General features: G+C 33.8%; 50 protein-coding genes and 1 pseudogene (1 of these 51 running past the window's edge). 10 read left to right on the top strand and 41 right to left on the bottom strand.

The annotated features are described in order from the left end of the window. A partial coding sequence (locus A8L44_RS08715) for a SpaA isopeptide-forming pilin-related protein (RefSeq protein ID WP_175354266.1) occupies positions 1 to 2,136 on the bottom strand: 2,136 nt, incomplete at its 3' end. A gap of 705 nt (positions 2,137 to 2,841) precedes the next feature. Further along, positions 2,842 to 3,597 carry an aminoglycoside adenylyltransferase domain-containing protein gene (locus A8L44_RS08720; protein ID WP_066104364.1) on the bottom strand — a complete coding sequence of 252 codons (756 nt, stop codon included), beginning with the start codon at positions 3,595 to 3,597 and terminating at the stop codon, positions 2,842 to 2,844. Between the two features lie 962 nt (positions 3,598 to 4,559). Here A8L44_RS08720 and A8L44_RS18500 point away from each other — a divergent pair. The 4 genes and pseudogenes from A8L44_RS18500 (at position 4,560) to A8L44_RS08735 (ending at position 6,638) form a co-directional block, all read left to right on the top strand. Further along, positions 4,560 to 4,864, top strand: a pseudogene (locus A8L44_RS18500) (antibiotic biosynthesis monooxygenase family protein). After that, the gene (locus A8L44_RS08725) at positions 4,864 to 5,232 is read left to right on the top strand and encodes a hypothetical protein (protein WP_066104367.1); all 369 of its coding nucleotides are present in this window, start codon (positions 4,864 to 4,866) and stop codon (positions 5,230 to 5,232) included. Before A8L44_RS18500 ends, A8L44_RS08725 begins: the two are co-directional and overlap by 1 nt. Before the next feature lie 4 nt (positions 5,233 to 5,236). Beyond that, a complete protein-coding gene (locus A8L44_RS08730) occupies positions 5,237 to 5,890 on the top strand; it encodes a cobalamin B12-binding domain-containing protein (RefSeq protein WP_066104370.1) in 654 nt (217 codons plus the stop codon). After that, the gene (locus tag A8L44_RS08735; RefSeq protein ID WP_066104371.1) at positions 5,877 to 6,638 is read left to right on the top strand and encodes an STAS domain-containing protein; all 762 of its coding nucleotides are present in this window, start codon (positions 5,877 to 5,879) and stop codon (positions 6,636 to 6,638) included. The genes A8L44_RS08730 and A8L44_RS08735 overlap by 14 nt, the downstream gene beginning before the upstream one ends. 733 nt (positions 6,639 to 7,371) lie before the next feature. On the opposite strand, the gene A8L44_RS08740 is transcribed toward A8L44_RS08735, so the two are convergent. The 7 genes from A8L44_RS08740 to dcm form a co-directional block, all read right to left on the bottom strand. Continuing rightward, positions 7,372 to 8,376, bottom strand: coding sequence for a DUF3427 domain-containing protein (locus A8L44_RS08740; RefSeq protein ID WP_254654706.1), 1,005 nt, complete (start codon positions 8,374 to 8,376; stop codon positions 7,372 to 7,374). Positions 8,377 to 8,723: 347 nt separating this feature from the next. After that, positions 8,724 to 9,902 (bottom strand): hypothetical protein, encoded by a 1,179-nt coding sequence (locus A8L44_RS08745; protein ID WP_066104376.1) that lies wholly within the window; start codon positions 9,900 to 9,902, stop codon positions 8,724 to 8,726. Between the two features lie 335 nt (positions 9,903 to 10,237). Then, positions 10,238 to 12,790 carry an SNF2-related protein gene (locus A8L44_RS08750; protein ID WP_066104380.1) on the bottom strand — a complete coding sequence of 851 codons (2,553 nt, stop codon included), beginning with the start codon at positions 12,788 to 12,790 and terminating at the stop codon, positions 10,238 to 10,240. After that, positions 12,787 to 14,046, bottom strand: a complete 1,260-nt coding sequence (locus A8L44_RS08755) for a hypothetical protein (protein WP_066104382.1) — start codon at positions 14,044 to 14,046, stop codon at positions 12,787 to 12,789. Before A8L44_RS08755 ends, A8L44_RS08750 begins: the two co-directional genes overlap by 4 nt. Before the next feature lie 23 nt (positions 14,047 to 14,069). Continuing rightward, complete coding sequence (locus A8L44_RS08760) at positions 14,070 to 15,599, bottom strand: MutH/Sau3AI family endonuclease (RefSeq protein WP_066104386.1); 1,530 nt, start codon at positions 15,597 to 15,599, stop codon at positions 14,070 to 14,072. A gap of 475 nt (positions 15,600 to 16,074) precedes the next feature. Then, positions 16,075 to 16,533 carry a very short patch repair endonuclease gene (locus A8L44_RS08765; protein WP_066104389.1) on the bottom strand — a complete coding sequence of 153 codons (459 nt, stop codon included), beginning with the start codon at positions 16,531 to 16,533 and terminating at the stop codon, positions 16,075 to 16,077. A gap of 158 nt (positions 16,534 to 16,691) precedes the next feature. Next, the gene (gene dcm / locus A8L44_RS08770) at positions 16,692 to 17,942 is read right to left on the bottom strand and encodes a DNA (cytosine-5-)-methyltransferase (RefSeq protein ID WP_066104394.1); all 1,251 of its coding nucleotides are present in this window, start codon (positions 17,940 to 17,942) and stop codon (positions 16,692 to 16,694) included. A 167-nt stretch (positions 17,943 to 18,109) separates the two neighbouring features. Between dcm and A8L44_RS08775 the strand changes: the two genes are divergently transcribed. Beyond that, positions 18,110 to 19,489: a Sau3AI family type II restriction endonuclease gene (locus A8L44_RS08775; protein WP_066104397.1), complete on the top strand. Its 1,380-nt coding sequence runs from the start codon at positions 18,110 to 18,112 to the stop codon at positions 19,487 to 19,489. Between the two features lie 410 nt (positions 19,490 to 19,899). On the opposite strand, the gene A8L44_RS08780 is transcribed toward A8L44_RS08775, so the two are convergent. The 3 genes from A8L44_RS08780 to A8L44_RS08790 form a co-directional block, all read right to left on the bottom strand. Next, positions 19,900 to 20,214, bottom strand: coding sequence for a hypothetical protein (locus tag A8L44_RS08780; protein ID WP_066104400.1), 315 nt, complete (start codon positions 20,212 to 20,214; stop codon positions 19,900 to 19,902). Positions 20,215 to 20,625: 411 nt separating this feature from the next. Continuing rightward, positions 20,626 to 23,277 (bottom strand): DEAD/DEAH box helicase family protein, encoded by a 2,652-nt coding sequence (locus A8L44_RS08785; RefSeq protein WP_066104403.1) that lies wholly within the window; start codon positions 23,275 to 23,277, stop codon positions 20,626 to 20,628. Beyond that, positions 23,270 to 25,195 (bottom strand): DNA methyltransferase, encoded by a 1,926-nt coding sequence (locus A8L44_RS08790; RefSeq protein WP_139063830.1) that lies wholly within the window; start codon positions 25,193 to 25,195, stop codon positions 23,270 to 23,272. Before A8L44_RS08790 ends, A8L44_RS08785 begins: the two co-directional genes overlap by 8 nt. A gap of 171 nt (positions 25,196 to 25,366) precedes the next feature. Here A8L44_RS08790 and A8L44_RS08795 point away from each other — a divergent pair, with 171 nt between their 5' ends. After that, the gene (locus A8L44_RS08795; protein WP_066104406.1) at positions 25,367 to 25,858 is read left to right on the top strand and encodes a hypothetical protein; all 492 of its coding nucleotides are present in this window, start codon (positions 25,367 to 25,369) and stop codon (positions 25,856 to 25,858) included. A gap of 341 nt (positions 25,859 to 26,199) precedes the next feature. Here the strand turns inward: A8L44_RS08795 and A8L44_RS08800 are convergent, their stop codons facing one another. The 5 genes from A8L44_RS08800 to A8L44_RS08820 all read right to left on the bottom strand — a co-directional run bounded on the left by A8L44_RS08800 (position 26,200) and on the right by A8L44_RS08820 (position 30,469). Next, the gene (locus A8L44_RS08800; RefSeq protein WP_066104409.1) at positions 26,200 to 26,991 is read right to left on the bottom strand and encodes a toll/interleukin-1 receptor domain-containing protein; all 792 of its coding nucleotides are present in this window, start codon (positions 26,989 to 26,991) and stop codon (positions 26,200 to 26,202) included. Beyond that, positions 26,963 to 27,661: a hypothetical protein gene (locus tag A8L44_RS08805; protein WP_066104410.1), complete on the bottom strand. Its 699-nt coding sequence runs from the start codon at positions 27,659 to 27,661 to the stop codon at positions 26,963 to 26,965. Before A8L44_RS08805 ends, A8L44_RS08800 begins: the two co-directional genes overlap by 29 nt. Before the next feature lies 1 nt (position 27,662). Then, on the bottom strand, positions 27,663 to 28,868 hold the full coding sequence (locus A8L44_RS08810) for a hypothetical protein (protein ID WP_066104413.1): 1,206 nt from the start codon (positions 28,866 to 28,868) through the stop codon (positions 27,663 to 27,665). A 363-nt stretch (positions 28,869 to 29,231) separates the two neighbouring features. After that, positions 29,232 to 30,149 carry a phospholipase D-like domain-containing protein gene (locus A8L44_RS08815; RefSeq protein WP_066104415.1) on the bottom strand — a complete coding sequence of 306 codons (918 nt, stop codon included), beginning with the start codon at positions 30,147 to 30,149 and terminating at the stop codon, positions 29,232 to 29,234. Beyond that, the gene (locus A8L44_RS08820; protein ID WP_066104418.1) at positions 30,146 to 30,469 is read right to left on the bottom strand and encodes a nucleoside triphosphate pyrophosphohydrolase; all 324 of its coding nucleotides are present in this window, start codon (positions 30,467 to 30,469) and stop codon (positions 30,146 to 30,148) included. Before A8L44_RS08820 ends, A8L44_RS08815 begins: the two co-directional genes overlap by 4 nt. 112 nt (positions 30,470 to 30,581) lie before the next feature. Here A8L44_RS08820 and A8L44_RS18930 point away from each other — a divergent pair, with 112 nt between their 5' ends. Next, entirely contained in the window at positions 30,582 to 30,977 is a 396-nt protein-coding gene (locus A8L44_RS18930; RefSeq protein ID WP_066104420.1) for a hypothetical protein, read from the top strand. A gap of 129 nt (positions 30,978 to 31,106) precedes the next feature. On the opposite strand, the gene A8L44_RS08830 is transcribed toward A8L44_RS18930, so the two are convergent. The 3 genes from A8L44_RS08830 to A8L44_RS18935 form a co-directional block, all read right to left on the bottom strand. After that, complete coding sequence (locus A8L44_RS08830) at positions 31,107 to 33,059, bottom strand: DUF2075 domain-containing protein (RefSeq protein WP_066104423.1); 1,953 nt, start codon at positions 33,057 to 33,059, stop codon at positions 31,107 to 31,109. A gap of 558 nt (positions 33,060 to 33,617) precedes the next feature. Then, a complete protein-coding gene (locus A8L44_RS08835; protein WP_066104426.1) occupies positions 33,618 to 34,895 on the bottom strand; it encodes a hypothetical protein in 1,278 nt (425 codons plus the stop codon). A 2-nt stretch (positions 34,896 to 34,897) separates the two neighbouring features. Then, positions 34,898 to 37,615 carry an AAA family ATPase gene (locus A8L44_RS18935; RefSeq protein ID WP_066104429.1) on the bottom strand — a complete coding sequence of 906 codons (2,718 nt, stop codon included), beginning with the start codon at positions 37,613 to 37,615 and terminating at the stop codon, positions 34,898 to 34,900. A gap of 760 nt (positions 37,616 to 38,375) precedes the next feature. Here A8L44_RS18935 and A8L44_RS08845 point away from each other — a divergent pair. After that, the gene (locus A8L44_RS08845) at positions 38,376 to 39,701 is read left to right on the top strand and encodes an alpha-glucosidase/alpha-galactosidase (protein ID WP_066104433.1); all 1,326 of its coding nucleotides are present in this window, start codon (positions 38,376 to 38,378) and stop codon (positions 39,699 to 39,701) included. 174 nt (positions 39,702 to 39,875) lie between these two features. Here the strand turns inward: A8L44_RS08845 and A8L44_RS08850 are convergent, their stop codons facing one another. The 16 genes from A8L44_RS08850 to A8L44_RS08930 all read right to left on the bottom strand — a co-directional run bounded on the left by A8L44_RS08850 (position 39,876) and on the right by A8L44_RS08930 (position 54,046). Further along, positions 39,876 to 40,400, bottom strand: a complete 525-nt coding sequence (locus A8L44_RS08850) for an FmdE family protein (RefSeq protein ID WP_066104439.1) — start codon at positions 40,398 to 40,400, stop codon at positions 39,876 to 39,878. A 588-nt stretch (positions 40,401 to 40,988) separates the two neighbouring features. Further along, positions 40,989 to 41,672: a benzoate transporter gene (locus tag A8L44_RS08855; RefSeq protein ID WP_066104441.1), complete on the bottom strand. Its 684-nt coding sequence runs from the start codon at positions 41,670 to 41,672 to the stop codon at positions 40,989 to 40,991. A 15-nt stretch (positions 41,673 to 41,687) separates the two neighbouring features. Then, positions 41,688 to 42,794, bottom strand: a complete 1,107-nt coding sequence (locus A8L44_RS08860) for a mandelate racemase/muconate lactonizing enzyme family protein (protein ID WP_066104444.1) — start codon at positions 42,792 to 42,794, stop codon at positions 41,688 to 41,690. Positions 42,795 to 42,806: 12 nt separating this feature from the next. After that, a complete protein-coding gene (gene nhaC / locus A8L44_RS08865; protein WP_066104447.1) occupies positions 42,807 to 44,240 on the bottom strand; it encodes a Na+/H+ antiporter NhaC in 1,434 nt (477 codons plus the stop codon). A gap of 43 nt (positions 44,241 to 44,283) precedes the next feature. After that, the gene (locus tag A8L44_RS08870) at positions 44,284 to 45,387 is read right to left on the bottom strand and encodes an amidohydrolase (RefSeq protein WP_066104449.1); all 1,104 of its coding nucleotides are present in this window, start codon (positions 45,385 to 45,387) and stop codon (positions 44,284 to 44,286) included. 582 nt (positions 45,388 to 45,969) lie between these two features. After that, positions 45,970 to 46,671 carry an MBL fold metallo-hydrolase gene (locus A8L44_RS08875; RefSeq protein WP_066104453.1) on the bottom strand — a complete coding sequence of 234 codons (702 nt, stop codon included), beginning with the start codon at positions 46,669 to 46,671 and terminating at the stop codon, positions 45,970 to 45,972. A gap of 410 nt (positions 46,672 to 47,081) precedes the next feature. Continuing rightward, on the bottom strand, positions 47,082 to 47,444 hold the full coding sequence (locus A8L44_RS08880) for a YciI family protein (protein WP_066104455.1): 363 nt from the start codon (positions 47,442 to 47,444) through the stop codon (positions 47,082 to 47,084). Between the two features lie 704 nt (positions 47,445 to 48,148). Continuing rightward, complete coding sequence (locus A8L44_RS08890) at positions 48,149 to 49,033, bottom strand: M23 family metallopeptidase (protein WP_254654707.1); 885 nt, start codon at positions 49,031 to 49,033, stop codon at positions 48,149 to 48,151. A 209-nt stretch (positions 49,034 to 49,242) separates the two neighbouring features. Continuing rightward, positions 49,243 to 49,701, bottom strand: coding sequence for a DUF3278 domain-containing protein (locus tag A8L44_RS08895; protein WP_139063831.1), 459 nt, complete (start codon positions 49,699 to 49,701; stop codon positions 49,243 to 49,245). Then, entirely contained in the window at positions 49,698 to 49,895 is a 198-nt protein-coding gene (locus tag A8L44_RS08900) for a helix-turn-helix transcriptional regulator (RefSeq protein ID WP_066104464.1), read from the bottom strand. Before A8L44_RS08900 ends, A8L44_RS08895 begins: the two co-directional genes overlap by 4 nt. A 235-nt stretch (positions 49,896 to 50,130) precedes the next feature. Further along, positions 50,131 to 50,838 carry a DUF2812 domain-containing protein gene (locus A8L44_RS08905; RefSeq protein WP_066104466.1) on the bottom strand — a complete coding sequence of 236 codons (708 nt, stop codon included), beginning with the start codon at positions 50,836 to 50,838 and terminating at the stop codon, positions 50,131 to 50,133. Beyond that, positions 50,835 to 51,152: a PadR family transcriptional regulator gene (locus tag A8L44_RS08910; RefSeq protein WP_066104469.1), complete on the bottom strand. Its 318-nt coding sequence runs from the start codon at positions 51,150 to 51,152 to the stop codon at positions 50,835 to 50,837. The genes A8L44_RS08905 and A8L44_RS08910 overlap by 4 nt, the downstream gene beginning before the upstream one ends. A gap of 619 nt (positions 51,153 to 51,771) precedes the next feature. Next, complete coding sequence (locus A8L44_RS08915; RefSeq protein WP_066104472.1) at positions 51,772 to 52,641, bottom strand: SMI1/KNR4 family protein; 870 nt, start codon at positions 52,639 to 52,641, stop codon at positions 51,772 to 51,774. Between the two features lie 216 nt (positions 52,642 to 52,857). Beyond that, entirely contained in the window at positions 52,858 to 53,094 is a 237-nt protein-coding gene (locus tag A8L44_RS19200; RefSeq protein ID WP_066104475.1) for a hypothetical protein, read from the bottom strand. Positions 53,095 to 53,224: 130 nt separating this feature from the next. After that, complete coding sequence (locus A8L44_RS08925; protein WP_066104476.1) at positions 53,225 to 53,725, bottom strand: GNAT family N-acetyltransferase; 501 nt, start codon at positions 53,723 to 53,725, stop codon at positions 53,225 to 53,227. Between the two features lie 135 nt (positions 53,726 to 53,860). Beyond that, positions 53,861 to 54,046, bottom strand: a complete 186-nt coding sequence (locus A8L44_RS08930; protein ID WP_066104479.1) for a hypothetical protein — start codon at positions 54,044 to 54,046, stop codon at positions 53,861 to 53,863. Between the two features lie 274 nt (positions 54,047 to 54,320). Between A8L44_RS08930 and A8L44_RS08935 the strand changes: the two genes are divergently transcribed. Beyond that, positions 54,321 to 54,689, top strand: coding sequence for a VOC family protein (locus tag A8L44_RS08935; RefSeq protein ID WP_225983595.1), 369 nt, complete (start codon positions 54,321 to 54,323; stop codon positions 54,687 to 54,689). A 248-nt stretch (positions 54,690 to 54,937) separates the two neighbouring features. Here A8L44_RS08935 and A8L44_RS08940 read toward each other — a convergent pair whose 3' ends face one another. The 3 genes from A8L44_RS08940 to A8L44_RS08955 all read right to left on the bottom strand — a co-directional run bounded on the left by A8L44_RS08940 (position 54,938) and on the right by A8L44_RS08955 (position 56,484). Further along, positions 54,938 to 55,135: a hypothetical protein gene (locus A8L44_RS08940; protein ID WP_066104482.1), complete on the bottom strand. Its 198-nt coding sequence runs from the start codon at positions 55,133 to 55,135 to the stop codon at positions 54,938 to 54,940. A gap of 84 nt (positions 55,136 to 55,219) precedes the next feature. Further along, entirely contained in the window at positions 55,220 to 55,438 is a 219-nt protein-coding gene (locus A8L44_RS08945) for a DUF3953 domain-containing protein (protein ID WP_066104485.1), read from the bottom strand. Positions 55,439 to 56,085: 647 nt separating this feature from the next. Beyond that, a complete protein-coding gene (locus A8L44_RS08955; protein ID WP_066104491.1) occupies positions 56,086 to 56,484 on the bottom strand; it encodes a DUF5412 domain-containing protein in 399 nt (132 codons plus the stop codon). A 256-nt stretch (positions 56,485 to 56,740) separates the two neighbouring features. Here A8L44_RS08955 and A8L44_RS18940 point away from each other — a divergent pair, with 256 nt between their 5' ends. Next, a complete protein-coding gene (locus A8L44_RS18940; protein ID WP_175354267.1) occupies positions 56,741 to 56,899 on the top strand; it encodes a hypothetical protein in 159 nt (52 codons plus the stop codon). A 27-nt stretch (positions 56,900 to 56,926) separates the two neighbouring features. Here the strand turns inward: A8L44_RS18940 and A8L44_RS08960 are convergent, their stop codons facing one another. Continuing rightward, positions 56,927 to 57,376, bottom strand: coding sequence for a GNAT family N-acetyltransferase (locus A8L44_RS08960; RefSeq protein WP_066104493.1), 450 nt, complete (start codon positions 57,374 to 57,376; stop codon positions 56,927 to 56,929). A gap of 148 nt (positions 57,377 to 57,524) precedes the next feature. Further along, positions 57,525 to 57,671: the 3' portion of a hypothetical protein gene (locus A8L44_RS19205; RefSeq protein WP_225983596.1), read on the bottom strand. 87 nt of this gene lie beyond the right edge of the window; only the last 147 of its 234 coding nucleotides appear in the window; the start codon falls outside the window, past its right edge; its stop codon occupies positions 57,525 to 57,527.

Consider the following 57,671-nt stretch of genomic DNA (forward strand, 5'->3'; position numbering starts at 1 on the left):
ATCCAATCCGTCCACTTCCGCTGTCGCGGTGTTATCATACACTCCAGCCTTATAGTTCGCTGGAATTTGGTACTTCGCCGTGAACTCGATGTGGTCCCCATACGCGAGATCGAACTTGTCGCCCAACTTATACGTTTTGGTTTCCTCTCCATCGACATACGTCAATGTCAAGTCACCTTCCATTTCGAATACATCGGTCACGACAATATCTTTCAAGTCGGTGTTTCCTGTGTTTCTTACTACTATTTTGTAGGTGACGGTCTCACCTGCTTCCGCAGTCCATTCCTTTTTTTCGTTTACAGTTTTTTCAATTGAAAGACTTGGATTTTCCTTTGTGTTTTCAATTGTTTTTTCAACAAGTTGACCAGGTTGATCAATTTTTATGTTGTTTAGAACTACAGGATTTTCAGGTAACACATAACCATCTATGGTAGCTACCTCTGTCAACGTGTAGGTACCATATTCTAATTTATCAAAAGTAATAGTACCTTTTTCATCAGTTTCCATTGTAACAGAAAAGGATTTATCTTCTTCTTTTGTTAATTCAAATTTAACACCTGACAAAGTAACATTCTTATTAGTAGAATCAACTTTAGTAATTTTCAAACTACCTAAAGGTTTATACTTGTTTGTAAATGTAACCTTAGTAGTTTTACCTTTTGCTACAGTTATGTCAGCAACCTTATAATAACCAGCATAGGTGCCATCTACTTCTTTTGTAACAGTAGTGTCTTTATCATTAACACTCGCTGTTACTCCAATAAAATCATATCCTTCGTATTTACCGCTAGGATCAGCTTCATAGACAGTATAATTTCCAGCAGGTAATGATGTAATGAGCTCACTTGCCTCTTTCTGATCAGAAAGATCAAGGTTAACTGATTTCCCTATTATTTTACTTTCAGAGTTCACCACAATAAAATCGAAGGATTTGTAATCACTGGCAGAAACACCATCAACAATTTTGCTAAGGTCAATTTTACCCATAGTAACAATATTGCCTAAAGCAGCTGCAGAAATTTCAATATCTAAGCCTGATTTATCTGGACAAAGATTAGCACTCGTATTAGTCCACTGATACACTTTTTCAAATATATATTCCTCTTCTACCCCATCTGCATCAGCGTCTAAATAAAATGTAAATACAATATTATAATACTGTCTTTTATTAAATGTGCCCTCATAACGCCACTCAAAGCCATGTTCGTTATCTACTGGTGAAACATTTAATGGTGTTTCTTTTTTCATGGCATCAGCTTCAGTATTACCAACATAAATTTTAACAGCCTTGGCCATTTCTTCAGTTACTTTAATCTTAATAGTAATTGGTGTTCCGTCATCAAGAGAATACGTTACCGATCCAGCTGATCTTATATCAATATGGTTAAAAGTTGTTGACCCTTTACTTTCAGCTATAGTAGCTGCACTTTTTGATTCAGCTTCTAAAGAAATAGCTGTTTGTCCATCTTCTGATTGCTTAGCTATTTCAGTTTTTTCATTTTCTGCTTCTTGTTCTTCTTTATTTTGGTCTTCCGCTTGTTGGGCAGCTTGTTCTTCTGAGGATTCCTTATCGCTATCTTCAGTAGCTGTTTGTTCCTCTTCAGATGCTTCCGCACTATCTTCTGTACTTTCTTCAGAAGCTACTACTTCCTCCTCAGTTGTACCTTCTGATGTTTCTTCTGTTGCTTCTTCAGTTGTCACTTCGGGTTCTAGGGTTGTGACCTGAATCGCAGCAGCTTGAGCACCTCCATTCTGAGAAGTTAGTTGTGGAATGTAGTTATCTGCTTTATCAGCTGATACCTGCACTTTCACAACTTGATTGCTGTCTTCCTTCCAACTAAAATTTAAGGATTGAGTACCTTTATTACTGATATCGATATTGCCTTGGCCTTCGGTAATCTCCTTAATACTCAAACCAGATGGTACAGAAAACGTTAATGGACCAGAATCTTCTCCGCTGTCAGTAAGCGTGGCTGTCAGTATATCACCTTCAAGTACAGACGAATCGTTAAAGCTTAATCCAACTGTTGTACTGTCAGCACTAACATACTGAGCTACCGGAGTTAAAATCGTTTGCACAAGAAGAAAAAGCAACGTCAAAATTGAGAATACTCTTTTTCTCGTGCGTTTTTTCATGTAGTACCTACTCCGAGTCGATCTCATGATTCACACACCCTTATGAAGTTTTTGGAGCAGCTTTTAAAGCTATATTTAATTAATTTCGTAAAACATCTCCCTTCATTTATATTATTTACTAGAATAATATTAAAAAAATAATAAATATTCTAATAAACTAATTACACTACTATATTATCAATTTTTGAACAATTTAAACTAATGTAATTATTGACAATAGTTATATTAATATACAAATTAGAGATATAGGATTAAGCTAATGAAACATGCGGAAAACATAGTGTCGAAGAGCTAGTTAGGTGGTTATGTTTTTTTAAGTCTTGATGAAAATTTTACAAATTATTTACAAATATACTTGGCATATCAATCTCTTATAGATAGATTGCAAGTTTTAATTCATTACGGATTCCGTTATACATGCAGACAAATAAAAAAAGCCTTATTAAAGGCTTTTCAAAAAGAGCTATATATTTTTTATACTTCTTTAAAGCCTCATTTAAAAATACACAGTTATACTTTGTCTGCTGATAGATTTTTTAAATACACTGTTCTATGAATCGAGCTGACCCTGTATGATCATCCATCATCAGTACTTAAAAACTCTCCCAATTATAAGAACCAGCTTAACCATTATGAAAATTTCTAGCAGTTTACAACAAGTATGAGTCAGTTCTCTACAAACATTATAAGACAGCATTAATTAACTTACTGTGTCAACTTAGTATCAATGTACTCTCTAAATTCCTGCAGTTCCTTTTCCTCCGGCCTCGTGCCATCCATCACCTTTTGTACCGTTTCAGCTACCATTTTTGGCAGTGTATTAATTGCCCACTGACCTGCTTCTTGCTTAGAAGTAATGATTCCTGCTTTTACATACCAATACACTCTGACCATATTTAACACACAATACGTTGGATCTTTCTCTAAGTTAGCAAGACACTTACGATAATCTTCCATTACGGATGATAGATAATCACTTTGGGGAACTAGCGGAAAGACTTCTTCAATTGGTGGACCCTCAAGGCAAATCCCGCGTCTATGAAGAATCGTGATATGGGCAGCTAAATCTGGATCTTTTAAGTCTGCCTTATTAAGATAGTAGTCTGCCTCCTCTTCATACTTTTCTCTCCAATACTCACTGTAATGGAAATCATACGGACAAGGATGCTGCCAATTCCTTAGTTGGTCTTCGTTTAAAAAACTGACTTCAATCGGAAATGGTTTTCCGGAATTGGATAGAAAATAATTAACTAACTCTTTTTTAGCCTCAAAGGTTAGAGGATTTTCAGTCACTACGATGAGATCGATGTCACTGGACTGCGGACTAAATCCATCCATAGCTAATGAACCATGAACATAGAACCCTTTAAAATTATCTTGCAGACTTTCTTTTATTTGCTCCAAAACCTTATAGACATAATCTTTTATTTCGGTTGTGCTAGTTTCCCATGAATAAATCATACTTACACCCCTCAATGAATTATTTACTCTTACTCTATTTTTTGTAATCTTGCTCACACTATCACATTATCTGTGATCAAAAAGCGAGTTAGATCGCATTTACATGAAAATTTTTCCTTCCATACTTACACAATAGTATAAAAACAAATAAATATCCATTAAAGATTGGATAATGATGCCACAAAAAAACACAAACCGTCTATTACGGACACAAAAGTGCCAAACTATTTATGAATTAAATTGAAAAATCGATAGGAAGAGGTGGTGTTACGTTCATTCAGGTATCATTCTAGTAAACAAAAATGGAATTAACTTAATTAATATTTGATTTTACAAAATAGTTTGTCGGAGTGAACTTAAACTTTCGGATAAAATGCTAGATTGGATTCAAACATAAGATATAGAAGACATTATATTTATAAAAAATGGATGATTGAATTAGCTTTGAAGATGCATATGTTTCTTTTAATATTGCCATGTCTTTATTGAAAAAAAACACGTCCCTGCTAGTAACGACACAGGGTCATGCTCGATTCATCATCTAGCATTCAGCTTCATTCAGTTGCTCTAATGCCCTTATAGCTAAACTCGAGAATAGTATGCCGCTACCGGCAAGTCTTCATCTTTTAGCTTAATGGCCGGATGATGCCATTCTGTGCCCACCCACACAAAGAATCCCGCCTACACTACGTTTTTTTTCTTTTTGTCCCATTACATCCCTCCCCCTGTCAATGGACAGGAAGGATCAACTTTTGATAAGGTGAATATAAAACAAACCAAACCACCTGTAACAAATTTACAAGGTAAATCAACGAATTAACAAATTCTATCAATAGTTCATCATAATACGGACTCTTTTTTCTAAATTTTTTGCATTTATGAAAGTAATTGAATTTTATATAATTTTAGAAAAAATGTAGTGTCTAAATTAAAAATCTGTAAATTTAAAAGGAGTGTCTATTATCTATAGTGTATTTTCTACATTTAAGATACCAGGAGAAAAAGCGAGGAAGTTATAGATATTTATAGAAACCGTTCCCGGAAAGTCGATCAAGCTCCCGGATTCATTGATTTTTTCCTCTTACAGAATGAGAAACATCCTGATGAATTGACCGTTCAATTACTATTTGAAGAGAAAGAGGATTATCTTAACTGGGTAAGGAGCAGCCAATTCAAAGAGATTCACGAATTAGAAAAAAAGTATCCTGATCAAGAAATAGCACAGCTGATACCTTCAGTGACAAAATATAAGGTGGTCTGCAAGTAATGAATACAACTCTATTCATTGAGCAAGTGACAGAACGAATCTATACACTTGATCCCTCCTTACAGGATCGTTACGGGGAAAAAGGAAAAGACAAATGCCGGGCCGATAATAAACACCATCTTGATCATCTGCAAACGGCCTTTGAATTAGATAATGCAAAAGTATTTACGGATTATACACTCTGGTTAAATGGAATCCTGCAAAAATACGGAATGAAGACACAAACACTGTTGGGTAATTTCGTGATCATAAAAGAAGAGTTGGAGCATTTTTCTGACATGCCAGATATAAAGAAGAAAATGTACCTATCATTTTTAACAGATGCCATTGACATTCTTGAGTGCGAAAAAGCCAAAGAGGAGGCATAACTATATGCAATCGATTATCGATTTCACCAGCATCTTACTTTCTGGCAATTACAATAAAGCCTGGGATTATATTAAATCTCTTAAACATCTTTCAACTTTAGATATCTATGATCAACTCCTAACACCTGCCATGCGGCGAATTGGAGAATTATGGGAAAACAATGAGATTACAGTAGCCGATGAACATATAGCGACAGCCACCTGTGATTTTGTTTTATCCAGATTGGCGTTTGAGCACAATCTCGACGCAACACCTACTAAAATGAAAAAAGCAATGTTCCTTTGTTTAGAGGGAGAGCAACATTATATTGGTCTAAAAATGGCTGCTCAATTATTCGAGGAATATGGCTGGGAAACCAAATATTTCGGACCAAATCTTCCCCTTGAATATGCGCTACATACTGCCACCGAATGGGAACCTGATGTCATCGGACTTTCCGTGACCATTGTAACCCATTTACCAAAGTTGAAATCATATACAGACAGTTTCAAGGCATTACCTGTGCCCCCAAAAATCCTAATTGGCAGCAGATTGGGCAATAAATATGATTTAAAAACGTACTCGAGCGGAGATCCCATCATCGTAACGGATTTATCGGATATAGAGACGTGGCTAAAAGATTATTCTATAGGAGAGACAAAAAATGCAATGTATTGACACACCACTACCACTTCCCTATATAGTAGTAGACTATAACGGAAAAATTCTGCAATATAATTCCCTGTCATCTAATCTATTTAATTTGGACACCTTAGATATTTCAGGAATTATCTATGATGAAAGTATGAATAAGCTTGTCAAAGCAAGTTTATCGAATGAAAGTACGCAACAAATAGAAGTGAATGTTCATACGAAAGAGTCCTCGTTGGTCTTATTTGATGTATATCTGTCAGATGACTCAAACGGAAGAATGCATATTCTTTTTGTATCCAAGGAAAAGAGCAATCAATTATATCTTGATAAAATTATAGAATTGCAGGAAAGACTGGCACACACAGATTTTGAATTGCTCGAGCAAAAGGAAAAACTGGAAGACGTGCTTATGCGCTTAAACAAACTTTCCGGACCCTTTATCCCTCTGTCCAAAAAAATGTGCTATATCCCTTTATTCGGGGACATAACATCTGAAAAAATCAACTTGATATCCGAGCATGTCCTCCACTCAGTCTTTAATGGAGAGTATCAAAATATCCTGATAGATTTAACAGCTGTTGGTGAAGTACAAGATGATGGTATCAATAAATTAATCGACCTCATTCGCACGCTTCGATTTATGGCAGGAAGCAAGATCCAACTAATCGGCATTCAACCAAGACTGGCAAAAGTTCTCTCTACCTATGAACTTGAAAGTATCGTTGAATTCAAATCATCCCTGCAATATATCTTACAGAATGAATATGCATGATGATTAACAGCGTTTATTATAATCAGTCCTTCATGCCAATCTCCGGAAAAGTACTATGCCTCAAGTTGTGATCATACTGATAGGTCAGATTTTTGTCCTTTCAGTATGATGGATCAACATCTCTCCTGCCTACTTCATCCAAACAGATTATCTACATTGAAATGGATTGTTCCCAATCTAATTAGTTTGTATTTAACTTTTGTGCTTATTTGAGTAAAGATCCGTCCAGCAAGCAGTGATTTTCACAATATCGATTATGATCGACATAATATTTCTAGAGTTGAGCTATCAGTAAAAATGAGTTCCTTAACATGGGTTTGACCACTTTATTGTCGATTATATGATTTAAAAATATAATAATCATATAAATTTGGAATTATTTTCATCTGCACTCTTAGAAAGGAAGCAGTTTGAATGGATTTTATTGAAGATTTCTTATATGTAGAAATGATGGATTTAGAAACGTACAAAACCATTTATGATTTTATTGATCTCGATAACTTTCGCTATAGAATATGAGGGCAATCAATATATTATTAGAAAAATAAATAATAGCCACATTCAAACCGAAGATGAGGTTGCAACAGAGCATACGAAAGTTCATATATTAATTCTATCGTATAAAAAGAAGAGAAGCCAAAGAGACTTCTCTTTCTTCTACTCCCCAGAAACAAGATGTCTTTATTTATGCCGTCTATATTCTGCAAGTTATATATTTTTATTCTTTAATATTTTAGACTTTCACTTTAAATTGAATAGGCTGAAGCTCAACTTTTTGCTTAATATCTCCTTCTAAAACATAGAATTTTCCACTATTATGTTTTAAATCGTAATCATATATTCTAACCAATACATATGATTCAGGATGTTGTTCTGAAAAAGCCAGCTCATTTATTGTTAAATTGAAGGGTGTATACTCTCCTCCTACGGTTGTTTTTACTTCAATAAACTTCATACTACCATCTGGCATAAAACTCTGTATATCATATCCAGCTCCATCACCTTCAACAATTGAAGTATGAATGACCTTAGTAGCCAAATCATTACGACCTTGTGAGATTAAATATGATTTTTCATATTCTAATACAGCCAATTCACCTTTCAACCCGATGTTTTTATTTCTCGCAGTATTTTCCGCAAAATCTACATGTCGAGCTTTAAATTGATTTGTTTTAATTCCTATCCGCTCCCCCCTTTTTTTGGGTACCATAGCTTCAACTAACTTATCTTCACTTATAACTGTATCAACGACAGTCAAAGAAGGCTTTAAACCCATATTTTGCAAAACATCTTTTGATGGATTACTCCAATCAAGAAGCTGCCATTTAAAATATACCGGTGCTTCCCTTTCTATATCATGACTGATATATGCTAATTTCCCCAAATATCTAAACGGCTCCGACTTTTTGCTATTTTGATTTATTTTCTTGGTTCTTAAAAAAAGATAAATATTATTTTTTAAATGATTATGATTAATTAAGTTCTGAATTACTATATCACTGAACTTGTGCCTAGGCTGTGACTGCCACGTAAGTACCCCTTCTTCCGTAATTTCTTCCTCGAAATCATGTCCCGCTACGGATTGACCAAAAGTCACAAAAAACACATAATCCTTTTCTCTATTTGGGATTTTGACGATACCATGAATTCCCCATGTACCAGCCCCAGGCGTATAAGGACTTAACGGATCAAATATATCATGTACTTCTTCTCTATTATATTCCCCGTATAATTCCAATTTCCTTGTATCTGCCATTTATGAATCCCCCTTTTAAACTTGAACGTTCTTTATCTTCATTCTATCAATATAAATATACACAGACTATCAATACCATCAAAAGCGGCAAAAAATATTTACCAATAATATGGTAAATATTAGATTATATTAAAGAGAACTTAATGCATTCACATACATTGATGGTAAAACGGAATTATTTAAAATAATTGGTACCTCACTCCTGTGATTATTTGTCCTTTGAATAACTTGGTTCAAACTAATAACTTGTGGATGATTCTCGGAAATTATAGCTTCAATATATCTGTCTTATTCTCTTTTGTTCCTACCCATAAAAGGGTTATAGAATTTTAATCCAGAAGCGGATTATAGAAGTAACCCCCGTAACTAGTACACTTATCTAAATATATCAAACAACTTTCACAAACCCGTTTACCATCTGCTGTGCTAAAATTTGTTAGTCTATCACATTCAATACAACAACCATCGACTTCAGATATACCAACATTGAATAATTTTAAAAACACAGTCCTTTCATTAATAATATTTGCCATTCTACTCCTTATTTGCACGTCAAATTCCAGAAAGATGGACCCAGATATTATTTTATTGATTTTTATAGTCTCGCAGCTCATGTATGTTTCATTCATATTAATACTAGCTCTTGCAGTAAACATAGCCTGAATGATACCTTTCCTTCCTCCATCATCGTCTCGTCTGAAAACATCGACTGAATTAACATGAAGTTGAGAAACAGTATTTTTGAGAAAGGTCACCTCCGCCTCCCAATTACTCCCAAAAATATGCATTGTTTGAAATATTCTATCCATTAATATAGAGTTTAAATAGAATTTCTTCTTCAAATTGTCATGTGCTAATAATTCATCAACAGTTTCACAGGCAATAATCTCTAAGGAATCTAGCGCTTTTTTATATTTGATCGGCAATTCATCTTTATATTGTACATAGTCTTCCAGTTCTTTAGGATATTCATTTTTTCCCCTCCCCTTTTTATTACTAGACCTCTCAATAACTTCATCTATGGTTATTAAATCTTGGTTATCTGCAGCTACTATAGCTTCTATGTATCTTTTGTAGGGAAATTTAATACCATTATTCCTTGGCCTCGGGTAATTATATTCTTCTTGAATAGGGACCCAAAAAATTATGTATTTTAATTTTTCCATTGTTAATTCTAAACCATTTAATTTAACTCCATCTAAATTCAAAAGAAGCTTATCATTTGCACAAAGCCCATTTTGGAATACATCCAATATAAAATCTAATAATATATCAGGATTATTCCCTTCCTTATTTGCAATTCCATGTAAATATTTAACAATATCTATATGTGTAATACTACATCCATTATGCTTAATTAAATAATCATCCCCACCATATTTTCCAGGATAAAGCATAACCAATTCTTTATAAGAATATAATGGCCGGTATTGATTTGAATGCTTTTCTTCATTTTCTCTATATTTATTTAATTTACCAATTAACTCTTTCGCTTGTTTTAAATTCATGGCATATCTCCTCCATCTATAAATACTAATCCAGCCAGCATAACTTATTTCGTCACATTTTCACCTATATTAATAGGTGTGTACATATACTAAACTAATAATAAACAGGAAAAATTCATAGCTTATCAAATTACTTATAATGAAAGAATAAACAGCCCCTTAACTAATTGCTAAAGGGCTTGGATAATTTATTTATCTTTCATTTATATATTTAATTCTTTAAATACTATAATGACAGAATAGTTAATTGGGTCACCTCACCTTGGAAAATAGAAACAAAAAATCCTCTGTGCCATAATTCCTAGAGGATTCCCACTACATAAATAGCTGCTGTCCTACATTTTAAATAAATCCAATATTTCCTGATAATCTTCTGTAGGATCCGGCTCTAGAATACCCTTTTCAATTGCTTTCATCATTCTTTCTTCCTTTTCTTTCAATCGAATATATATTTTTTCATCGATAGTATTCCATCTATCTTCCTGGCCATTCAACATAAAATAATAATATTGTGTGTATTGACCCTCTGGAAGACCTAGACGGTGAATTCTATCTCTAGATTGCAGCATATGTGTTAAGTTGAATGAATACTCAAGATAAATAGCATCATGGCATGTCTTGTGCAATGAAACAGATTCTGCTAATGTGTGAGGATTAGTGATCAAAACATCTATCTTACCTGCCTTGAAATTAGCTATAATTGAATCTCGTTCTTCTTGAGGTGTGCTACCGTAAATGACTGCTGGATTCATTCCTTTTAATCTTAAATCTGTGTATGCCTTATCAATTGTGTTTACAAACATACACCAAATAATACTTTGTTTTCCCTCTTTATATAACTGCCTAGCTAAATCTATGGCAGCCTTATATTTTGTTGTAACGGAAACCTGCTTAATTATACTTACTTCCTCTTCCGTAAAAACGATAGTTTTGTCATTCACAAATGGTAACCATTTTTGTGATTCCTCTTCGCCATACATTTCTATAGCATCTATTGATTTTAATAACAATTCCGGATTTGATGCAGCTTGCATAAGCCTGATATAGAGATTAAAAGGATTATCCCCATATTTTAGGTACAGTAAATCAATGATTGCTTGTTCTTCAGAATTAGCATTAACTTGTATAATTTCATCTTCATTAGCAGGAGGAACATCTAACTCTTGCTTTGTTGTCCTCCAGAAAAACGGATACATTTTATCATTAATCTCTTCTACCTTTGATGGATTGGGATTTAATAAATCATTCGGTTTAAAATTAAAGAACATATTATATTCATCTGAATACAATATATTTAAGAAATTATAAATATCTTGATAATTATTTGGAATAGGGGTTCCTGTAAGAACATACTTATATCCGGCATTTACCGATACACGCTTAGCGGATTGAGCCCGCTTACTTTGAATACCCTTTATTTTATGTCCCTCATCAAATACAAGCATTGTCCTTTGATCAATGATATCCGACAACACTGATTCGTACTTTTGTAGTGACTCATAATTAATAAGAATTAGGTTTTTTTCTCCGCTATCCATTCGAATGTGAAAATGATTATGTTGCGTTTCGTGGATATCTAATACTTTTAACCTCTTTTTATCTCCAAAATTCTCTTCAAATTCAAGTTTCCAAGATAAAAATGAATTCTTCGGACCTATCATAACAATCTTGTCCACTTTATTGATTTCAGGCGAATTCAGATAAGCAAATACACCATATATCATAGAGGTCTTACCAGCCCCTGGAACAGAAAAGTTAGAAGCATTTTTCATCTGTTGCATATAAAATGCACTCCACATTTGTTTATCTCTCAACGTTCGTGATAATTCTTTAGTAACAATTTCTTTAAACTTTTTAAAACGCTCCAATACCTTTTCATCTTGACCTTTTAATAGAATTCCATATTTTGAACGTTCTTCTATAAAATAAGCTTTTTCTTCCAAATACTTTTCTAATCTACTACTTACGATGAATTTAAATTTTTTCCGTTGTGAATATTTATTAAAAATATCTATCACTTTTTTCATTTCTACATAGGTCAAATCATCCGAGAAGTCTGGATATCCAGGATAAAAATATGGAGCCATTCTTTGGGTTATAAAAAAATCTGTTGGTTTAATTACATACGATTCAAGATTATCAATAATTACTAATTTTTCGTCCTGTATGGTTAGAATTAGAGCGTCGGTAGTTAGTGTTTCCGTATCCAGAATAACTCTCCCCTTGTCATACTTTATAATTTCATTTTTGATTAATTCGTCAATTTCTTTAACATAGATGATATGATCGCTATGGTGAGCATTCCATAACCTCTCAAACTCATCTCTAGCCTTCAAAATTTTTTGTTGATCGAATGGAGAGGCAAGCCAAGTAGTTGTGATATCGAATGATTCAAAGTTATGACTTATTGCAGCCTGTGTTTCATTATTTGAACCGGTAAAATAGATAATTTCTCCCTCAAAGTCCTGACACAAACCAAATTTAGAATGAAATATTCCAGTTTTAGTGAAACCGATTTTGATATCAACATACCCATTCGCGATTAAGTTAGCCAAATTAAAAAAGTTAACTTGCTCAATTTTAGATAGAGGCAAATCAATTTGATTAATTAGGGATTCTTTTAATTCCCTTCTCAAAACATAACCTTCCTTGATAAGGTTAAAGTCCGACTCACTAATATCAATTGAAATAATCAAGCGCATATGACCATTATTATTTATTAAGCCTTCTAAGCCCTTGGCATATGATGCAAGGGCTTGAGAACTGAAATATCCACTGACTCTGTCATAAGAAACTGTGTTGGATAATACAGGGTTATAAAATTCCTTTGCAATATCTGAAGTAGTTGTATAGTAAGATGGCTGTAAAGTTAATTCCCTATAACTCACTCATCTACACCAAATTTTTTAATGATATCTCTAATACTTCCAATCGCTATATCGAAATCCTTTTTATCTTCTCCCTTCAGACATTTCACTTGATCCCTGTCAATGCGTTTTAAATCCATTAAGGCCTGATTTAATAACTCAATTGGTTTTTTGCGAGCTTCCTTAACTAAAGTATCTACTACCTTGTTATGGATAATTTCAGTACCTTTCTTACGTGCTGGTTCTAGCTTTCTCCCTATTTCTTTTACAGATTGGGTAGTAATAGTTTCTTCTTCTCGGAACTTCTCATATACTTCTTCAACAATATCCTCGTATTCTTCAAAGAATTCTTCTCGGTTTTGACTATGTATAACCGATTTGCCCATTTCACGTATATAACGAGTTAAATCAATTTTTTCATTCCGATTCGTAAAGATTGCTGTAAATAAAGCGTTACGGATGCGGAAATATTCTGATTGAATACCTATATCGTCATAGTTAGGATTATTCAATTCAACAAAATCCATTTTTTTGAAATCCTTGTTTAAAATAGATACTATTTCTTGCAATGGACCGTCTAAATTCATGTCTCTAGCAATAAAATATTGTTCTTTAGCATTCATAAAATCTAGAAATTGTACCATTAACACAGCTTTCTTAACTGCCATTTCAATCTCTTTTGGCTTTTTATTTGTAGAAATAGCATACTCCTTAATAGTAAACATCCTATTTTGAACAATATCCCTATATACATCTACCAAATAATCAATAGGATTATAATCTATTGGTCTCTCTTCCCCATGCTGTAAATTAAGCTCCAGAAGTTTTATATCTCTCTCGTCAATACCGTTATCAGTATCTAGAATAACCGCCTCAAAAAAGACATCCTCGCCCTCAGCTTTCAATTCTCTTAGGCATGTATAACGTCTATTACCATCAATTATTCTACCATCTTGAAGCACAACTCCAGGAAGACGCTGACCAAATCTTCTGATATTTTCCTTTGTATTATCAATTGCCTTAGAATTAGATTCACGGATAAAGTTATGCAACACATTATTGTATTGTTCTAACTGATTCTCAGTATCCCTATTCAGTATATTTCCATCGGCAATATATTTAGATATATATGTAGCTATCCGTCCATTTTTATCATTGTAATATAATAAGTTTATAGGAATTCGATAAACCGAATGATTTTTAGTCTCACCTTTAATCGTTAGCTTTCTTTTTCCATCCGTTTTCTTTACACCTTTACAATTCGTTATATTTTCCATCCAAAATCCCTCACATTAACTTTTTAATAACTTAATTTATATAAATAATCTAAAAACAATTTCTTCTCTGCAAATATACGATGTAGCTCAAAAGAATAGTAAAGATTTGTTTTTGTATTAAGTATTGCATTCTCTAATTGCTCCAATGATATGTTGCATTTAAATTGATCATCAAATTCCTCGGCTATTTCTAATAAAGACAATGACCCTCTTTGTTTCATTAGTTCATTTAAAATTATAGAAGCTGACAGTTTTTTCATCGTTTTAGAGTAAAAAAAGACGCCTGCAAATTTATGTGAGCTAAGTCTCCCAGGCCGTCGGAGAATACTATGATAGAAAATATCGTCAAAACCAAAACCATCTACTTCATGATAAAACCCCTTGTTTCTAAGTGAGGATAAAGTAAATAACTCATCCTTCAAGACAAAGTTTTCAACTGCAGTCTTATAATTAATAATATCTGACTTCAATACATTAGCTTTTTCCATCCCTTTTTCAGTTAGAAATAATGACTCTTCTACTTGCAGTAATTTATAAGAGTTTAGTAAATTTTCGATTTTCCTCTTCGCTAGTGGTGTTTGATATATTTGATCAGTAGAGATATCGAAATAATTATGTTCCAAGATTTTATTTTCCAAATACGTCTCGACTTTTGGAATGTTACTTTTCAGGATAAATATATTCTGAATGGAGTATCCATGCTCATTAAAATGCCTCTTTTTTATATGTTTCTCATCAAAACAAGGATTATGTCTTTTACCAATTGCTATAATTTCATCAATTGTGTATATGTCTTTGGTTAATAGATCACTCCATTGGATATTTAGATCTATTTCTCCTTTATCTGCACTTTTTTTTATCACATCAGCAGGAATAGCACTCATATTTTTCAGAATATCAGCAACATAGGATGTATTAAACCAATATGATTGTTTAGTAATCATTTGTCCATCCGGTAAAAGAATCTTATCGTTACTATCACTTGCTTTAGGACGTACATGCATAACTTTATTCTCTTTTGATTTAGGTAAATTATTTATATTTACAGTTGTAGAACCACGTTTTACTCCCTGAATCTTTACCCCTTCATTCAAAACCTTTTTTAATTGAACCCAAAAAGCAAAAACATCATTTTCTAATATATCTCTAGGCATCTTCCACAGCTTAAATCCTTTAAAGTACAAGGAATTAGCATTTATTTGAAAGACAATAAAACAAAATATCGTATTCTCAAATTTTCTTTTCAGAAAACTATTGTTCCATTCCTCCGAATCTACATGCAAAAAATTTATTTGTTCAAATGACATCGATTCCTTTGGCATTCCATTCGCTTTTAGCCTAACAGTCTTATATGCTATATTTCTACCATTCACCTGTTTGCAATCTTCAATGTCGCTCATTTTAATAAGCTGATTTATCACAGTTACAGTAGACGCTTTCCCCCCTAACAAATCAAAATTCAACCCAAGTTTATCTGCTATCTCTTCTATAGATAGCCCATAATATTTAGCCCAGCTTTTTTCGAGTATATTTGCAAATCTATTAAGTTCCATGTGTCTGCTTCAATCCTTTGTTTTGAAATGGCACACTTATTAAAATAATTAGACAATATCACTAAAAACATTATACCACAAAAATATTAATCGCATTATTTATACAATGATAACCTTACATTTCGCAAAACATTTTCCGCTTATCCGCATATTCACAGTAGTGTCGAAATAGTTTTATGCAACATCAAAAGCTTTCTGGAACGATAGGTAAAGGCTATGGTTTTTGTTTTTGTTTTTACAATAAAAAATAGCAGCCTATCAATTAGCCTGCTTAAATAAAATATTCTTTTTTGTTATGGATTTTATAAAGAAGCCCCATTTTACTCACCAATATTAATTACACAATTTTCTATATTATCCGAATCATACTTTCAACTAACATATCTTCTAGAAAAATTTCCTTATCCAATAAGACATTTCAAATCGTATTATCATGATTCACGTATAGGCTCTAACTTTCTCCAGGTTAAAAGTCTTAACCCCTGATTCCTCTTAGATTACCCAAACCTTTTAATTCCATGGATTTAGCCTCTAAAATAAAATCCTCGATTTTATCAACCGTACCATAAAAATCTCTCTTTAAATCATGCTCCCATACCCTATAAATATTCCATCTCTTTCTCTTATAATAATCAGTCACTTCTATATCATGCTCTTTATTTCGATTAAATTTATTGATCCAAAAGGGCTGGTTCTTATTTGGCAATGTCCCATGAATTTCACAAGCATGCCAAAAACACGAGTCAATAAAGATAACAACTTTATACTTCTTAATTGCAATATCGGGCGTACCATACAAGCTTCTAACGTTTTTACGGAAGCGAAACCCACGTCTCCATAGCTCTTCTGATACACGATTTTCAAGTTTAGTTCCTTTTCCATGTATAGAGCCCATTATCTTTTTTCTTTTTTCATCTGATATTTGAGTATACATAAAAAATCACATCGCATTTTGGATTTCTTATTCTATACCCTTTATTTTCCTAAACAACACTAGTAAGGAGGTAACTAAATATCCTCTATCTAAGGAACAGTAAGAAAAATAAAAAAGTTGTCCAAAAAGTCATTTAATAACTTTCAGGACAACCTTTCTTAAAACAGTTCCAATTGATGAGGATTTTCTTTAATTGCCGCTTGGTCTTCCTCTTCAATATCTAATATTCTATTAGCCATTCTTTCAACCAAACCTACTACTAGGGCATTTCCCATACAGAAATATCTCATACGTTCTGACATGCCTACAGTCCAATTATCAGGGAATCCGTTTAATCGTTCACATTCTACTGGAGTTAAAATTCTTATTCGGTTTGTCTCTGGATCCTCCACTACATGTGTACTTCTATTAACAGTTCCTTCACTTGTCAACATCGTTCTACCTGGCTTGTCCAATGGATCAGGAAAAGCCATACCACCTTCTGAAAAAGTATATTTATGCCCACTGGCAGAGGTTCGTTCAATCCGCTTCGGACCCTTCAGGTATTTAAACTTCTCTAATGCCGCTTCATGAAGATAGTATTTCTCATCTACATCCGATTCTAGAATTTCACCTAATGTTACTGGTTTCTCGCTATCTGGTATCAATTCCTCTGTATAGATGACTCCTTTTCTCATAATACCAGCGTTACGATAATTTGTTGAGAAGTTATCTGATACTTCAACAATATCTTCTTTAAGGATAATGGTATGAGGTAAATGTTTTTGAGATGACTCCTCAAGGACAGGGAAAGCATTAGCGAAAAAGCCCTTTTCATGTAGCATCTTTTTCCCATCAATGTTTTCCCTATTTTTCATATAAGGTGTATCATTTCTTATCGCAAAGATAAAGATTCTACGTCTTCTTTGGGCTTGTCCATATTCAGCTGCGTTTATGATTCTCCATTCAACGGAATAATTCTCGTCTCGGAAACTAGCTAACATAATGGAAAAATCTCTACCTCTTTGTTTAGATGGGGATTTTAGCAGACGATCAACATTTTCGAGCAAGACATATTTTGGTCTTATTTCACGAACCAATCTCATGATTTCCCAAAATAAGACACCTTTCTTTCCTTGGATACCTTTTTCTCCCGAAAGTGATCGCGCCACAGAGTAGTCTTGGCAAGGAAAACCGCCTACAATTAAATCTATACCTTGATTCGAGAATTGCTTTTCATCTACACTTCCTATATCTTCATTCGAATGAATGCCTTTATCAAAAAATTGTCGGGAATAACAATTAAACGCATCTTGTGTTTTCTTTGATGGCTCCCATTGATTTCCCCATATTACTTCAAAACCTTTTGTTGCTTCAAGTCCAAGACGAAAGCCTCCAACTCCAGCGAACAACTCAATTGCTTTCATCATAACCGAACATCCTTTCGGTATTTTTAATACTTACATCATATTATAATAAAAAAACACAAAAAGATCAACCACTTAGCACGACAAATTTCACATAAAATAATTTACAATATAAGTATGAGACAAATATAGACAACTTAAATCCACTTTCTTTCAAGGGGGGAATGACAATGATTTATTATACACCAGAAGAAGTATACGAAAAAGCTGAAGAAGCAATTGGCAAAACATTTGGAGAGATTGATAAAACAGGTCGTATTAAAAAAGAAACAAAAGGTAGCCTAGGTCAAGTAATCGAAGAAAGTCTCTTTGAATATAAAGTAAATTCCGATGCACGGGCAGACTTTGAAGAGGCTGGTGTTGAATTAAAGGTAACTGCTTTTAAACGGAATAAAAACGGAAGCATATCAGCTAAAGAACGTCTTGTTTTAAATATCATTAATTACATGGAAGAAGTAAAAACAATATTCGAAACATCGAGCTTTTGGAAAAAGAACCAAACCATCTTACTTATGGTGTATGAATGGTTACCTAACATTCCTCAAAAAGATTTACGAATTTATAAAAATATATTACATGATTTTTCTGAAGCAGATTTACAAATTATCAAACAAGATTGGCAAACCATTGTTAATAAGATAAGAGACGGAAAAGCCCATGAACTTTCTGAGGGAGATACGAACTATCTCGGTGCTTGTACCAAAGGAGCTAATAAATCTTCATTACGCCAGCAGCCCTTTTCTGATATACCAGCCATGCAAAGAGCCTTTTCCTTAAAAGGATCCTATATGACTGCACTCCTAAGAAAGCATATTTTAAATGTAGATTTAGTCAGATTTACGGATACAAATGAATTAAAAACTAAGACATTAGAAGAACTTTTGGAAGATAGATTCTCTCCTTATTATGGAATGAAAATAAACGAAATATCAAAAAGTTTAAAGATCCCTTATAACTCAAAAGCAAAACAGTTTAATGCTACGCTCATTAGCGCTATTTTAGGAGTAAAGGGTACAAAACTAGATTCTATTGAGGAGTTTGCGAAAGCAAATATCCAATTTAAGACTGTACGGCTTGAGCCTTCAGGTAAACCAAGAGAAAGCATGTCATTTGAAAATATTAATTTTCATCAATGGACAACAGAGACATGGGAAGAAAGCTATATTCGACAAAAATTCACAGAAACTAAGTTTCTATTTACCGTGTTTGAATATAAGGAAACCGAAAAAGAAAACCCTAATAGAGAGCTAATTTTTAAAGGCATCAAACTATGGAATATGCCACACACCACTATCGAAACAGAAATTAAGCAGCTTTGGGAAGAAGTGAATCGGGTCATTAAAGAAGGAATACAAATAGAATACAAAAAAAGAGGAACCAAGCTAGCAGAATTCAACAATCTACCTAAAAGTGATTTTAACGGCGTAGCACATGTACGCCCTAAGGGTAGAGATGGGAATGACAAGATTACTCTTCCTACTGGAGAGAAACTAACAAAGCAGTGTTATTGGTTAAACAATAGTTATATTGAAAAAATCGTTAACGAATAGAAAATGACAATGTACAACATTGTATGCTATTTTCCTTATGGTTTATGAAAGGACTAAATATCAGATGGTAAGATAAAGATTGAGGCGGAGAGAAGAAATTTAGATGGATTTTCTCTCCACTTTTTTATAACGGAGTATATACGGACAAATTTTACATCTAATGAGATTTCAATCCATATTAAGTTCACCATTTAAAAGAACCTCTAATGCTACATTATTATCAAACAAAACAGAGGAAACGGATTATTGTACACCATCTTCTACAGGTAATTTCATGCAGTTAAAAAAGTTTAAGTTTTGATATTTTTTCTTTAGTTGCAAAATCTTTATAATATGCCAAATATGTGTTAAACATTTATAATAAAAAGACCCTCTCATATTGAGAGGGTACTATACAAATCTAAAACTAGTTAGTGGAAATTAACGGAATTATCATCATTCAATAAAACCATATACTCTAATGCGGACATATTCAATAAGTGCTCATAAAATTTTTTCATTTCAATACGTGTAGGAAATATAAAAGCAGATAATTCTCTATTTAATTCAAATGATATGCTTTCACATACTCTATCAATTAGAAATATCCTTAATATAATATTATCACCTTTATTTTCTGACAAGAAGACCCAACCCATTGTTTGTTTATAAGGTGAGGTAATCAACCCTTCAATATTGAATCTATCTATAACCTCATCTGGAAAATTTATACTCATATCATTCATAAGGAAAATTGCCTCCATAAGAATATCATTTCAATCAATTATAAACAGAATAACCAAAGCGCTAAACTTAACTACTAATTAAATAGAGTATACAGCAAACAAATCGTTTTCAGAAATTGCGTTTATTTTATATAGCTCGAAGGCTCTCACTTACCATTATACTACAAAAAGATTAATATATGTAATGACTTTATAAAGGTTCTAGTTTTTTTATATCCTTCTTTTGAGAGGAAACAGTTCTTTTTAATTATTGGTAAAAAGTAATACTATTACATACCCAACATAATAAGAAGCAAAAAATTATAAGTCTGTTTTTTAATTAATTTCACCTGAATTGAATTTATGAGATACAAATAAAATAGCTTAAGAAAAAAGCCTCATAATATTGTATGAGGCTCTGCTTTACCTACTTTATTCTATTTCATTGGAGTATCCTATATCGAACAAGCCCTCACTAATAGAATCATTAGAAGGTGAATTTGGAAGTAATTTATTTCTAAAATCTTGCCTAAATACTTCCTTATCTTCTCTTTCGTCTGAATAAAACTTTAAACCAATGAGCTTGACTGAGTCAGATTCATGAACTATAGTGATATCTTCCCTAGTGTTAAGAGATAACAGGAAGTCTTCTTTCCATTTATCTTGTTGCTTAAGGTGTTTACCCTTAGGTTCTATAAAAACTTGATATGTTGCTGCTTCGTCTTTCAGGAACAATAGAAAATCAGGCATAAAACCTCTCACACCATTAAACTCTCTAACTTTCACTTTTCTCTCATTCCGAATAAGGAATACTTCTTCATATTTCAATTCTAATTCAGCCATTAGCGCATTAATATCCTTAATTAAATCATATTCCAATCCATTTACAAGAGCTTGATCAAAAATATACCAATCTTTCCCTCTCATTGAGTGTGATTGTATCATTCCCCTTGAATTATTTATATTTGTTTTTACTATATTTGTTTCAAGCACATAATCATCTATCAAGCTAGAAAAAGCTTCTCCTTCAAATTCAGTGGTACCCCTTTCTTTTGCATAGTTAGTAATTATTTTCTCCTCAACCTCAGTTAAGAACTTCTCTACAAAACCCAGCTTTTCTTGGGCACTTAAATCATTTACAGTAATATCGTTTGGTAATCTAAGAGTGATTGTCACTCCCCTAAGGAAATCAGGTGCATTTATAAATTCGTTAATACTGGTGATTTTTGGCACAAATTTTTTCAAATTATTAAATCGGAAAAACTTGTTTCTCTGTAAAGCCTTCCTCCATAGTCTATTATTAAGTGGTAGCTTTTCATCATGATAATCACCCAGACCATTATTTGATAAAGAAAGATTCTTCTTTCCATATTGCGTTTCAATAGCCCTTTCTAAGGTATAATTTTGACTCGAATCTATCTTGTAATCAGCAAGGGAAGTATAATCATCTTCTGTCGTTTCAACCCGTCGGTTAACATATATCTTGCCTTCCCTAAATAAAGGATGATTACGAAATTTACTTTTAACTTTTGCTTCAAATCTCATAAATTTATCTTCTCTAGTAACAATACCAGCTGCATCTAAAGATTTTTCTAAATTCTTTATATACGCACTATCATTAATGGTGTGATAATGTAAACTCTCTAATAGAGATAAACGACGATTATCATAATCGAATCGTCTAACAAAAGATTTTTCTCCATTAAATTTAAATGGAAAATAGCGCGCACCTCTTCCTATTAGCTGAGCTTCTGAATCAGTAGCATTTTTGGTACTACTAGCACTTTCACTCAAACGAACAATATCATAAAGGTTTAAAACATCCCAACCCTCATTTAGCTTAGCAACAGCAAAAATTGCGCGTATTGGATTATTTAAATCCTCTAAAGTATTTAGTAACAAAGCATCTCTTTCAGAGAAAATTTCTTGAGTATCTACAGTTAATACTGTTTCCCGTGAAAAGTCATCTCTTAAATCACGAATGACCTTGGCAAGATCAGCACTCTCGTAATACTCAAACATTTCTTCCCAAACATTTTTTTCTCCTCTGTTACTTGATAATTCTCTTGTAATTTTCCTCTTCAAAATATCAACTGTTAAATTTTCCAATATATCGAAGAATCTATCTCTAGCATCTTTAGACAAAGCTATTTTTTGAGACTTAAACATAATGATTGGCTTTAAATCTAAATCAATTTCCTTGGCTATATATTTTCTATATTGACTGAGTAGAATAGCATTCAGCATTTTAGAATTATCATCTTCATTCGCTCTTGCTATAAGTACGTTCTTTGAATAACCATCATTCATAAATTTTCTTAAGTCATATTGAAATACAATTTTATCCTTATATTTCTCAAAAAGAGACTGCTTGGTTAAATCCAATGTAGCAGTAAATTCTAACATTTTATTCTTTATGTTACTATTCATTATCTTTTTCACTGTTGTTTCCCAGTTTTTTTCTTCAATCATTTGTTTATCCGGTTTCTTTTTCTTCTTTGTTTCTACATTTATATGATGTGCCTCATCACTAAGTAGAATAATCGGATTCTCTGTAATTGACTCATATGTTAAGCCATTTTCCCTAGGATCTTCTAATTCCCGGTGTAATTTCTGAATTGTTGTTAATTTTAAATATATTGTATCTTCTTCTGGAATAAGTGGAAATACATCAACTATTTGAATACTTATATTTCTTCCATTTATCTCAATACCATCTGATGCAAATAAATATTTCGGTGAATATTTATTTGAGAGATTATCTTTAGTCTTTCTAATAATAGCGTCACTATTAACAAAGAATAAGAAATTTTTGTAACCCTCTTCTTTAAAAAGATATAGAATGGTTGAAGCCAGTACTGTTGTTTTACCTGATCCGGTTGCCATATGAAACAATAGGTGATTTGCTAACACATTAGAGTTTGTTTGTTTCTGTACAAATATAAAATGTTCTAAAGCATGTTGTTGATATGGGCGTAATCTATGTTTTAAGTTTTTAATTATATATAAAGGAATCTGCTCCGGTGTATTCCAAATTTCTTTAAAAGCATCTTCTATCCGCTTGTGTAGGATATCCTCATTCATCCCCTATTCCTCCTTTATAGAAAGAATAGTTAAATGCCTTCTCTTGTTCATTTATACCATAAGAAGAATCTTCCAATTCAGAGCATCCTACGTAGTACTGATTTTGATCAAGAGCATTTATTATAATATTTTTCTTTTCATTGAGTGTTAAAGATTTAAAACAATCATCCTGACTTGTAATTCTATCAATTTCAACTTTAAAGTTTAAAAATGCGTTTTCTTTTATATCATTTATTAATTTTTCCAATTCATTTTCATCTGATATTTTATCAATCAAGCGTATAAATCTTTGATTATGCTCCATTAATTCAGCATAAACAAAACTAGAATTTTGTTCTTTAAATTGCTCATCAATGATAAGGCTCTTCATGCGTTCTACAATAACACTTTCAACATAATCCATTTGCTCAACTAAAATGTACTGACGATTACCACCATCATTCTTATTTAATAACATTGTTGCATGACCAGTGGTTCCGCTCCCTGCAAAGAAATCAAGTATTTTCGCATCCTTTTTCTTACCTACTACAGCATATAAACAATCATATACAGCATACACTGATTTCGGAAATGTGAAAGGGTTATTTGGAACAAGTTTGTTTATTAGTTGCTTACCATAAACACTTGAATCATATCTTGGATCTTGCCATACTGTTTTATATTGACCAAAGTCTTTTCCAATCTGAATATCAAGATTGCCATCTTTACCCTCAACACACATTAACATATTTTTTATTTGTTCAACAGTCTGTCGTGCATACCTCCATTTCCGCTCAACACCACTAGCGTCAATCGGATATATATAAATATAGCCATCCTCATCGACATTCTTAGTTGGATGATAATCATCAGGTGCTACATCCCCAAATCCAATTATTTCATTGTCCTTAACAATTATTGGATAAAAACAATTCTTAGCATCTTCTCTTCGTGATTCACCACCCCAATTGCGAAGCGGGGACCAAGATATTTCACTTTCTGAAAGTTTTCTATCAGCTATTGTCTTTTTCCCTTGAGGTATAATAAAGTAGGCAAATTCGTTTGAATATGAGAAATTTGTCCCTTGAACACCTCTAGGATTGTGAATAATTGTAATTAAGTGTTTCTCATATGTTGGGAAAATCTCATCTAATAACACACCTAAATATGCTTGCTCATTTTCATCTATTGCAATAACCATTGCTCCATCTGAAGTTAACATTTCTTTTGCAGCTTCTAATCGATTTTTCATAAATACTAACCAAGTAGACCTATTATATTTATTATTATAAAGGAACGTGTTATTGGAACTCTTTACATTATAAGGTGGATCTATATAGATAAGATCTATCTTACCAGCAAATCTTTTTTTAAGGCTGTGTATAGCTAAAAGATTGTTACCTTTTAAAATCAGATTGTCATTCCCATTATATTCATTGACTTCCTTAACACCTTCTAAGCTATATTTTTTAACATTAGAAAGTACCTTAGGTTCAAAAAGCACATCAATCTCTTCTTTTGCTAAGATATTATGATAATAGATTTCATTCTTAGCTTTATCTTCTTTTGTCATGCCACCCTCCAATACAGTATCTTTATATGGAAAGTCTAGTACAACATCAGAATTGTATCTTAGATAATGACTATCATTTGCTAATCCAATTTGATTACTATATCTAGTGAAACTGTCATTCCAATAATCCTTATATCTAAAAAAGTCAATGAATTCCTCTTGTTTAAATAGAACAACACCATCAATATTTGTAGAGTAAGTATCTTTGATAACTTCATCTGAAAGTAATTGCTTCAATAATGTATGGTCATAGCTTTTTAGTGCATCAATAACCTTTGGTTTATTTAATACACCATCAACCCAATATTCTTCAAACCCTTGTAAGATACTATTTATCCTCGATACAAGTGTTGTTTCAATACTCATATACGTCTCCTCCAAACTCTTTTAACGTTCTACCTTTTATTATAGAGGATATAAAGGGTAAATCCTAATGAGATTTTTATAGTTATTTTTTAACATATTTACTTTTTAATTCCAATCAAATGTACTATACTATATATTCATAGAACGTATTTTAATAAAGGAGAATGTTTGATGACAGATTATAGAAATGACTTAAAATTCCAAGCCAAAGTTTCTACTACTAGGTTTTTAATTGATTTCCTTGCAGATCAGGGAGTAGATGATGCTATTGCTATAAAAAGAAGAGGACAAGGTGCTCATAACCTACAAGCCCACGCAGCGAGCATTGTACCTTTAGCTGTTTTATTTTCCCTACATAATTCTTCTCTTGTAACTAATATAAAATTGAATTCCGATTTATATCATAATATGGGTACGGGGAGTTCAGAAGCAAGAGATCCAGCAATATGGAATCCAATTAAGGCAGGAATGAGTAACTTTCGAGATATTCATGGAGATGATATTGTTGCTGAAGAATTATCCGCCCCATACCTGCCTCAGTCTGTCAATGATGTACTAAGGACTTATCTCTCTGATAATTACCTTGGCGACCACACGAATGGCGGTGCCGGTGATACAGTCCTAAAAAGAACTTTAAAAATATTGAGTCATATTTTTTATTAAATTCCATAGAAGTTATATGATTTTATTAATTTTTCATCTTATTTCTAGCATGTTTATGACACCTCGCTGTTATTAAATTGAAAAAAGAGAAAAAATACATATTATTAAAAACTAGTATCTACTTCAACCAAAGGTTACTCCTAAATAACTCCATCTATATCATAATAATTAAAAATAGCATTTAGGAAAGTCTCCTAAATGCTATTTTTGATAAATTCATAGACCGCTTTTAGTATTATTAATAGCCGAAAGCAGTTTCTTGGAACATCTTATTCCATAACAATTATGTTTAATTGTGTATTATTTAAAAAAGAAAAATAATATGTATCAGTTACCTATTATTAATTTTTCCATACTTTTTTTCCTGTTTCTAAAGGGAGCGCCCTAATAATCTCTCTAAATGCTTCAAGTTGTGATTTTGGTTCTTTATATACATATTTCCTTAATAAGCCAGGAATTTCTCCAGTTTTATGATTTGAATCTTTTAATGCCAATGTAATAATAGCAAACTTGTCACCTTTTTCTTTTTGTTCATCTATTGCATAATCTATTTCATCCTCTAGAAAATCTTCATCTTTAAATGATGGAGTCACAAAGAATATAGCTGCACATGACTCTTTAAATCCTTGGTATATTCCCCTATTCAGCTTTGTTCCAGCAGCCATTGCGTCTTCATCCAGCCATGGATCAAACCCTAATTCTTTTAATAGTTGAAAATATTCTCTAACTAGTGGTTTATCAGCACCTTTATGACTCAAGAAGATTTTCTTCGGTGCGTTAACTTCAATTTCTTTCTTTGTTGCTGAGAAACTCACTATAAATTTTGAATTATCCAATGCTGGCTCATAGTTAGGCTTAAGAGTAATATAGCTCTTCATCCATTTACATTCTGAAAAAACAGAAAAGTTCCTCTTGATTTTCTCAAGATCAAATATAAAAGCATCGTCCTCTACATTTATCCATTCAAATTCTTTAGATAGACCAGAAACTTTCAATAAATATTCCTTCTCTGGTATATGTTTGAAGTCTAAAATGAAATCTATAGACAATCCATCATATTCATGCCAAGGTTGGTGACCAATTTCTTCAATTTTATATCCATCATTAGTAGTTGCTATCGTTATTTTCCTCATATCCTTCTCCTTTATTAAAATATAATAATTTTCTATTTGTTTTATAAATATACGTTGAAAGGCTCTTAATTAAGTTTTGATAAATCTTGAAATCAATATAATCACTGAATTGAATTATATTAGGAAACCTAAGGGTGAGGACAGCGTTCAATTTAAGAGGTTGGAATTTAAGGTATCTAATTTGAATATCCCTAGAATTAATGATGCTTCTATATTCAAAAGTTTTATTGATAAAACTTCCAGTAAAGGTTTCTGCCTCAAACTCAGAAATGTCCTCACCTTCAATATTTATTTCTAGGAGGTTATCACTAAAATTACTATTAAAAATTGATTCGACAAAATGTTTGTTTGTTATAGGTATCTTAGACATATACTGACTGAGTGTTGACTCAATTCTTTGAAATGAAGGTATATATTCAAATACGTCTTCTACAAACATCCACATCAGATTATTTATGATGTAAATCTGAATATGATTATTCTTGTTATCCATCAAAAAAGAATATTTATTTTTATGTGTGTCATTATTATCTAATATATTAACATTAAAATAAATCCCTTCACTGATCTCAATTTCATCTATAAGTCGTCTAAGTTTCATCCAAAAAATTTCCTGATCCTTAAATGTATATAGCATAGCCTCATAAAAAATACTATCATTTGTATTCATTTCAACTAAGTCCTAATAGTTTTTTTATGTTAGCCTCATTCCTTAATCGTGACTCCCCATAGTTAGATATGAATACGCTAGTAAGCTCACTATACGCTTTCTTAATAACATTCCGAATATTGTAATCACTATTTTTAATAAAAATCCTCAAGGAACTTTTCCTATCATTAATCATTCCTACCGTAACTAGCTGTTTTCTAATATCCCCCTCATTATCAACATGATTATACTCAATAATAAATTCTATATCATAGATAATTCTATTACTAAGAATTAAGTCCTTTACGACTTTATTCTTTAGTAAATCCCCGCCACCATACTTTTGAGAAACTATTTTGGACTTTGCATCTCTAAGATTGATAGTATCTTCATGGTCAAGAGTAATATTTACACATTCAAAACCACTAAAAGAAGAATTTGGTGTATCTAATTCTAATAAAATATCAAGTAGTTTAATAGTATTTGGATGTACAGATTTCTCTACTGTAGCTACCGTAAACTCGTCATTAAAAGTAAGACTTAGATTTTTGCTCATCTTTGGAGGTGTTATATAGAGCTTTTCAATATCCAATAGGTCTTGCAGAAATACTTTAATGATTGTTTTTATTGTTCTGTAGATTACAGTATTTGTTGTTTGAACATATACAATACTTTTGTCAAAGTGCACATCTACTTTTGCTCTCTTTTCATCGTTGTATTTTATACTAAACATACTTTCTTGATCAAAAATAAACTTATCAGTATGTTTTGTTACTAAAAATGTAGCACTCTGATTATTAAATTCTAGAAACTCAATTGCTTTATCATCCTTAACCTCATTCCAGTCTTTCAAAAACATTTCCAGACCTTCCTTGGAAATAGATGGAACATCAGCTTCAAAAGAGAAAAAGAAACCGTCCGTACTATCAATATCAGGATTAAAAGCCTGACTTCTTAACTCATTAAATAAACTTTCCTTAAATATTCCTTTTTTAAAACCGTAAATGAGATATTGTATTAACTCCATTTTCTTCTTTATAGTGTCATGATCAATAGATATATTAAAACTTCCTATAATATTTAAAATCTCAACTTGATTTAATGTATTTAATGAATGGAAGATAGTTGTGATTTGTTTATCTGTAGGATTAAATATACTACTATTATCACCTTCCCTAACACTTTCTTCAAAGTTTAAATTTTCTTTATTATTTATATCTCTAAACAATATTATCCCCCTCTTCCGAATAGTATAAATATACCATAAATACCAACTAATCCAACAAAATATCTAAATGGATATTCAGGAATTAACCGTTCTTCTTACAGCTGTTAACAATTAAAATTCACATCCCATTGAAGGATTACAAATGGTATTATTCTTTATCAATGCAAGTTAACAAAGTAGTTAAATGGATATTAAAAACCTAGAGAAACCTATGCTTTTTTTGAAAATTTACATCAAATAACAAATCTATCACCAAACCTTTATAGCAATACTCTTATCAGCTGATATAAATTACTACTAAAAAGCCTTATCCACTAAAGGATAAGGCTCTCTTATTTATACAATACAATTTTGATAATAACTTTACCATGTTGTTGAATATGTCATAATCTCATTGTACTTTCCTTTCAAAATACACCTGCAACCGATAATTACAGATTTCTTTTGTAGTATCAAACACAACTTTTTGATCTTTCTTATATATATCAAACTGTGCTTGGCAAAAAATGCGGCCAAGTAGGTTTTACCGAGACCAGTCGCCATCACAACCATTGCTTTATCATAGCCTTCTTCCTGGATTTTCTGTAATTCCTCCAGTGCAGGCTTCTGAGCAAAACGCGGAGCAATGGCATTATATACTTTAGGCGGCTCAATTATTTGTCCTGGAGTAGTTGAAGTTTCTCCAGATGTATCCTCTACAGGTAGAGTCAAATCAAGTTCTTCCTGTTGGGTCCATTTAGTCTGCAGCTGCGGATATTGATTATGAAACGCTATGTATTCCGCTTCATATTTTTGGACAGTGATTTCATTCAGTGGTACTGTAGCAGTATTATGAAAGACCTCAAGGAATTCAGTAATCACAGACTCTACTACATCATCTTCTGTTTCACCGGCAACCGCCAGATTCCATTCAACGCCCTTTGTTAAAGCAGACTTGGACATATTTGAACTGCCAATATAAAAAATGCCTTCCTCTTCTTTTTCAAAAATATAAGCTTTAGGATGGAAGGATATTCCCTCACTCTTCCGGATCCTCGTTTCAATCTCTGGATGAATGTTCATTAATCTCTTTAACGCTTCCGGTTGCGTAATATATAGATAATCGCCGGTACAAATTTTAATATCGGCTCCGTTTTCTGCCGCTTCTTTCAAAAGCGGCTCCAGTAGCTTAACGCCTGAATTCATGACAAAGGATGTGAGGATATAACAGGATTTCGCCTGTCTGATACTTTGTGTAAGATGATTTATTAAATCATGGGAGATTAATTGAACCTTGTTCAATCTTCTACCTCAATCAAGAAAATTTTCTCTTCGAATCCACCGCGTTTAGCTGCTTTTTTTACTCGAACCTCTTCCACCTTATCAATATCAGCCCCATGGCATTTACTTAATGCATAAATAATTTCTAATAAATCAGCAAGCTCCTCAATAGCACTCTCATCATCCTTCGTTTCCAAATACTCCTGCAGTTCTTCCTGGCTTTTCTTCCTTAATTCCTTAACGTATTCATCGTTATCTAAAATTCTTGTTGAAAATTTCTTACCTGTTTCTTCTATTATATTTGGGATTAAATCACGGACTAGTTTATTGTGTATAGGCATAGTTAATTGCTCCAATCAAAAATTATATATATAAATAATATCATTTAATTAATCTATACTGGATTCTATATAGCAAAATAGAACCTCTAACTTATTGAAGGTGTTAACAACGGTGATAAAATCCCCAAAATTAACGAATAATGGTCTCAAAGCGAAAATTGAATTGACGTGGAGAGACATGATTCGAATAGGGGAGTTTTTTATGATTAAAGATTTCTATCAAAAAGGCTGGACGATAACCGCAATAGCCAAGGAGACTGACTTTGATCGTAAGACAATCAAGAAATACATAGAACAGTCAGAGCTACCAAACTATCAAAAAAGGAAGACTGGGAATAACCGAAAAAAGATAGTGCATCTTTTTATTTTTTTCATCCATCTTTCATCGACGGTCATCTTAGATTGTCTTCTTCATCGCAACAAGATTTTAACTTTTAACGAAGAGCAGAACAGCATCAGGATAAAATACAGAAGAGCATTATTCGAAGAACAAAGTGTTGAATCTTAATTGATTGGATACTGTTGAGTCTCATTTAAAAAAACTATTGACTGAAAAAAGGAATATACCAGGCAAAATAAACAGACCTCAGAATAGTGTTCTCTTTATAGAGTGGACTCTGTTCTGAGGTCTTTTAAACTATTTATATTTACCCTTTTTCTCGGCAACTTCTTGATTCGGCCGGAAGAATTCATTCGGCTCATAAATCTTCTTAGTATCTTTCACACGCTCTTTTAAATACAATTCTAGTTCTTTATTCGTACAATATACGAAGCAGCCTTTTTGACCTCTAGTAAGGAGCGTTCTATAAGTATTTCTTATAATCTCATCAGCAACCTTTGCAGCTTCTTCCGGTTGTTCTTTCATCATTTTCTTTATACCTTTTAATGAATTATCGGTTCGAGCTCTTTTTGTATAATCCGTTCTTACATCATTACCCTCAACAATTAAGTCGTCCCCAATGATAACACCGATGTAATCGAATTCTAACCCTTGCGATGTATGAATACATCCCACTTCATTAACGGATTCGGGATCAATAGCCCAACTATCGGAATTAGCCAAATTCCAGCTCATACTAAAGCCATGTTCCAGTAATTCAATATCATGAATTTCTGAATTAGCCTTGCCTTCCTTCTTCCAATTCCAACAGTATCCAGCTAGCAATCGGGCTTTATTGTTTATTTTGTTCAATTCAAAGATTTCATTCTTCATAGCAATCGGGTCGCTACATACTCTAAAGTCATAATGACTTCCCATAAAATGATCATTTGCAGTTTTTCTTATTTGCAGAACATCATCAATCCAAGCCAAATAACCATCCGATCCATTGCAGCGGAATTGAGATTCTAATACAGCATAAGACACATTCGCATTATAGTTTTCAGCGAATTTTTTTATCGTTGAGATACTGCCAGCATCCTTCAATGTAACACGTTGATGTTCATCGATAAAAAAGATTGATAACTTAGAAGCATTTATGATTTCCTTCATTTGATTTTCACCAAGGTTGTTAAACATACCCGATTTTTCATTTAAACGATGAGCCTCATCAACAATTAAAACATCAAAAGCGTTTGTTGCCGCCTCAATATAACTGCCTGAACCTTTAAATAGATTATCAATATGCCCCTTTCGGAAATCCCCTTTTAACTTCTTAGCATAAACATTTCGGGGAGCCGCATTCTTGGATACATATTGACACACCATATTATTAGCTGTTAGCTCAACTAAAAGATTAATGGCTAATACTGATTTACCGGTTCCCGGTCCCCCCTTAACAATTAACACCTGCTTGGTATTGGTTCTTTGAGCTTCTGCTGCAAGGGTTTTCGCTGTTTCAAATACAACCTTTTGATCATCAATCATCACGAATTCTTGGTTTCCCTTTAGCATATTGACTAAGGAATCCTGCAATGATTTTGAGGGCCTAATCCGACCGTTTTCAATTTTATATAGATTTTCCTTATTATCTCCGAATTTTATATAGCTCTTAATAAATTCACGCAACTTTGCAGCGTCACCTTTTCTAAACACAGGAGCTTTCTCAATATAATACTGATAATAATCATCTATTATGGGATCATTGTCTTCTTGTAGTTTTATATAATTATGCAGATAAGCACATGGGTATAATTCCAACTGACCATCCTGAGCATTTTCATTATAATCTTCTATTAAGGCAGCATATGACCATGCTTGATAGGAAGGATGCGTCGTTTCCCTAAGACCGCCTCCTAGAACGGTTTTGACAATCGCTTCCTTCCCTTCTACCTTCTCAACTTCCTGCCATTGCTTTAATTCCACTATCACAATTGATTGATTCTCTTCCTCATCACAGCCAGAAATAAGAAAGTCAACTCGTTTTGATGTGTAAGGTATCTTAAACTCAATGGCCACTCCCGCATTATCTGGAATTTCTGGATCTAATAGCACCAAATGCATATTCTTTAAGGAATTATCCCAAGACCTTAATTCACTCTTATTTATTCGACCAATTTTATCAGTATAATTCTCAACAATATTATCTACGAGTTTATCTTCAAATACATCTTGCATAAATTCACTTTTTAGAGCTTCATATACAATCATTAGAATCCACCTTTTTCCTCTATCAGATGTACAATGTTCATTATACTCAATATAGTATCATTAATTATTTATCCCCTACCAAGATACTCCCAGAATCAATCGCACAAAACTGTACAATAAAAAGAACTATGATAATACCTTAGTTTATTACTTCGGGATTTAATCGACTTGCAATTTTAATGGTAAGTAAGATGACTTTGTTGTAATACCAGAAAATTTTTGTGCTTCATATATATAATTTGATGCAAGAAAGTTAATAATAGCTTTAAACAATCTCCACAGCCTAAAAGTATACTAGTCTTCTTGTAAAAAGCATACGCATGAAAAAGCACCTCCTTTTTGATACGTTCACCATACCGGAGGTGTCCAACTTTTTTATATTCGTTATTTGGTTTCAAGCTTATATTAAACCAAGGGTGTTAAACGGAATATCATTAGAATTCGCGCTACTTTTTACCTACGTGACAAATATTATTTTAGGCATTCACAAGTTATAGTTTCATCCTTTTATTACAATAAAAGACTGTGCAAATTATGAAGTTTACACAGTCTCAATCTCTATAATATCAATCCAGATACATTACCCGTTTGAATAATCTTAACCTCATCCATAACATTTTGCTTTACTTCTATTAAATCAGTCAACAGCATTCCTTGAACTTCAACAGGTTGGCCATCAAGATAGTCATTATTATGTTTTGCGAATGCCATATAATCTAGCAATTCCTTCAATCCCACCATTGCATATTCTACACTTCTTGTGTGTTTGACTTCACCAATAATCAACTTAGCCAGTTCTCCTGTTGCCTGGCTATATACTTCGATTAATACATCTGGACGTCCGCTCCAAAAAAGAGTGGTGTCTATTTTTCTTTCAAATGCTAAGGCAGCAATTGAAGAAGCTTTTTTCATTGATTTAATCTTTCTTACCAGAAATGGATGCTCTACTGCAGCAATCTCTGCCGTTGGAATTTGAAACTTTATATTTATTGATCCTTCTGAATCATGATAGATTTGATAGGTATATTCACTATCCTGCCAGCTTGCAACAAGGTTTTGCCTTCCATCAATCAGTTGAAGTTGAGCTTGTTGGCTGTTCTGTTTAATAATTTGAATTACCCAGTACAATTCATATAGAACTTCTTCTTTATCCGGTAATATAAATGTTTGTTGGAATAAATGAATTAATTCGTCCTTATTCATATCGTTTGAAAGAATTCGTCGGTATAACAATAATAGATTAGCTGCATCCCGATATAACGGATTACGATGTTTTGTCGTCTCAAGTATCATTCTGTCCGTGACTGCTCCAGATAAATTTACCTTAGATAAGTAAATATTCTTTCCGTATATTTGCTCAACTATTAATTTTAATTCTGCCCACTCATAAAACCATTCATATTTTTCAAGCTTATCCATCTTAAAAGTTTTAAATAGCAATACATATAGAGATTTTAACAGCTCTTTTAATACAAGGTTTTCCTTAATATTATAAAAGCGAGATCTCTCATTGCATGAATAGATAAGCTTGGTACTCTCTTTTGCCCTTTCCTGAAAGGTCTTCCCCCAGTTGATTTGTCCTCGAATTTGCCCAATGTATACTTCGTTTTCTACATTAGTAGATGTTTTAAACCGACGTATAGTGGTTGGTAAATTTCTTACAAAAGACTTCACTTCATCTTTCAACAAAAAATGTACTTTAAGCAACTGTTCTAAATTAGCAATATTAAGGTCTGTTTTTTGAATAAAGGAATTCAGTCCCACTTTTCCAGATTTTAAATAAATGATTAAAAAATCACTTATTTCTTCAATCAGTTTTTGTTTTTCTACTTTCATGGCTATTCCTTAATATGAAAGAAATCGTACGCGAAATCTTTCATTCGAATCATGTCTATTTCAGGGATGAGTTCCATTCTATCAATAAACGATTTAATTTCATTTTCAAATAAGCCTTCCAGTTGCGGCAGTACATATAAGATTATGGCAGAAGTAAAATCAGCATCATTCACCGTAAATTTGGCGATATCTTCAATGATAGCTGGTCCTATTTGACGATATTGATTAATTTCCTTCCATAGATCAGCCAATATATGTGCATGTTTATAGTCATGGATATCCCAGAGTGGTAAGTAATATTCAACTAACTCTTGGTTGATTTGTTTTGGAACTGGAACCGGGATGAATGCAAAACGCCTCATAAAAGCATAGCTCATTTCATAGAGTGAAGCTTTATCATACGTATTTAATGTACCTATTAAGCGCCAATCGTTCGGGATAATATATTCTTGGTCACTAGGTATAACATTTTCCACTTCTTTCTGTGGGCGTACAACAATCTGTTTTCCTTCATCTGTTTGAAAATTTAGCGTAACCGGATCTCCTGTTAATGCAGAGAATAACGCACCAAATGCTTTATCAATATCAGCACGATTCATTTCATCGACTATCACCCATTTATTTAACGGTTTATTAATAACCGGTTCTTTAAAACTATTCAAGAAAAGTCCTGGTTGGAAAGTAAGCGTGCCATCACTATTGGGTTTATATCCCCCGATGGTTTCATAAGTAGACCAGTCAGATGTAGCAGTTACCATCGTATAGTCAGCAGCAAAACTTCTGCATATTTCCTTCGCAAGCTTGGATTTACCCGTTCCAGGAGGGCCAGTTAACAAAATATTTTTACCCGAAGCAAGAGCCGTATGGATTTGCTTTTTCAACAACTCTAATTCCTCGAAATACAACCCATCAATAGAGATTGTTTTATTAAAATCTATAACCGGGATATCCACTGTAAGTAGAGTTGCTTCTGCTTTATTTTCCATCAAAAGAATATCTTCAAACTCCTCTTTAGTCATCTCAAACAAGCTTCCCTGTGCTCTATTTGCCACTGGCGAACTATCTTTTAGGGATTCCTTATTTACGATTTGTTCCCATGGTATGGGCTTGATATCCTTTTCGTAACGGAAACTAACTGCCTGTACTTCCTCTTCATCTTCAATTTCTACATGCAAGCCTTGAGTAACTTTTCCTTCTGCTACTACACTTTTAATTGGGGTGGATTCGTAAAACAGAACTTTATCACCAGGTTGTGCTTTCATAAACGCGTCATATATTCTGCGCTTATTACCGTTTTCGTTAATTGTGGCATAATAGATCTCTTCGCCATCTTTTATCTCATTTACAGACCAAATGGAAGGATTTGCTGTTAGCCAGAAGTACTGAGTGTCTTCCTTATTCTGATGGGCATTCCCCTTTAAAAATGCATCCATAACATCTAAGAATTTATCTTTCATTTTTTGGAAGGTGAAATTTTCAGCATCTTCAACAGAATCAAGAACTCTTATTCCTACACTTTCATGATTTGATCCATAAACCAGTCCATAGCTTATGGTTGATTCCTTTATTGACAAAAATAACTGTGCCGCATCCTTATGGTTTAATTTATTGTCAGGATATACAGCAAGCCAACATTCAGTCGTACCAAAATTCTGATTCCAACTAAAATCATTTAGGGTTTCATCACTAAAACTCATACCCTGAAATTCTTCAATTTCCCTAATACAAGTGTGTATCTTTCTCAACTGGTCATTAATTCTAGATTTAATAGAAGGAAAATAGATTTGAAACAAAATGCGAAAATTATTCCACGAATGGATAATGTTCGTTTCATATTCATTATTGATTTCTATTTTCAACCTTTCTAGTTCCTCAATATCTGGATTACCGTCTTGTAAGATTTGCTCCAATAAAAGATAGCGAATCTTATTGACCTTATCCTTATTATTATAGTAAGAGTACCGCTCTTCTAATTGCTTTATCGGCAATTTACTTTTTATAAATGTAAGGAATTCCTCATCATTCTGTGAAAAATCATATAATTGCTTTGCATATCCCTGAATATATTCCACTGCCACTTCTGTTATAAGAGACGGATATTTATTCACACAGTACAGTAAATCCTGAACATCTAACATAGTCCATTCCAATCCCTGATCAATAGCATACTCAAGAATTATGGAACATATATCATAAAAAAGTTGATAGTTCTTCCCCGGAGAACCCAATTTTTCTTCTATCTGAAAGGTTTTTTTCACTTTTTGTAAGATTTCTTCCTTGTATATCGGGTATTTTTCATAATCATATGCAGCAAGCATATAGGCAAGGAGGGGGGCCCCCATATTTTTCTCATACTCCTTACCCGTAAGATGAAATCGATCTACACGCTCACCAACACCACTTGTGCCAGAATATAATTTTTGAATTTCACCAGCACAAAGTGACGGAGCTTCTTCATAAAATCCACTCAAATTATCGACTGCACTCCAATGCGCAAAAGTTCCTTTAGTAGGATTCTTTGTTTTTATCAGGGTTATATAATCATCCATTTGCCCTTCGCTAAAATCCATATTCTCAATACTTTCTTTCAATTCTTGTAAAATATCGAATTTATATTTCTCATCATATTCTTCATTATTCCTGAAAATAAGATAACGTTTAATAGCTATGTCGATATACGAATCATTAAGTAGAAGATATTGTAGTTTTTCCCGTTCCAATTGTTAACCACCCTCACTGATCTATGTTGTTTTTTAATTACGCATATACTATTTGTTGAATTAGAGCATTAGTGATGATTTCTCTACAACAAATTAAAAATTCAGTCAATTATTGCTATGACTGTCCTCTTTTATTATAAAAATGTAAGTAAGGTATTTCTTCAAAGTATTTCTTATTGTAGTAAATATTATTTATATATCTTATATATAAATACCCCAAAAACCATAAAACACACTTTCCAATTCATGATGCCTATTTATTATACAGTGTTAATACTTTACTCAATCTTCTACCTCAAGTAAGAAGATTTACTCTTCGAAACCACCACGTTTAGCTGATTTTTTCACACGAAAGTCCTCTACCTTTTCAAAATCAGCTCCATGGCATTTACTCAATGCATAGATAATATCCAGTAAATCAGCAAGCTCCCATGTAATGATGTCTACCCTTACCTAGTTGAGTATCTTAAATAAAACTACTACTATTACTTAGGAAAATCACACTTGTGAATACATGTACTTAGACTAATGGGGCATTAGTTAACCAAAGGAGACAGCAAAAAAGCTGTCTCTTTTTTTTAGCAATAGTAAAAACCTTACGAAAACAACTTTCCATAAACAACAAAAATTATTAAATAAACATTCTAAAGATTAAAATAATATCGTAAACGCTTTCTCGGAGTGTTAATATATGTTCATCAAAGGTCTTGCAGCTGGTTCAATCAAGGGCTAATCAATTAAAATTGGAGGGATTTTTAAAATGAAAGTAACAATAATCGGTGCAGGTAGTGTTGTTTTTGCCAAAAGACTTATTTCAGATATTCTTAGTTATCCAGAATTAATAGGGACAACCTTCTCCTTAATGGACATAAATGAAGATCGGTTGCTAACTGCAGAAAAAATGGCCCTTTCTTTAATAGAGCAAAATGGAAACATCGCAACAGTAGAAGCTCATCAAAACCGACGGGATGCATTAAAGGATGCCAGCTATGTAATCAATCTCATACAGGTCGGTATGCATGAATCCACCTTAATTGATTTTGAAATCCCTAAAAAATACGGCCTAAAACAAACCATCGCAGATACACTTGGAGTAGGCGGAGTATTTAGAGCACTGCGGACCATTCCGGTTGTTTTAGATATTTGCAGGGATATGGAGGAAGTTTGTCCGGATGCCCTATTACTAAACTATACTAATCCAATGGCTGCGCTTATCCTTGCCATTGAAAAAGCGACATCCATTAAAACAGTAGGTCTCTGTCATAGCGTACAAAACACCGCGGGAGAATTAGCTGGATATCTGAATCTTCCAGTAGAAGAACTGGAATATAAGGTTGCAGGAATTAATCATATGGCATGGTTTCTGGAATTAAAGCATAAAGGAAAGGATTTGTACCCTGCTTTGTTCGAGGCAATGAAAAATCCAGCCATTTATAAAAAGGATAAAGTACGCTTTGAAATGATGAATAGGCTGAACTACTTCATCACAGAATCAAGTGAACATCTCTCCGAGTACACACCTTATTTCATAAAAAGAGATTCACTTATTGAGGACTTCTCTATTCCGATTGATGAATATATCCGACGAAGCGAAGCTAATTTAAAGTATTTTGAAGAAACGAAAGAGAAAATCGAAAATAATATTCCTTTTAATACAGAGGAAAGTCACGAATATGGGGCTCCGATTATACACTCCATGGAAACGGGTGTTAACCGTGAAATATGGGGAAATGTGTTAAATACTAATTTAATAACGAATCTGCCAACCAATGCCTGTGTTGAGGTCCCTTGCCTGGTCAATAAACGCGGTATTCAGCCAACCCACATCGGAGATCTGCCTCCGCAGCTTACGGCTATGAATATGACAAATATTAATGTACAGCAGCTGATTGTAGAAGCCGTTCTGACAGGTGACATTGATTATGTCTATCAAGCAGTTATGTTAGACCCTCATGCCTCCTCCGTCCTGTCATTAGAAGAGATTTGGGATATGACATCCGAATTACTAGAGGCACATAAACAACATTTACCGAAGTTCACCAAAGGACGGCATTTACAATATAAAAAATCAGTTACAGTTGGATAGATTTATAATGACTAGAAAAGGATACATGAACCCATGTATCCTTTCACTTTGTTATTGTTTCCTCTAAATCTACTATTCCCTCTTTAGAAACTCTCTCAAAGAGGCGAACCCGCTCGGTCAAAATAAACCTAGATGATATCCGGGATAAAGTAAAACATTCCTATGTGAACGTACCTATTTTAATCGTTTTACGTTTAATAATTCTTCAATCGGCATTTCGTAAGCACGGTTGCCTAATTCTTTTTTTAACGCTTCATTGGCTTCATATTCTTCCGCCGTAAATGAATCCTCCCGACCTTTTTTCAAATAGTCATAGAAAATAGGCGGTAAAAAGTCTTCTTTTAACGAAACTTCTACAGATTCCCCATTTTGTCTTGTGAAAATATAGGCATAGCTGGTCGCACGGTATGGATCGTATTGAGCTACTGGATAGTTCACATCCACTGTGTAGACCCCTCTCGTTTTACAGCGAGTAATAAACTCAAATACGTCACGGAATCCAGGTCCCCCATGCCCCGACTGAACGGAAAGATCATTCCGATTCGGAATTTCATCTCCAAACAACTCCTGAAAGGCTGCTTCCACTACACGGAACCCAACCCCTAACGCCATATAAGCTGCATAGCCATGATACTTTTTAATATCATCAAAAGAAATTTCAATTAAATCATTACGATCATAAATTTTAATTGTACGCATACTCAGTCCCCTATTCTTAGTTGTTCTCGCAAACTAATTATAGGTAATTTAGAAAAATCACACAAATTATAAGCAGAGTTGGACATTGCCATTCATCTTAAAGCTATCTTTTTGAACAAGGGCTTATTCAGAACAATAGCTTATTATTTTGGTATGGTTGGTTGTAACATTACTTTATATTGAATACCTCAATTAGCTTTTAACAATTACTTATTTCCTTGAATTTTGTAAGCCTTTATATATTTTTTAGTATAAAAGCACAAGAATCCTGAAATCCATCGTATCCCCATCTTCCCGCTGTTCTTTACTCTTTTAAGAGGTTACGGACCTTCTTAGAAGTCAAAAAAACAAAACTCAAAGCGCCCCGTTTAGCGCTAAAATAAACCTGAGCACCATTAATAAAATAAATGGAACAATAGAACCTCAGTGATTAGATACTGACCTATCAAAGAGTATAGTTCCCTAAGCACCATGGTGGTGGAGCTGGCAGGTTATGAAACTTCATTCATATAATGAAGTTTCATACCAAAATACGTGTTGTTTCTTATACAAATAAAAAATCAGAGACAGAGCCCTATTACTTAGATTTCACTTCCGGAATTCCACATAGTATACTTGATCAATTACTACTAGCTTTTGACCACGATAGCCCTCTGTGAGTAGCTTCTGCTGTCCCTTCGTATCAGCCATTTGGCATAATACCGGTTCTCCTTCTCGGTTATTCGAACTTTCGAGCTCCTTAAAGAAGATATAACGTAAATTCCCTCCATATTTAGGCTTCAATGCAACGATTTCCATTCCTTGAGCAAACTTGTCCTTTAGGCTTGGGATGTTAAACGGAGCAACTGTTGAACATACATATTTATAGGGATGTTTGCTACGTGCCAGTTCATCCATGATCCATTTTGCCATACGGCGTTGCAGGCTCAATCCACGCCAGTCCGGATCCACATTGCTAATGTCTTGATAAATAACAAAATCCAACTCGCTCTCTGGCAGGCCTGCATCGATTCCCAAATGGTCCTCCATCGTATCTGGCACAACTAAAGCGCGGAATGAAATCAATTCTTCCTTAACAAATACGCCGATTAATAGACCATTACCACTCGTTATGTAACGGAACTCCTCTTCTGAAAGAGGCTGAAGGCTCGTTTTATCATCCAGATCCTGTACCACTTTATCCTGTAAACGTAACACAGTTGGAATATCGGTCTCTGTTAAACGGCGAACAACATAAGCTTGTCCGTCGGGAAACATGCCTTTATCGATCATCTAAAGTCTCTCCTTTCATTGAACAACATCTCTGTGAACGGTCAATTCTGTAAGTATATCTTCATTCACATCAATTCCGAGACCGCTTTTTTCATTTAATTCAATGAACGGGACATCATAGTGTAAATTCCCAACATCTTTTGCGAATTTTAAAGGTCCTGTCAACTCAACGGATGTGATGATTTTCTTGGAGAAAGCAACATGAAATCCAGCGACCGAGCCAATGGACGATTCGACCATCGACCCGATTTGACACTCGATTCCAGCCATTTCCGCTTGATTGGCAAGCTTCACAGCTGGATGGATGCCCCCACATTTCATAAGCTTAATATTGATTTTATCAGCCGCTTTCTTGTGGATAACCTCTCTCATATCCTTTATACCTTTAAGACCTTCATCAACCATTAATGGCAGGCGTGCTTTCTTTTTCAAATCAGCCATGCCCTCAAGATCATCAGCCAGCACTGGTTGCTCGAGCCAGTCTATTTGCAGTTCTTCAAGAGACGGGAGAGCCCTCAATGTATTGGAGCTATTCCTCCAACCTTGATTAACATCGACACGAATGGCGATTTCATTCCCCACTGCCCTGCGAACAGCTCGAATTCGTTCCATATCCTGCTCTACCTGTTTGCCAACTTTCATCTTAAAGGAAAGATATCCCTCAGACACCTTCCGCACCGCTTCTTCTGCCATGGCAGCTGGTTCCTGAATACTTAGTACATGGGTGATTGGAAAACGATCATGATAACGTCCTCCAATCAGCTGATAAACCGGTACCCCCAGTTTCTTGGCCACTAGGTCATGACAGGCAATATCAATAGCCGCCTTTGCTGCAGGGGCTCCGTATACCGTTTTATTCATTCGCTCATGTATACGTTCGAATTCTCCTGGATCCTGACCAATTAGAAGCGGTGCTAATGTATGCTTGAGAAGGCTATAGGTACTCTCCCATGTCTCTCCTGTTACATGTTCATCTGCAACCGCTTCCCCAAAACCAATAAAACCGTCATCACTTTCCATTTTCACAATGATGGAAGGCATATCTTGATATGTTTGATAGCTGACAACGAATGGTTCACGAAGAGGCAGGCGGATGGCATATAGTGAAATAGCTTTAATCATATGAAAGTCCCCTTATACTGTAATTGTATCCTCTTTTTGCTGTTTAAGTTCTTTTTCTATCTTTGCTCTTTCTTGATCACTCATTTTTTCAATTGAAAACCCTGTTATCGCATAAAGAATCGCAATAATCGGCACGGAAAAGTTCAAAATCGCGTATGGGGCATATTCAAATACACTTACACCAAGAGTACCGAAGATAAAGACGCCACATGTATTCCATGGGATGAAAACAGACGTTAGCGTCCCTCCATCCTCAAGCGCCCTGGATAGATTTCTGGAAGATAGTCCTTTATCACGATACGCTTTTGAAAACATACGTGCTGGAATAACAATGGAAATATACTGTTCGGAGCAGGTTGCGTTTGTAGCAAAACAAGATAATATCGTAGAAATAATGAGACTTTTTGCCGTTTTTGCTAATTTAAGAATTTGTGAAACGATTGCGTTCAGCATTCCCGTATGCTCGAGCATGCCTCCGAATGTCATTGCCACGATGGCCATGGATACCGTGTACATCATATTGTCCAAACCGCCGCCATTGAAGAGATCATCCACCATGGAATTACCGGTTTCAATCACATACCCTGCTTGCATGGCTGAGATAGCATTAGCAAATGTATCCCCCTGTACGAATACCTGAGTAAGGAAGCCCAAAAGAACCCCAATCACCAACCCAGGTATGGCTGGAACTTTTTTAGCCACCAAAATAATGACGATAAGTGGAATCAATAATAAGAAAGGTGAAATAAGGAACTCATCCTGCAAGACAGCTAGTGTTTGTTCAATATCAGTTGTACTCACACTGCCTTTACCGAAGTCACGCCCCAAGAACCAAAATACACCTAACGAAATGATTAGACCTGGAATGGTTGTGTAAAACATGTGGCGGATATGTACAAATAAATCCGTGCCGGTCAATCCGGCTGCTAAATTGGTTGTATCCGATAATGGTGACATTTTATCTCCAAAATAAGCACCTGATATAATCGCTCCCGCAATCATCGGGGCCGGTATCCCAATACTTAAACCAATCCCCATCCCAGCTACGCCAATCGTTCCCATAGTTGACCAGGAACTACCGATAGCAATGGAAACAATACAGCAAATGAGCATAATTGACACCAAGAAAAGAGAAGGACTGATGATCTTCAATCCATAATAAATCATGGTAGCGACCACACCACTGCCAATCCATGATCCAATTACCAGACCGATTAACATAATGATGATTACAGCTGGTAATGCTAAACGAATTCCATTGTACATGGCCTCTTCAAGCTCGTCCCATTTGTAGCCGGCCATCCATGCCACAAGTGCGGCCGTGATTGTACCAACAATCAACGGGATATGTGGTCCCTCTTCAAAAACAATAATTGTAATAGCCATAACTGCTATCAGCACTACTAACGGTATAATTGCCAGCCCAAAAGATATTTTTCTCTCCATCTGTTCTCCCCCTGTTTGAATTTAATCCGTAATGAAACGTTATTTATTCTTTTATATGGACAAGCTGCATCGCTTCCGCAAGTACCCTTGCCCCGAGATCTAAGATGTCTGTTTGTATCTGCATTTTGGGATGGTGCAATCCCGGGCTAACCTGGGCACCGATTCCGATCATAGTTGTTTGTACCTCTGGATGCTTCCGGCTATAAAAATGAAAATCATCGCTTCCAGACGTAATGATTGGTTTTTCTAAAGCTTCTTCTCCGGCAATTTTTATGATTGATTCCCTTGCAGACCTTTCTGGCTCCTTTGAAACAGTGGCTCCTGGAGTATAATCCTTCCATTCATATTCAATTTGTACACCAAAGAGCTCCGCAATCCGATCTAAACCAGTCTCGATAGAATCGATCATTACATCTAAAACAGGATTACACTGCGCACGGACATCAATCGCAAATAAGCCATTGCCTGGGATAATATTAGTGTTTTGCCCGCCAGCTATCATTTTGGTCAGCTTAATAGAATAGTTCTCTGCAGGATCAGCATATAAAGTTGCCAGATAACCATGGATAGCAACCATCACATCAATCGCACTCTTTCCCTGATGCGGCCTTGCTCCATGGGCATCAGTACCTCTGATTTTCCCTTCGAGGAAGATACAGGCTCCGTGGTGGATAGAAGGAGTAAACTGACCATATGCTAGTTCTTCTTCTGGACGCACATGCATACCAAACAATACCGACACGCCATCCATTGCACCCCGCTTAATCATCCATAACGAGCCATTCCCCTTCTCCTCGGCCGGCTGAAAAATAAAACGATATTTACGATTCAGCGGCTGTTCCCTCAAATAGAGAATCGCACCGAGTGCCATGGCGATATGGGCATCATGCCCACATGAATGATTCGCTTGCATGATACCTCCAACTTCCTGCCATAGCGCATCAATATCCGCTCTCAGCGCCACCGCACCACCACCTTCTCCCAATTCAGCAATTAATCCGGTACAATCAGAAAAACGTTTGTAACGAACCCCAAAACTATCCAATATCTCGGCAATTGTATTGGTTGTTTCGAATTCCTTTCCGCTGATTTCGGGATGTTCATGAAAATGATGATACCACCCCAAAATTTGTTCCTCATAGCTCATCATGCATCACTCCCTTAACGATTCCCTTATTCTGCCATAACGTTTTTCAGCATATCACTCCGCCTGTCAGAGGATTTATTGAACACAGTTGCTCCTATCATTTGCAAATCCCCAGAGAAAAAGGAACCAGGTAAACCCTACATAAACAGCATTTCTCCCATTTATTCAGGTAAACATACTTGGATTTCCTCTGACTGTCGATAAGATACCATGTATTAAAATACTTAAAAAACATTTTATCAAAAAATTCAAATAATTTCTTGTTTAATCCATTCTTTACAAATAAAGTTCCCTATTTAGGTGGGCAAAACCATATAAATTAGTAACAAAGTCCCCCTCTTTGCTAATTAACCCGCTAACAGGAGGTATAGGATAAACAATTTGTATCTACACGAAAAAGGACCTCTTCAAAGGTCATTTTTCATAACTTTTGAGCAGGTCCTTCCTTATATTAATAATCCAGTATTAGTTAAATAGTTTTATAAATTTTACATTTGAATCTACGACTCTTATCTCAATTTTTATTCTTTGCATTCCCCTAGGTATTTGCTTAACTTTGCTGACTCCATCATCTAGTCCCTGTTAATGACCTTTTGCTCTTTCAATTGCCCGTTTCATGTCTTTTACTGGATTCCTTATTAAATTTCCATGCCCGACTGCCAGTAAAGATGGTTTATAATCCAACAAATTTTCAACGGACTCGATTGCTTTTTCTTTATTCCAGGTTGCCAATGCCGGGAAAGGAAAACTCCATCGCGTATCACCAGCTAAAGCTATTCCACCCTTTGTTTGAAGGGCATCTCCGACTATTAAACTATGATCCCTAATATCTAAATACGACATCATTCCTGGAGTATGACCCGGGGTATGAATGGCAACTAACGATCCAATCCGATCACCATCCTCTAATAGAGTATCCGGATTTGTCTTTATATTTTTAGGAATACCGCCTTTTATAGGCATATTCCCTTCACCTTCCTCTAACGATGCATCTCCTTTTAGAATTTTCAGCTCTCGTCTGGGAATTAATACTTCAACATCTTGAAGCTCCTGAGTAAGTCCATCAAGAGCCCCTACATGATCAGTGTGTGCATGTGTTAACACTATTTTCTTAATCGGCTTTCCTATACCCTTTGCTGTCTTTAAAATTGCTTTTTTACAAAAAGGAAGTCCTGTATCAATTACGATTAAGTACTCATCTTCTTCGATAAGATAACAATTAACAGGAAAAAGATTTGGCATAAAGGAAAGCTGGTAAAGATTATTTATCTTTGTTAATCTCATTAAAACTCCTCCAACTTATATTTTGGGTTATGTATTGAATCTAAGAAAAACAAAGTGGGTGAAAAAATTTCTGGAAGGCGAAATATAATTCCGGCGATTGAGACAAAATGTGAGCAAAACATCGTGATTTGCTGTGATAAGGAGGGGTTGGACGAAAGATTCGACCCATATCGGCGCTAAGACTGAGGGAATAATTGCGGCAACACGGAACGTAAAAATTCTGGGGGACCAACTTACCCCAATGAAAGAGGTAATCAGGCGGTAATAGGATGGCTCACATCTTTTCAGAAGACCGTTTGTGATTGTCTCTTTTATTCTATCTAGTCTATTAACGCCCGATTATCGAATAACAGGACATACGTATTTCGTCGAGAACATTTGTATAGATTTACTCGCTAGATTGATTACCTCTACTCAGGAAACTCAATGACTTGTCGCAACTCAATTTGACCTTCACCAAATCCTTGTGGATCAGGCATTCGCTTAGCCCATTCGATGGCTTCTTCCCTAGACTTCACATCAATGAGAATAAATCCCGCAATCAATTCATTCGTTTCCGAAAATGGTCCATCGGTGACCACTGGCTTTTCTCCCGGCTTAGGATATGAAAGGCGAACCCCATTTGAACTTGGATGAAGTCCTTTCGCCATAACCCGCACGCCAGCCTTTACTAATTCCTCATTGTAGGTTGACATGGCTTCCCTAAGTTCCTGGCTTGGAAGATTCCCAGCTTCTGAATTCTTTGAAGCTTTAACAATAATCATAAACAGCATGAAATAGCCCTCCTTCATTTTATTCTCAACATCTTAACTACTTTTTTAATTCGATTTTATGCTCCAAAAACCTAACAATTCATTTACTTACAATCGATTGTTTGCAATATCTATTAAGTAATCTTGAATTGCAATGTCCCGAACAATCCAAGAGGATTCCCGATATTTTTATATTCTTCACTTATTTTTTCACAATCAAATATGGGTAAGAGGCTATTACCAACACTTCTATAAAAGTTATCCATAAATTCTATAACATATTCCACTTTACTCAGTTCTTCCATTTCCATTATCGGTTTTGAATAAAAACCAACATACTTCCAGGAATGATTTAGAATTGAAGCAATTCCTGAATTAGCAATAAATAAGAAATTCTTTATCACTATATCTTTACTTATTTCTTGAAGGTTTATTGGCTGTTCAGTAAAAGATTCTATGTATGCGATTTTTATGTCATCTTTTTTTTATTCGTCTAACGCCCGCTACAATGACACCGTAAACATATTTTTTAATTTGCTGAAGATATAATTCGAAAATTTGACCTGGGTATATTTCACGAAACTTTCTCGTAAACACCGGTTTATCACTCCCTTTATCTCCTTCTAAAGCTAACCTGTCCTTAGCTGCATAAAAAACAGCTAATCATACAGCTCTTGTACTGAATATGGTTGTCAGTTGATAGATTAGTTACTGATTTCTGAAGTTCACAGAGAGTTAATGAAATCACCTTGAATGGGTTCTTTTCCGTCTTCAAATTGAATACGGATTGATTTTCCCTTTAAATAATCAGCTGAATTCATCACTTGAAAATGCAGGTGAGTTTCACTTGAGTTACCAGAATTTCCGCAAGTACCAAGAACCTGTCTTTTCTGAACTCTTTCTCCTTCTTGAACAAGGATAGAATGATTTTTCAAATGAGCTAGCATACTATACTCGTTATTTTGATGTTCTATTGTAATGCAATTTCCTTCAGGAAGTTCAGGATTCATTTCCCCTGGCACATTATCCTCGATTCCATCTATCACTTTTATCACTACACCATCTGCCGGGGCTAATATTTCCTTGTCATAAGCATAATAGTTTTCATTTTTCTTTGGGTCATCGTTATAAGATTTACCGTTTTTCAAAATAAGTAAATCATACGCGTATCTTTGATCCTCATATACATAGTGATAATTGATAAACTGATTAGTTCCACCCCAGAAAACATACCATTCACCTTTTATCGGCATAATATATTTATTCATTGTATATATCTGATCACTTTCAGGATGAGTGATAAAAGGAGCAAGAGATAGGCTGTAAATTGTATTATTTTCTCCGAAGGATATACTTATAACTTTTTCCCTGGAATTGTCTAACCAGATATATTGTTTAATACCTTCTATTAAATTAGTAACCATTTCTAATGTATACCTTTCGACTCCAGCATTAAAATCTGTTCCATATTCAATGAATTGTTGTAAAGGTACAATATTTTTAAAATCAATTGTTGTTTGGTGATATAAGGTTGAATACATTCCATTCAGAAAAGATTCTCCGAAATCCTCGGGTGAAACTTTAGATATTTCTGCTTGATTCTCCTTCAAACTAAACTCCCCCAATTCTTTATAAACCTACCTAATATTATTCTTAAGTTGGAGATTTCCTTTAATAATTCTAGACTGTCTGACAGTATTTACTTTTACAATATTCTTCATTAATTAGAAAAATCCTTCCTCCGCAAAACTACCCGATAGCTGCATAAAAAAAGAGCTGTTTACAGCCCTTGAAATAGAGTAACACCCGTGTCGTTCCTTTATAACAGTTCCTTATTTTTATTATAAGAACGTTTCAATGAAATATAATTGATGAGGAACATCACTACACCTCCGAATAATGTAAACCCTATTAGTTCACTCCAACCGCTAATACTTGAAGGCGTATCAACCAATAGTAAATACAGTAGAGTGAAAATAACAAAAAATGTAACTGTTTTAGTAAAAATAACTCTTAACTCTTTCCTATAAGCTACTTTTGTTGCAACCTCCGTATATTCAATACCAGCTACAATATACCTTGTAAATATATATAGAACGAATATGGATATGGCTAACAGTAAAATTATCTCTAAGTCGATTGAAACAAACTTGTTTAAGAACATTGTTAGTACAAGGAAAAGGAAAAGAAGTACCCCACCCTCCGCGAAGAAATATAGCATCCTTTTTTCCTTATATTCATCATCAGGCATTAAAAAAGATATCCAGGATTTCATCAACTCTCTACCTCCCAAAATAATTCATCTAATGTTTTATTAAGTTCTTTTGCTATTGCAACACAAAGATGAAGAGTCGGATTATATTCCCCCTTCTCAATCAATCCAATCGTCTGCCTAGTCACCCCTACTTTTCTTGCTAATTGTTCTTGAGTCATTGAAATTTTCATTCGTGTTATCTTTACATTATTTTTCATATATTCCACCTTACTCATGTAAGATATATTTTACATATGCAATTTATATCTTACATTAGATTTACATATAAAACAAAGAAACCGACTCTAATCATAAGGAGTTTAACTTAAAAAGGCCTTAATCCATCCTGGATCAACGCCCCCTCGTTAGATCTATAAAAAAACTCTATATATAATTCACCTATTCTTACTTACTATATATAATATTTATAAGCTTTATTATTCGACTTCTATACTAAGCTTTCTTCCCTATTTTATGATAAAGGGACATGATGATCCAAATAACAGTTGGAAATGCGAATGCTCCAATAATCATAGATGCTAAAATGTTAACTCCGATATCACGGACATATAGCAACATAAAAACAGCTATTAAAAAGAGGATGACTGGTATAGTTTTAAGAAGATTAACTAACCCTTTCTTTTCCTTTATACTCCATTTATTATTGTACGTTGCAATAATAGTCATAGCTGCTGGAATGGCAATGGCAGTAGAAATAACTGCGGTTACAATAAGTATTGAATGCAATATACCAGAGCTTAGCATTGTTCCAACCCAAGCAAGTAGTGTGATTAAAACAACCGGAATCACAAAATAATTGATTGAACGAGCTGAACTTTCATACTTTTCAACAGCTGTGTCTCGATCACTATAAATCGGTTTTGTATCGGGTTTTGCTCGAAATAAATGTATATCTCCTGTGGAGGCAACATGTGACCATCCTGAGGCTGAGAAAAGGTCAAAATATTCATCATCTTCTTTTAAAGATCGATAATCTACACTGTAGATATAATCTGAGCTTTCCCCTTTTTTTAGTGTATAACCCATTAACTTAAAATCACTGACATGCCATCCCTTCAAAGAATATCGTCGTAATTTTTCCATGTCCTTATCTTCAGCAAAAGCTAATCCCTCTGACATAATATACCTTGTTTGTCTCATTCTTCTCCCTCCTTCAATCCCATTTCTGCTAATTGAATCATCTGTTTTCGTATGATTACATCTTCCTCTAATACTTCTCTGCCCTTGTCAGTAAGCAGATACGTTTTACGCCTTGAATCTGACCCATCATACAAATAAATCCATTCTTGTTTTAATAGCTTTTTGATAATTGTGTACATGGATGCTGGCCCTACGTTAATTGCCCCATTTGTTGTTTCTTCAATTAGATTCATAATTGCATAACCATGTCTTGGCTTAGTTAAAGCAGCCATAATATAAAACATTGAATCAGTTAATTGCTCCGTTTTCTTCAAGGTATCACCTTCTATATCCTTTTACGATATATCATAATGTGATATATCTATTTAAGATCAATATATCACTTTGTGATATATATGTCCATACTTATATCATAAAATGATATATTAAAGTTTGATATTTGACCTTTATCATTAAAAAGGATCTATACAAATACAAATCGGGCTTTGTTTTGGAATATAAAATTCTTAAATGAATATGACAAAGGAATGTATCAGAAAGATTTGCAACAATACGAATACATGATTTTTTTATTAGAGTTATTAATTGTGTTATTTCACTTTTAGGAAGTGAGATTAGTGAAGTTTTTGAAATTAGAATAACAAAAAATCGATTCTAATTAAAATGAGAATAAACAACAGCGATCAATAATTTTGTGGCCCCGGAACAACAAATAAGCTTCTTGGTGCTGCGTACCACCATTGGAGGTTTGTTTTTAAAAGGTAAAGCGCCGAAAATTGTCAAAAAAAAGCAGGCTTGTCCGATAAAGATGTGCATTTCCATTCAATCCTCCCCTTTCATTAAAAATATTTATAGAAAAAAGCCCCCAGTTGCCTGAGAGCTTCTAACTTCAATTTCACTATTTAAATATTTTTATTCTTCTTTACCTCTATATTATTCATCTTCATATGGTACTACTTCATATTCATCATCATCAAGAATTTGCTCCTCTTTTGCCTCTTCCATTTCTTTAATAAATTCGGTTATCAGAGTCGCATAATGGGCAACATTAGGGTGTTTCTTTAACTCATCCATTACCTTATTTACAATAGGAAGATCATATTTAATCCTTTGGAAGCTTATGTATTGAAATAAAGTTGATCCTATCTTATCTTGAACCTTCTCTTTGGTTTCATTTAATAAATTTAGGACATAGTTTTCTGTAATACTATTTTTCGGGTAATAGAATAAATTATCCAGTGCTTTTTTGATTTTAGTAAAATGACCTGATTGTAATAAAGAGATTAATTCATCTTCTGGCATCGCATCTAATTTGTAATCCTCTTCTTCGTCAGGATTAAAGAAGTATAGCCCCTCTTCCTGGATGTATAAGTCCTTTATAAATTCATCAAAATTATCAGCTAAAACAAAATCTAAATCTCCTTCTGTATCAATGTATGAAACAGCAGGCTCAACTCTATTATTCCTATAATCCAAAGCAAACCAAGTATGACCATCCCCATTTAATAAGACAAGTCCTTTAGGTAAATTCCATTCTTCAGTCATGTAAGCTGTATCTAAAATACCAGGCCATTCTCCAACTCCACGCAGATGATCAAATTCCACAAAAAAGTTTCCATCTATTGGGCGTTTTCTTAAACGGAGAGCATTAAATCGAATAGACCCACCATTTTGTTCTAATAGCAACTTACGATAAGTTTTAGGGAGCTTGTGTCCCAGTTCCTTTTCAGCTTCTTCTAATTCAGCTTCAGTGACGGGTGGCCTTCTATAATAATCTTCACGTGCTTTAAGCCAAAATTTCATAATTATCCTCCTTAAAACATTTCTTGATTTATAAATTCGAAGTTATTATCTTTCCTCAATTGTAATAACAGCCTTTTTTCTGATCTAAAAGAATAACACTTGCTCCCGTCTTAACAAGAGGGCTACTACCAACTATCTTCCTTAAATCCATAATACAAACCATAAAAAGCGCCTTAAAATGAAACAACGGCTCTGTTAGTTTAAATACATTTGAAACTAATAGTTTCCAAAGTAATTCTTAAAACACCAAACCACAAGAAACATACTCACTATGCCCCAAGCAACGGTACTGCATATCCACCAAATTACAGATATGGCTTTTGATGAATTTTCCTCGTCTTCCATATTGACTTTTATAAAAGCTACCTTACTTTCCATACCTTTTTTCATAGAAGCGAGAATAACAAATCCCGTTATTATGAAAACAATAGTTATCCAGAATAATAAGTCCACCTTTTATAACTCCCTTTCCTTTCAATCCTCTTTATTCAACTAACCTGCCCCGTTTCTACAATAAGAATTTCAACATAAAAAGGCATTAATCCTTCTTGGATCAATACCCTTGTTAGTTTAATAAGTAAGATTAAAATATTTTAGACATAAAATACTCGTTATAAAATTCATCATTGATTAACAACGAATTTCTTTTTATACCTTCTATCTCAAATCCACTTTTCTGGTATAAAGAAATACCTGCTTCGTTTTGAGTAACAACTGTTAGCTCTAATCTTGATATATTAGAGTTTCTTGCCCACTCTTCTAATCTTTGAAATAAACTTGTACCTATACCACGACCTCTGTACTTTTCTAAAATACCCACCACGAGATATGCAGAGTGCTTTGTTCTCTTTACACTACCGCCAATGGCTATTAAATAGCCAACAAGTTCTCCCTTTTCTTGTTCTGCAACAAATATTGTTGAATTACTTTGCCGCTTGATGTGTTCTAATTGTTTACGCTGTTGTTCAGGAGTCGTTTTTCTTTCTCTTGCTTCCATAAGCATAAACTTAGCTTCAGATTCAACTTGCTTAATTAGACATATAAATTTTTCGGCATCCATGGGTTGTATCTCTCTAATTAACATTATTACCCCCAATAAACAATACTAAAATTATAAACTATGTTTGTTAAACTAACCTGCCCTTTCTTTCATAAGAAATTCAAAAATAGAGCATTATTCATTGAATCAATATCCTTGATATGGTTGTAAACATTGATATTAATTTTCCTTATAAAGTCGATTAGCTCTATTCACACCATAAAACGTTAAAAGCATACCAAAAATAACAAACACTACCCAACCATCTTCATTTTTCGCTGCTAATACTATTCCTATAATTTCGAACGCAAAAGCTATAGTAAAAGCTAGAATTGTCTTTGCATCTTTTAGCACTCTCCTATTCACTTCTTTACCTCCCATTCTTTTGAATAAATTTTTGTTATTAATCTAACTTTATATCCCCATTATTGGGAGGAAGAATAAGTTCTTATTCCGCTAACCTGCCCCGATTCTACAATAAGAAGTTCTACAGAAAAAGGCATTGACCCTTCTTGTATCAATGCCTTGATATTCATAATTATTAGCTGTTTATTTTAATAAGACATTGAGTGGAATTAAAAAAGGTTTTTATTAATGTGTATTGAATATTTACCATAACACTAAAAATAGGAGGAATAAAATGGTGAATCAGGTTTGTGTTATAAGCATTTACGTTCCAAATTTAAACACTGCAATTGACTTTTATACCAATACTTTAGGTTTTGAATTAAATAAGCAGTATGGTCCTAATATTGCATCACTTGTACACGGAGAGTTACCAATTATTCTAGAGGAGAACGTTAATACGCCGTATAATCAAGATAATAAAATTTCAGGAGTTGTATTAGGATTACGAACTGAAGATATTTATGAAACGGTTAAATTCTTAAAAGAAAAAGAAGTAGATTTTATTGTAGATGAACCAACTAATTGTCCTCCAGGAAAATATATTAGTTTTAGAGACCCCTTCGGAAATATTTTAGAATATCTCCAATTTGAAAATAAGTAACAAACATTAAAAGTTCAATTTTAACTTCTTATTGAGCTAATCTGCCCCTTTGTAACATAAAGAGTTCAACAGAACGGGGCAGTTCACCCTTGGATCAACGCTCCCGTTTATAAATTTCACCACGCTCACTCCACAACTTTTTAGCTACATCAGTTGGAAGGTGAAGAAATTGAGCGATTAAACGAGTATGAGAATCTATCAAGAATTATATAACCGCATAAAAAAGCAGGAGAAGTTAGCCTGATTTTTTATTTTTTGTGTGTTTCCTTCCTTTTTTTCGAATGAATTATCAAAGAAGCTATTATGAGACCTGCTAACGAAACTAAGGCTACATACAGAAAACCAGGTAAATCAATATCTCTTGTTTTATTTCCTAAATACACAGCTAAGCTAGATAGTGTTACTGTAAAAAAAGCATTATTAATACTTTTAATATATTTAATCATCTACTCCCCCTTACATTCCACAATATGTATAGTTCAGATATTCCTTCTTGAACTAAACTGCCCCGTTACTTTAATAAGAATTCTTTAATAAAGACTAAGAAAAATAAATAACGAAATAATAATACTTGTGTATCCCCAAAAGTTTTTTCTGTCTTTTTGAAGTTCATCTAATCCCATCACTAAAATCATAAAACCTAAGAATAAAATCGTATAAGAACTAAAGTCGTAATTTTCAGTTATCAAACTATAAACAGATAAAACAACAACAATTATCGCTAAGGTAATTCTTAAAGTTAGTACCATATTCTCCTCCCACAATACGTAAATACATTTAAAATCATATCATTTCCACTTTGCTATATATAGGAAATTAGAAGATTCCTTATTGAGCTAAACCTGCCCCGTTTCTACAATAAGAAATTCAACATAAAAAGGCATTAATCCTTCTAGAACAATGTCCCTGATGGCTTCTTAAATTGCACTTTTCATTTATTAATAAACGGATGTTGGGCCTAATAGTCAATTTACCGAATTAGTTTAAAAATAATATCTGGACAGATACAAACAATGGGAATAGTGAAAATATAAACAACAACCCAGCATTTAGCAGTCTCTTTTTTTGATATTCTTCTAATGCCCATACCATCATCAGCAAACATAGTAAGGGTGGAATGAATGATGACATATCATCAAAAGTTCTTGTTATTAGGCCATAGGCAGCTATTAGACCAATGATTATTATTAATATATGTCTTAATGTTTGGACCAAAAAGCATTCCTCCTTATTCTTTCTAAATTCATACATAAGTCATTTAGAAAGTATTATTAAATAGTTATTCTTCAATTAAAATCAAAAATCCTTCTTCCGCTAATCTGCCCCGTTTGTCCAATAAAGAATTAAAAGTTTTGAATCTATCTTGATTCAATTCAACAGTATATTTAGTAATGAATCATTGATGTCTAAAATCAAATTTATCATTAGGTACATCTAATGTATGCCCATTGATCTCAACTGTATCATTGTCTGTCCAGGTAATACTGGCAGTTTCTTCTCGTTCATCCCAATAAATATTTTTTGCTTTCTTATTGCCTTCATTAAAGACTAACTCGCCACGAACAGCATATGACGTTGTAGCACCTCCGTTAGTGAGATATGCTTTTAGTGTGTAATGGCCGCCAGGTGATGTTTTTTCAATAAGATATTCTCCTTTTGGTAGTCTGTTCATATCGAAAAAAGCCCAATATACTCCATAAGTAACAACCCCAGTAAATAAAAGACAGATAACAAGGAATACTCTAAGTGCTTTTTTAGGAGCTTTATTTTTCTCTCTCTTCAAGTAAGTTGTCATACAGTTAAACCTCTCTCAGTAACGGTTAATAATATATTCATTCTCCTATGTATAATAAAAATCCTTTTTCAGCTAACCTGTCCCGTTAGCTGAATTAAAAAAAGAGCTGATCTCAGCCCTTGATATTGAAGTAATGCCCCTGAACCAAACCTTTTACATTAACTGATCGCCTTTTATGTTTTACTTATTTTTCAGACAAAAGCCAGAAAATACGATATAATTAACACCTTATGATTTTAATTAAGGAGCTGACAATGTGGAAGATGAACTAATTTTTAAAAGCTATTCTAGGTTGTTATTAAGAGATTTAAAAGACGTAAAAGAGGCTCTTATGGTAAAAGACTATGAGACAGCTGAGAAATTCTTAAATGAGCTTATAAACGATACTCAGAAAGACGTAGAGAGTGGCAATTAAACTAACGGTTTGGATATTCATCCACCTCTATAATGATAGTTTGATGTTCTTATACAAGAAAATGATTCTTTCTATTTCTTCAAAACCATTTTTCTTATAAAATTCTTCGGCAGGTATACCTCTATCTGTGAGAAGTGTAATGTTACTTATATTGCTGCTATGAAGTTCTTTTATCAAATGATTTAACATCGCTCTTCCAATACCCTTATTTTGATATTGTTTTCTTACACACATTTCATTAATAAAAAACTCATCTCCGCTCCACCATACTCTATTTACACCAAAAATAAAGCCGAGAATTTCATTGTTTTCTACCGCTAAAACGCCTAAAAATCCAGGTGTTTGGTAAAAGTCCAGCAAATATTTTTTAGCCTTTGTAAATGTCCATTCATCATTCCAAGGCTCAACATTGAATACTTCAATAAATGTGTCCGTACATTTAATTAAATCATGTTCTGTTAATAGTTTAACTTCCAAGGTGAATTCCCCTTATCGCTAAATGTATTATTAAAGCCACCTTAACCGTTTTATTTATGGATTATTCTACCACAAAAAAAACCAAATTTCTTATTCAGCTAACCTGCCTCGTTTGTTGAAGAGGATTTTTAATTTTTAATTTCTAATTTTAAGTTTGAATTGGTAAGTAAATCTGTACTTCCTCTTCCCCTTCTCCTATAGGATGATATGTCTCCACAATATAAGAATCGAGGTCTCTTTGATAACCTTGTTTTACTGCCCAATTCAATAAATTCAAATGAAGTTCTCCCAATTT

Source organism: Bacillus sp. FJAT-27986, from assembly GCF_001685035.1.
GTDB lineage: Bacteria > Bacillota > Bacilli > Bacillales > Pradoshiaceae > Pradoshia.

Bases quoted from the DNA above. Each gene is read 5' to 3' on its own strand.
- A8L44_RS08720 (WP_066104364.1), bottom strand. From the start codon at position 3,597: ATGATTTATTCATGGGAAACTAGCACAACCGAAATAAAAGATTATGTC.
- A8L44_RS08725 (WP_066104367.1), top strand. From the start codon at position 4,864: ATGAATACAACTCTATTCATTGAGCAAGTGACAGAACGAATCTATACA.
- A8L44_RS08730 (WP_066104370.1), top strand. From the start codon at position 5,237: ATGCAATCGATTATCGATTTCACCAGCATCTTACTTTCTGGCAATTAC.
- A8L44_RS08735 (WP_066104371.1), top strand. From the start codon at position 5,877: ATGCAATGTATTGACACACCACTACCACTTCCCTATATAGTAGTAGAC.
- A8L44_RS08745 (WP_066104376.1), bottom strand. From the start codon at position 9,902: ATGAATTTAAAACAAGCGAAAGAGTTAATTGGTAAATTAAATAAATAT.
- A8L44_RS08755 (WP_066104382.1), bottom strand. From the start codon at position 14,046: ATGGAAAATATAACGAATTGTAAAGGTGTAAAGAAAACGGATGGAAAA.
- A8L44_RS08760 (WP_066104386.1), bottom strand. From the start codon at position 15,599: ATGGAACTTAATAGATTTGCAAATATACTCGAAAAAAGCTGGGCTAAA.
- A8L44_RS08765 (WP_066104389.1), bottom strand. From the start codon at position 16,533: ATGTATACTCAAATATCAGATGAAAAAAGAAAAAAGATAATGGGCTCT.
- dcm (WP_066104394.1), bottom strand. From the start codon at position 17,942: ATGATGAAAGCAATTGAGTTGTTCGCTGGAGTTGGAGGCTTTCGTCTT.
- A8L44_RS08775 (WP_066104397.1), top strand. From the start codon at position 18,110: ATGATTTATTATACACCAGAAGAAGTATACGAAAAAGCTGAAGAAGCA.
- A8L44_RS08780 (WP_066104400.1), bottom strand. From the start codon at position 20,214: ATGAATGATATGAGTATAAATTTTCCAGATGAGGTTATAGATAGATTC.
- A8L44_RS08785 (WP_066104403.1), bottom strand. From the start codon at position 23,277: ATGAATGAGGATATCCTACACAAGCGGATAGAAGATGCTTTTAAAGAA.
- A8L44_RS08790 (WP_139063830.1), bottom strand. From the start codon at position 25,195: ATGAGTATTGAAACAACACTTGTATCGAGGATAAATAGTATCTTACAA.
- A8L44_RS08795 (WP_066104406.1), top strand. From the start codon at position 25,367: ATGACAGATTATAGAAATGACTTAAAATTCCAAGCCAAAGTTTCTACT.
- A8L44_RS08800 (WP_066104409.1), bottom strand. From the start codon at position 26,991: ATGAGGAAAATAACGATAGCAACTACTAATGATGGATATAAAATTGAA.
- A8L44_RS08805 (WP_066104410.1), bottom strand. From the start codon at position 27,661: ATGAATACAAATGATAGTATTTTTTATGAGGCTATGCTATATACATTT.
- A8L44_RS08820 (WP_066104418.1), bottom strand. From the start codon at position 30,469: ATGCCTATACACAATAAACTAGTCCGTGATTTAATCCCAAATATAATA.
- A8L44_RS08830 (WP_066104423.1), bottom strand. From the start codon at position 33,059: ATGATTGTATATGAAGCTCTAAAAAGTGAATTTATGCAAGATGTATTT.
- A8L44_RS08835 (WP_066104426.1), bottom strand. From the start codon at position 34,895: ATGAAAGTAGAAAAACAAAAACTGATTGAAGAAATAAGTGATTTTTTA.
- A8L44_RS08845 (WP_066104433.1), top strand. From the start codon at position 38,376: ATGAAAGTAACAATAATCGGTGCAGGTAGTGTTGTTTTTGCCAAAAGA.
- A8L44_RS08850 (WP_066104439.1), bottom strand. From the start codon at position 40,400: ATGCGTACAATTAAAATTTATGATCGTAATGATTTAATTGAAATTTCT.
- A8L44_RS08855 (WP_066104441.1), bottom strand. From the start codon at position 41,672: ATGATCGATAAAGGCATGTTTCCCGACGGACAAGCTTATGTTGTTCGC.
- A8L44_RS08860 (WP_066104444.1), bottom strand. From the start codon at position 42,794: ATGATTAAAGCTATTTCACTATATGCCATCCGCCTGCCTCTTCGTGAA.
- nhaC (WP_066104447.1), bottom strand. From the start codon at position 44,240: ATGGAGAGAAAAATATCTTTTGGGCTGGCAATTATACCGTTAGTAGTG.
- A8L44_RS08870 (WP_066104449.1), bottom strand. From the start codon at position 45,387: ATGAGCTATGAGGAACAAATTTTGGGGTGGTATCATCATTTTCATGAA.
- A8L44_RS08875 (WP_066104453.1), bottom strand. From the start codon at position 46,671: ATGAGATTAACAAAGATAAATAATCTTTACCAGCTTTCCTTTATGCCA.
- A8L44_RS08880 (WP_066104455.1), bottom strand. From the start codon at position 47,444: ATGCTGTTTATGATTATTGTTAAAGCTTCAAAGAATTCAGAAGCTGGG.
- A8L44_RS08900 (WP_066104464.1), bottom strand. From the start codon at position 49,895: ATGAAAAATAATGTAAAGATAACACGAATGAAAATTTCAATGACTCAA.
- A8L44_RS08905 (WP_066104466.1), bottom strand. From the start codon at position 50,838: ATGAGACAAACAAGGTATATTATGTCAGAGGGATTAGCTTTTGCTGAA.
- A8L44_RS08915 (WP_066104472.1), bottom strand. From the start codon at position 52,641: ATGAAATTTTGGCTTAAAGCACGTGAAGATTATTATAGAAGGCCACCC.
- A8L44_RS08925 (WP_066104476.1), bottom strand. From the start codon at position 53,725: ATGTTAATTAGAGAGATACAACCCATGGATGCCGAAAAATTTATATGT.
- A8L44_RS08935 (WP_225983595.1), top strand. From the start codon at position 54,321: ATGGTGAATCAGGTTTGTGTTATAAGCATTTACGTTCCAAATTTAAAC.
- A8L44_RS08940 (WP_066104482.1), bottom strand. From the start codon at position 55,135: ATGATTAAATATATTAAAAGTATTAATAATGCTTTTTTTACAGTAACA.
- A8L44_RS08945 (WP_066104485.1), bottom strand. From the start codon at position 55,438: ATGGTACTAACTTTAAGAATTACCTTAGCGATAATTGTTGTTGTTTTA.
- A8L44_RS08955 (WP_066104491.1), bottom strand. From the start codon at position 56,484: ATGACAACTTACTTGAAGAGAGAGAAAAATAAAGCTCCTAAAAAAGCA.